Genomic DNA, 42,639 nt, shown 5'->3' with positions numbered 1-42,639 from the left:
ACGTCGCCGCCCTCTTCGTCGATCGCCACGAGCACGTCGTCGCGTTCGGCGCGCAACTGGGCCGTCAGCGCGGTGACTTGCTCGGGGGTGGCGATGTTGCGGCCGAACAGGCCGACGGAGGCGAGGCCTTCACCGAGCCTGCGCAGCACCCAGTCGGGCGCGGTGGTGCCCGTGAAGCCGGGCTGCAGGACGGTCAGGGCATCGCGCGTCAGGGTGTCCGCGCCGTGGGCGAGAGTCGTCATCGGGGGGCGTTATCCCTTCACGGCGCCAGCGGTGAGACCCGCGGCCATCTTGCGCTGGACGAGGAGGAAGAGGACCACGATCGGCACGGCCATCATGGTGGCGCCGGCCATCATCGGCGCGTATTCGGTGCCGTGCTTCGTGGTGAAGTTGCCGAGCCAGACGGTCGCCGTCTGCTTCTCCTGGCTGAGCAGCATCAGGGCGTAGAGGTACTCGTTCCAGGCCTGGATGAAGCCGTAGACCGAGGTGGCGACCAGGCCGGGGGCCAGGAGAGGGAAGACGACCCTGACGAAGGCGCCGGTGCGGGAGCAGCCGTCGACCATCGCGGCCTCCTCCAGCTCCTTGGGGATGTTGACGATGAAGCCGCGCAGCGTCCACACCGTGAAGGGCAGGATGAAGGTCAGGTAGGTGAGGATCAGGCCGGAGAGCTTGTCGTACTGACCCAGGTCGTTCAGCAGCAGGAAGACCGGGATGATCATGGCGACCAGCGGGACCATCTGCACCGCGAGGATGCCGACGATCACGATCTTGCGGCCACGGAAGGCGAACCGGGAGATGGCGAGCGCGGCCAGCAGGCCGACGACGATGCCGATCGCGACGACCGTCAGGGAGACGATGAGGCTGCGGCCGACCGGGCCCCAGAAGTCGGCGATGTCCAGCGCGCGGTCGAAGTTGGACAGGGTGAAGCCGGTGGGCAGCAGGCTCGGGTCCGGGTCGATGGCGTCCTTGGCCGGCTTGATCGCCGTGTTGATCATCCAGTAGACGGGGAAGCCCGCGACGAGGAAGACCAGGAGGCCGAGAATGTTCCAGCCGGCCTTCGACCGGCCCTGCCGGTTGCGGCGGCGGCCCGCGGAAGCGATGGCGCTCATTCGACCTCTCCGATCTTGAGCATCTGGCGCATGTACACGGCGACCACACCCAGCAGCAGTACGACGGTGATCAGGGCGATCGCCGAGCCCTGCCCGTAGTCGTTGACGACGAAGGCACGGTCGTAGGAGTAGGTGGTCAGGATCTGGAACTCCTGCTCGGGGTGGCCGTTGCGCATCACGAAGACCTGCGGGAAGACGCCCATGTCCCAGATGACCGACAGGGTCGTGAGCATCACGATGATCGGCTTGAGGATCGGCAGGGTGACGTAGCGGAAGACGCTGAACGCGCCCGAGCCGTCGAGGCGGGCGGCCTCCTCCAGCTCCTTGGGGACCTGAGTCAGACCCGCGCTCAGCGTGATGACCACGAACGGGACGGCTCCCCAGACCACCAGGAGCATGATCACGGCGAGGCCCTGCGGTCCGCTGGCGAACCAGTTGTGGCCGATCAGCTCGACGCCGGGCAGCTTGCTGAGCATCGCGTTCAGGACGCCGTAGTCGGCGTCGAAGAGCCACTTGAAGACGGTGGTGGCGACGATGATCGGCATGCCCCAGCTTGCCACCAGGGCGATGTTGACCAGGGTCTTCACCCAGCCGGAGACCTTCTGCAACAGCAGCGCGATCAGCATGCCGGCGACCATCGTGAAGATGACGCAGCCGGCCGCGAAGATCACGGTACGGAGGACGACCTGCCAGAACTCGCCGTCGCTCAGCACGTTGGTGAAGTTGTCGAACCCGACCGACTCGGCCGGCTGGAAGCCCCACAGCTGGGACTGCCCGAACTTCTGGAACGACAGGGTGACCAGGCGGACCAGCGGATACCCCATGACCAGGATGAGGATCAGCAGGCAGGGCGCGAGCAGCAGCCACGGCGTCCCGGCTCCGCCGTTCGTCCGCTTTCTCCTCGGCCGGTCCGGTACGTCCGGTGGTGGTGCCTGGCGCGGGGTCGGCACCTTGGCAGGGGTGGTCGTGTCTGCGGCACTCATCGCGCGCTCCTCAGCGGTCCCTCAGGTCGTACGAGGAGCAGGGCCCCGTCCCCCGGACGAGGCCCTGCTCTCAGGTCACTTGGTGTTGATGACCTTGTCGATCGCGGCGTCCGCTTCCTTAGCGGCGTCCTCGACCGACTTCTTGCCGGTGCCGATGCTCTGCAGCATGGTCTGCAGGACCTGGGCCTTCTCGACCTGACCCCAGCCGGGTGCCATGGGCACGAACCAGCTGGACTCGGCCGCGGTGGCCGGGACCTCGGTGGCGGGGTCGGACTTCAGGGGGGCGAGGTCGGTCTTGTTGTTGGGCAGGTTGCCCTTGGCGATCAGGCCCTTCTGGCCGGTGGTGCCGGTGAAGGCGTTGATCCACTCGGCGGCGACGCCCTGGGCCTTCGACTTCACCGGGATAGCGAGGTCGGAGCCGCCCAGGAAGACCGGCATGTTCTTGCCGGACGGACCGGGCATCACGAAGTTCTCGAGGTTGTCCTTGAGCTTGCCGGTCTTGTCGTTCTTCGGGTCGGCCGCGGTCGCGCCTTCCCAGGCCGCGCCGAAGATCATGCCGGACTTGCCCTGGCCGTAGACGATGTAACGGTCGGACTCGTCCTTGGTCTTGTCACCGTGCATGTACTTGTCGATGACGTTCTTGAACTCGGTGAGGCCCTTGATGGACTCCGGCGAGGAGAGGTTGGCCTTCCACTGGCCGCCGTCCTCCTTGGCGATGGAGCCGCCGGCGTCGTAGACGTAGGACATGGCCGCGTACCAGTCACGGGTGGGCTGGTACCAGGCGGAGAACTTGTCGCCCTCCTTCTTCTGCACCTTGTCCAGCGCGGAGGTGAGCTCCGCGTACGTCTTCGGCGCGGCCTTGACGCCCACCGAGGCGAACAGGTCCTTGCGCCAGTTGCCGACGCGTCCACCCGCGTAGTACGGCACGCCGTAGGTCTTGCCCTGGTACTCCACCGAGGCCTTGAGGCCGTCCAGCCACGCGGAGGAGTTGTCGAACTTCGCCGCGTCCACCGGGGCGAAGGCGCCCTTGACCATGTAGGACAGCATCTCGGTGTTGCCCATCTCGACCACGTCCGGCACCTTGTCGGTGGCCAGGACCGCGTCGAGCTTGGTGTTCTTGTCCGGCCAGCCGTAGTACTCGTGCTTGATCTTGATGCCGGGGTGCTTCTTCACGATCGCCGCGTCGGCGGCCTTCACCAGCTCGGGCCAGTTGTTCTGCGCGTCGACGGTGAGCCAGACGGTCAGCGACTTGACGTCCGCGCTGTCCGACCCCTTGTCCTTGCTGTCACTGTCCCCGCATGCCGCGATGGAGACCATCATTCCCGCGATACCGATCGCGGCTATCAGCTTGCGCTTCACGCCACCCTCCTCAGGGATGCCACAAACCCCCCTGGCCTCCCCGCATCGCGTTAGGCCGGGACCTGGACCAGTGGTGTAGACCAGTACCGGGAGCTTGGACCAGACCAGATGCCCTGTCAAGGGTGCTCGAAACCGCCCTGACCAGCCGTTATGGGACCTACATATGCAGGAACCTTTAAGTAAGAAGGCAGCGAAAACCCTGGCCCCGGAGTACGCTCCTCCGCTAGACCACTTGGCTCTGTGGACTAGACCAAAACAGGTGGCGACGGTATACAGAGGGGATCACGAAACGAGCCGCATCCGGAGCCGGGAAGGCAGAGCATGAGCACCGACGTCAGCAGTGCGGAGAACGAGGGTGGGGCGACCGTCCGTACCGCGCGCGTGCCCAAGTACTACCGCCTGAAGAAACACCTGCTCGACATGACGGAGACGCAGACGCCCGGTACGCCGGTGCCGCCCGAGCGGACCCTCGCGGCCGAGTTCGACACCTCGCGCACCACCGTCCGCCAGGCCCTTCAGGAACTGGTCGTCGAGGGACGCCTTGAGCGGATCCAGGGCAAGGGCACCTTCGTCGCCAAGCCCAAGGTCTCGCAGGCGCTCCAACTCACCTCGTACACCGAGGACATGCGCGCCCAGGGCCTCGAACCCACCTCGCAGCTCCTGGACATCGGCTACATCACCGCCGACGACCGGCTCGCCGACCTGCTGGACATCACCACCGGCGGCCGGGTGCTGCGCATCGAGCGGCTGCGCATGGCCAACGGCGAGCCGATGGCCATAGAGACCACCCACCTCAGCGCCAAGCGCTTCCCCGCCCTGCGCAGGTCGCTGGTCAAGTACACGTCCCTGTACACGGCGTTGGCCGAGGTCTACGACGTCCACCTGGCCGAGGCCGAGGAGACCATCGAGACCTCGCTGGCCACCCCGCGCGAGGCCGGCCTGCTCGGCACCGACGTCGGCCTGCCGATGCTGATGCTCTCCCGCCACTCGCTGGACCGGGACGAGCAGCCGGTGGAGTGGGTGCGGTCGGTGTACCGCGGCGACCGCTACAAGTTCGTGGCCCGCCTCAAGCGCCCGCAGGACTGAACCGGTAACTCGACAGACCGAACGGGTAACTCGCCAACTCGCGCCACTGAGCCGGTCGCGACTTGCGACAGCGCACACCGCGTGGTGCACGCGGTGTAGCGCAACTCCCTTTCCTGCTCTACGTTCCTCCCGTCGCCGCATGGACGGGAGGACATCCCAGTGCGTACCGCGAACGTCCGCTCCATCGCCATCTGGACCCTTGTCGCGCTGATCGGTGCCACCGGCTGGTCCGTGCTGGCGCTCTCCCGGGGCGAGGACGTCTCGGCCGCCTGGATGGTCGCCGCCGCCCTCGGCACGTATGCCATCGCCTACCGCTTCTACGCGAAGTTCATCGTGCAGAAGGTGCTCAAGGTCGACGGCACGAGGGCCACCCCGGCCGAACGCCTCGACAACGGCATCGACTTCCACCCCACCGACCGGCGCGTCCTGCTCGGCCACCACTTCGCCGCGATCGCCGGCGCGGGCCCGCTGGTCGGTCCTGTGCTCGCCGCGCAGATGGGCTATCTGCCCGGCACGATCTGGATCATCGCCGGGGTGGTCTTCGCCGGCGCCGTCCAGGACATGGTGGTGCTGTTCTTCTCCACCCGCCGCGACGGCAGGTCGCTGGGGCAGATGGCCCGCGAGGAGATCGGCCCCTTCGGCGGCGCGGCGGCCCTGATCGCCGCCTTCGCCATCATGATCATCCTGCTCGGCGTGCTGGCCCTGGTCATCGTCAACGCCCTCGCCGCCTCCCCGTGGGGCACCTTCTCCATCGGCATGACCATCCCCATCGCCCTGCTCATGGGCTTCTACTTGCGGGTCCTGCGCCCCGGCCGGATCGCCGAGGTCTCCCTGATCGGCGTGGGCCTGCTGCTGCTCGCCCTGGTCGCGGGGCGCTGGGTCGCCGAGTCCTCGTGGGCCGACACCTTCACCCTCGCGCCCTCGACCCTGGTGGTCTGGCTGGTCGCGTACGGCTTCATCGCCTCGATCCTGCCGGTCTGGATGCTGCTCGCGCCCCGCGACTACCTCTCCACCTTCATGAAGATCGGCACCATCGCGCTGCTCGCCCTCGGCGTGGTCATCGCCCTGCCGACGCTGAAGATGGACGCCGTCACCGACTTCGCCAAGCACGGCAACGGCCCGGTCTTCGCCGGCTCGCTCTTCCCCTTCGTCTTCATCACCATCGCCTGCGGGGCGCTGTCAGGCTTCCACGCGCTGATCTCCAGCGGTACGACGCCGAAGATGATCCAGAAGGAGACGCAGGTCCGGATGATCGGCTACGGCTCCATGCTGATGGAGTCCTCGGTCGCGATCATGGCGCTGCTCGCGGCGAGCATCATCGACCCCGGTCTGTACTTCGCGATGAACGCGCCGGCCGGGGTCATCGGCACCACCGTGCAGAACGCCTCGCAGGTGGTGGGGAGTTGGGGCTACCAGATCTCGCCGGACGCGCTCGCCCGGGCGGCGCAGCGGGTCGAGGAGTCGAGCCTGCTCTCCCGCACCGGCGGCGCGCCCACGCTGGCCGTCGGTGTCTCGGAGATCTTCTCCAAGGTCACCGGCGGGAGCCTGCGGGCCTTCTGGTACCACTTCGCGATCATGTTCGAGGCGCTGTTCATCCTGACCGCGCTCGACGCCGGCACCCGGGTCGGCCGGTTCATGCTCCAGGACATGCTGGGGAACCTGTATCGGCCGTTCAGGAACGTGAGTTGGAAGCCCGGCCTGGCGCTGACGAGCGCGATCGTGTGCGCGCTCTGGGGGTACTTCCTCTGGGTCGGCGTCCACGAACCCCTCGGCGGGATCAACCAGCTCTTCCCGATCTTCGGCATCTCCAACCAGCTCCTGGCCGCGGTCGCCCTCGCCGTCTGCACCACCCTGCTGGTCAAGTCCGGCCGCCTCAAGTGGGCCTGGATCACCGGGATTCCGCTCGCGTGGGACGCCACGGTCACGCTGACGGCGAGCTGGCAGAAGGTCTTCTCCAGCGACCCGCGGGTCGGCTTCTTCAAGCAGCGCCAGGTCTTCCAGGACGCGATCGACTCCGGCAAGGTGCTGCCGCCCGCCAAGACCATGGACGACATGCACACCGTGGTCACCAACTCCACGGTGGACGGCGTCCTCACGGCAGTCCTGGCGGTCCTGATCATCGTCGTGATCGCGGACGCGGCCCGCGTCTGCGTCCGCCATGTCCGCCGCCCGGCCCTGTCCACGCTGAGCGAGTCGCCGTACGTCGAGTCGAAGCTCACCGCCCCGGCCGGCCTGTTCCCGACCCGGACCGAGAAGGAGGAGGAACGCCGTGCGGCCGTCGGTACCGCTGCGCCGGGCGATTAGAGGAGTGCGCTGGTACGTGCGTGAGCTGACCGACGAGTCGGCCTACGACCGGTACGTCACGCACGTACGGAAAGACCATCCGGACGCGGCATTGCCGTCCCGGCGGGAGTTCGAGCGGATGCGCACGGACCGTCAGGAGGCGGACCCCAGGCAGGGCTTCCGCTGCTGCTGAGGAGCGTGCGGGGGCCTCGTACGGGCCCCTGTTGGGCCATCTGTCGGGCTTTCACAGAATCGACATACCGATATGCGGACGAGGTCTTCCGCATCCGTGACACCGTGACCTACATTGCCTGCGCGTTACCCAGGTGATCACAGGCGATCCCTGGTGGCCAGTGAGGGGACGGAGCCGCGGAATGTCAGATGTACCCGAAGTGAAACCGCCGGTGGTGACACCGGTCCGCGTGGTGATCGCCCTCTGTCTGATCGCCCCGTTCGTGGCGATGCTCTGGGTCGGCTCGTACGCCAAGATCGACCCGACGTTCATCGGCATCCCCTTCTTCTACTGGTACCAGATGCTGTGGGTGCTCATCTCCACCGCGCTGACCATGACCGCGTACCAGCTGTGGCAGCGTGACCAGCGCGCCCGCACGAAGGGTGCCGCCAAGTGAACGACGGCGTGAACGGCGTAGCGCTCGCCGTCTTCATCTTCTTCTTCGTGGCCGTCACGGTCGTCGGCTTCCTGGCGGCCCGCTGGCGCCGGGCCGAGAACGAGGCCAGCCTCGACGAATGGGGCCTGGGCGGACGGTCGTTCGGCACCTGGATCACCTGGTTCCTGCTCGGCGGCGACCTCTACACGGCGTATACGTTCGTGGCGGTCCCGGCGGCGATCTACGCGGCCGGCGCGGCCGGCTTCTTCGCGGTGCCGTACACGATCCTCGTCTATCCGCTGATCTTCACCTTCCTGCCCCGCCTCTGGTCGGTCTCGCACAAGCACGGCTATGTGACGACGTCCGACTTCGTGCGCGGCCGGTTCGGCTCGAAGGGCCTCTCGCTCGCGGTGGCCGTCACCGGCATCCTGGCGACGATGCCGTACATCGCGCTCCAACTCGTCGGTATCCAGGCGGTCCTGGACGTGATGGGCGTCGGCGGCGGCGAGGACACCAACTGGTTCGTGAAGGACCTCCCGCTGCTGATCGCCTTCGGCGTGCTGGCGGCGTACACCTACTCCTCGGGGCTGCGCGCGCCCGCGCTGATCGCGTTCGTGAAGGACACGCTGATCTACATCGTCATCGCGGTCGCGATCATCTACATCCCGATCAAGCTGGGCGGCTTCGACGACATCTTCGCCAAGGCCGGCGAGGCGTTCGCGCAGACCAACCCGGCGACCGGCGCACCGCGCGGCGCCCTCGCGCCGGCCGAGGCGGGTCAATGGACGTACGCCACCCTGGCGTTGGGCTCCGCGCTGGCGCTCTTCATGTACCCGCACTCGATCACCGCGACGCTCTCCTCCAAGAGCCGTGAGGTGATCCGGCGCAACACCACGATCCTGCCGCTGTATTCGCTGATGCTCGGCCTGCTGGCGCTGCTCGGGTTCATGGCCATCGCGGCCGGAGTCAAGGTCAGCAACGGGCAGTTGGCGATCCCGCAGCTGTTCGAGGACATGTTCCCGGACTGGTTCGCGGGCGTGGCCTTCGCGGCGATCGGCATCGGCGCGCTCGTGCCCGCGGCCATCATGTCCATCGCGGCCGCCAACCTCTTCACCCGCAACATCTACAAGGACTTCATCAACCCGGAGGCGACCCCGGCCCAGGAGACCAAGGTCTCCAAGCTGGTGTCCCTCCTGGTGAAGGTGGGCGCCCTGGTCTTCGTCCTCACCATGGACAAGACGGTAGCCATCAACTTCCAGCTGCTGGGCGGCATCTGGATCCTGCAGACCTTCCCGGCCCTGGTCGGCGGCCTGTTCACCCGCTGGTTCCACCGCTGGGCGCTGCTCGCCGGCTGGGCGGTCGGCATGATCTACGGCACGGCCGCCGCGTACGGCGTCGCCTCCCCGACCCAGAAGCACTTCGGCGGCTCCTCCAAGGAGATCCCGGGCATCGGCGAGATCGGCTACATCGGCCTCACGGCGTTCGTCCTGAACGTGGTGGTGACGGTGGTCCTGACCTTCGCCCTGAAGGCACTGAAGGCCCCGGAGGGCGTGGACGAGACGCAGCCGGGCGACTATACGGCGGATGCGGGTGACCCGGGCGTGGAGGTGGAACTGCCGCCGGCTACGGCGGGGACCTCGCACTAGCTGGTGGGCTTACCTGTGCAACGGGCCGTCGGAGAAGATCCGGCGGCCCGTTCGCGTCACCGGCTGTCCCGGTTTCCGCTCCGCACCAACTGCCAGAGCGCGCAGAGCGAGCTGACCGCCGCGGCCAGAGCCTGCACCGACACGGGAGACACCGTGGCCGCGACCACCGTGCCGACCGTGATCAGCAGAAGGAACAGCGGGAAGGCCTTGCGTCGGCGGAACGGCCTGGCGCGGGACGAACTCGGGGGCGGGACATCCGAGATCCCGGGGTCCGGGTCGGGGGCATGGGACATCGCAGGGCTCATTTCAGCCGGTCGTCACAGGGTGAGGCGCTCTCCGGGAGTCCGGGGCGGCGCACTCAACGTAGCCGCGGGACCGAGCCGTTCGGGGCAAAGGGCGAGGTTGCCGCGTTGCCATCACAGGCGACACACAGGCAACCTGTCCGCCCCCGCTCACCGACAGGGGCGGGTGTCGGCGCCCGAGCCGTCGAACGCCCGCCACCCGTCCAGGCTTCCCGGCCCCAGGAGCCTGCAGATCCCGGTCAGGGCCCGGGCCGGATCCAGGTCCCACCGGCGCAGAGTGCCGTCCTCGTTGGCGCTGAGCACGGCCCGGCCGTCCGGCGTGAACACGGCACCGCGCACCTCACCGACGGGACCGCGCAGGGCGGCGTACGGCTGCCAGGCACCATCGGCGGCGCGCTCCCAGACCCGTACCGAACCGTCCCGCGAGGCGCTGACCAGCCGCCTGCCGTCCGGCGAGAAGGCGACCCGCAGGACCGGGGCGGTGTGTCCGTACAGTCGGGCGACGGTCTTGCGGGTGTGCGTGTCCCAGATCTCGACGACGTGGTCCCGGCCCGCCGAGGCGAGCAGCCGGCCGCTGGGATCGAAGGCGACGTCGAAGACGGAGTCGGGACTGATGCGGGGGTAGGGGCTGACCACCTTCAAGCCGGGCCAAGTGCGCAGGGTGAGGGTTCGGTCCTGTCCGCTGGAGGCGAGAAGACCGCCACGCGCGGAGGTGAGGGCGATGCCCCATACGTTCTCCGCCTTGCGGGAGGCCAGCAGGCGCCGGGTCTTCAGGTTCCAGACCCGCAAGTAGTCGTCCCAACCCCCGGTCACCAAACGGGTGCCGGTGCCGTCGAAGGCGACGGCCAGGACCTCACGCCCGGACCTGGGCAGCTCGGTCAGCCGTTCGCCGGTGTCCGTGCGCCAGACGGTGGTCGTGTGGTCCATGCTCGTCACGGCGAGGAGGCTGCCGGACGGGTTGTAGGCGAGGTCCGTGATCTCGCCCTCGGCCGCCCGCCAGGTGAGCCGTGGCTTTCGGGCCCGGCCGTCCCAGAGACTGACGGTGCCCGCGCTGTCGCCGGTCGCGTAGCCGTCGCGGAAGCCGCCAAGTGCGGTGAAGGCCTTGGCGCCGGTACGCACCGGGCTGTCGGCCAGCCGCCACAGCCGGAGCGTCCCGTCTTCTCCCCCGGTGACCAGGGTCGCCCCGTCCGGAGACAGGGCGACGGCGTTGACCGGACCCGCGTTGCCCATCAGGGTGATCGGCAGGTCGGCGGGCCGACCGAGATCGCGGACCTGAGCCGTGTTGTCCTGCGAACCGCTGACCAGGGTGCCGTCGCGGCCGACCGCCACGTCCATGACGGAATCGGTGTGCGTCTCGTACGTACGGATCCGCCGCTCGGCGCGGACGTCCCAGACGCGTACGGTGCCGTCGAAGCCGCCGCCGACCAGTTCGCGGCCGTCTGCGGTGAAGGCCAGGGCGCGCACCGAGCGCGTCGGATGGTCGTGCAGCCGTGCGACGGTCCGACCTCTGCGGGTGTCGAAGAGCAGGACGCTGCGGAACGACTGGTCCGTGCCCGACTTGTCGCTGCCGCCGCCCGTCGCGAGAGTGCGGCCGTCGTCGGTGAACGCGACGGCTCGGATCGGGCCCGGCGCGTCCTCGCCCCCGGGTTCGGCGGTCCAGTCGAGGCGGGCCTGGGGCATCCGCCACATCCGGATCCGCCCGTCGCCGCCCGCGGTGACCAGACGGCTTCCGTCGGGCGAGAACGCGACGCGCATGTCGGCGTCCTCGTCGGCGGGATCGCCACCTCCCCGGAGCAGGGGCCGGGCCGGTCCCTTGCCGCCGAACAGCCACACCGATCCGTCGTCGTAACCCGCGGCCAACTGCCTCCCGTCCGCGCTGAAGGAGAGCGAGTCGACCTGGCCCGCCGTGATTGAGGGGCGTTTACGGGATCGCACGTGTGCGGCCGTCGGGTCCTGGGACCGCCGCCACTCTCGGATGTCCCCGTCGTCACCACCCCACGCGATGGTGCCGTCCTTCGCCCAGGTGAGTGCGGATACCGGAGTGTCCGCGTCGATGATCCGGCTGTTCCAGATCATCGACGCACTGCTCAGGAGGGCACCTCGGCTGTCCGCCGATCGGTCCTCCTCGTACGCGGCCGCGGCCAGTCGCATGGATGCCTCGGGATTGCTCTCCCCCAGGGCGGACGCCTGGTTGGCCAGCGCCTTGGCATGGGAGGTCCGCTCCTCCGTCTCCGTCGCCCGCTGCTTCGCGCTCATGACGACGACCACAGCAGCCAGCACCACCAGGGCGATCCCCAGAGCCAGCAGTTGAAGCACCCACCGCCGCCGCCGCACCCGCCGCCGCTCCCGCTCCCGGCTCGCCGCCAGGAACTCCCTCGGCAGCGGGCCGAGTTCGTCCTCGTGCTCGTCCGCCCAACGGACGGAGTCAGCCAGTTGAGCGCCGGCCAGCAGCAGGGCATGGTCGCGTCGGGCGTCCTGCCACTGCACGGCCGCTTCGGACAGCCCCCGGCCGACCCTGCCCATCAACTGGTCGTGCGTGATCCACTGTCGTACGAGGGGCCAGGACGCGAGCAACGCCTCGTGGGCGACCTGGACGGTGACCTCGCCGCCGGGTTCGGCGTGGACGGTCAGCAGCCTCTCCCTTACGAACGCCTCCAGGACGGCGGCGACTTCGGCCTCGTCGCCCGGCAGCAGGTCGAGCAGCCGGGCACGGCTGATGCGCCGACGGGTGGTGTCGTGCAGGTCGTCACGGCGGCCGAGGCGCACGAAGGCATGCTCGGCGATGCGCTGCCCACGGGCGTCGAGTTGCCCGTAGACCTGGTCGGCGGAGAGGGAGAGGGCCCGTCGGATACCACCGGACTTGCGGTAGGCGGCGGCGGTGAGGCGGTTGCCCTCGCGGTGCATCCAGGTGACCCGGAGCGCGTGGGAGAGCAGGGGCAGCGCACCCGGCGCGCAGCCCTCGTCGTCGGCGAACGGATCGGACAACGCGCCCAGTTCGTGCAGCAGGACCTCGACCAGCGCGTCGTCGACGACCAGGCCGGCCTCCTCGCCGGGCTCGGTGATCACTTCCCGCAGTTCCACCTCCGTCATAGGTTCGAGGAGGAAGGGAGCCGCGCGCAGGGCAGCGGTGAGCCCGGGGTGGGTCAGGCAACGGCCGTAGAAATCGGCGCGCATGCCGAGCACCACGAGGACGACGGGTTCGCCCGCGCCGTCACGGAGCGCGGTCAGCTCACACAGCAGGTCGAAGAAGGCCCGCCGCTGCCCAGGGTCCTGGCACTGCGCGAACGCCTCCTCGAACTGGTCGACGAGGACCAGGGTCCGGTAGGGCCGTTCGGCCGGCCGCTCCCCCGGTCGCGGGTCCGCCGCACGCAGCAGGTCGGCGAAGTCCCCGGCGGATGAGCGTACAGCGGCGAGCGTGCGGTCGGGGTCGGTGCGCAGGCGGGCGGTGACAGCCTGCGCGAGCCGGTCCAACGGCTGCTCGCCCGGGGTGAGTTCGATGACCGGCCAGTCCTGTGAGCCCGGCAGCCGGCCGGCCGCGAGGGCGCCCATGAGTCCCGCCTTGAGGAGCGAGGTCTTGCCCGCGCCGGACGGCGCCACCACGACATAGGGGCCCTGGTCGGGAGCCCGCCGGTCGAGACCCTCGATCAGGGCGCCGACGGCAGCGCCTCGACCGCGGTAGAGATGAGCCCAGGCGGCCGTGTAGGCGGCGAGGCCGCGGAACGGACAATCGCCTTCCGGGCTGCGGGGGGTGGGGAGCTTACGGCCGCTGCGTACGACTTCCCGCTCGTGGAGGGCGATGAGCCGGCCGTCGGTGCCGAAGTACGTGTCCAGGGCCTGGGCGAGAGTGGCACTGCCCGGTGCCCGGCCGTTCTCGACGCGACTGATGTGGGCCTTGTCGTACTTGACCTTCGTACTCAGCGCGTCCTGGGTCAGACCGGCCGCCATCCGGCGCCGCCGCACCTCGGCGCCATAGCCGGCTGCCTTGCCGTTTCCTGATCCGTCCGGCCGGTCGGCGTCACCGTCCCCGCCTGTTGCCGGTTGCCCCTCGCTTCGGCAACCGGCAACCCCCTCATCGGCCTCGTCGAACTCTGATCGCACCTGCTACACCTGTCGTCACATCGTCGCATTCCGGAGTCGGCAACCTACCCGGAGTGACGGCGCGTTCAGCGGGCGCGGCATCACATGCGAGAACGCGAGTTGTGCGCCGCGCCCCTTATCCCTTCACCCACCACCCCGGAGGAATCCGTGCGCCACCATGCCCTGCACAGCCTGATCGCGGCCGCCCTGCTCGCCGTCCCCGCCCTCGTCTGCGCTCCCGCGACCGCGTCCACCGCCCCGGCCACATCGGCCGCCCGCCCGAACTCGGCGCCGAGTCCCCTCCGTCAGGCCATCGTGGACCGCGCCAACACCGCTCTCACCACCGCGCACCGCTACAAAGCGACCCCCAACGGCCCGGTCAGGCTGAGCACGCCCGGCGACTCCGGACACGACAACTACCTGGGCGGCAAGAACCTCAACGAGTACAACGGCTTCAACGGAGACGCGTGGTGCGGCTACTTCGCCCGCGCGATGTGGGCCAACTCGGCCGCGACGCCCACCGACTACAAGTCCTCCCGGGCCTGGGAGACCGGCGTGGGCGACCGGTTCCACCCCTACCGACCCGGACAGCCGCCGCAGCGCGGGGACGTGATCGTGTGGCACAACCACAACAGCCGTGCGCCCAGGGGGCATGTCGCGGTCGTGGTGGCAGTGGGCGGCAGCGACGGCCGCACGGTGACCACCGTCGAGGGCAACGCGGGCCGCGGCTCCGACAGCATCACCATGAAGCAGTACCGCTGGGTAGGCGCCGAGGGACCGAAGCTGCCCGGCCGCAACAACGCCACGCTGAAGGTACGGGGTTACGCCGCCCGCAGCTGAGCCGCACCGGACGAGCGGGCCGTCGGAGAAAAACCGGCGGCCCGTTGTCGTACCCGTCGGGCACACTCGCCCCCATGGACATCGTGATCCGGGCAGCGCACCCCAGCGAATACGAGACCCTCGGCGAGATCACCGCCCAGGCCTATCTCCAGGACGACCTGCTGACCTTCGGGGAGAGCGACTGGTACCTCGGCGAGCTCAGAGACGTGGCCAAGCGGGCGACCGTCGCCGACGTATTGGTCGCCGCGGACGGGGACCGGATCCTCGGCGGGGTCACCTTCGTCACGGCCGGCACGCACATGGCCGAGCGGGCCGGCCCCACCGAGGCCGAGATCCGGATGCTCGCCGTCGACCGGGCCGCCCGCGGCCGGGGCGCCGGCGAGGCACTCGTCCGCGCCTGCGTCGACCGCGCGCGAGCCGCCGAGGACTGCACCGGCATCGTCCTGTCCACCCAGCCGACCATGCGCGCCGCCCACCGCATCTACGAACGCCTCGGCTTCGTCCGCGTCCCGGAGCGCGACTGGAACCCCATTCCGGAGGCCGGCGACTTCGTGCTGCTCACCTATCAGTTGACGTTCTGACACGCTCCGAAGTCGGCGCGCGACACAACATCTAGGGGTGCTACTACAACCCAGCACAAGATGTATGCTCATGCTCGCTGTCGTCGCAGGGGAATCCGGTGCGAATCCGGAACTGTCCCGCAACGGTGTACTCATGCGTGTTCGCACACGTATGGGCGTCAGTCCGAGGACCTGCCGACAGTGCGCCCGACCAAGCCGGTCGGGTGCCATGACGTCCGGGCCTCGTGGAATGGGCCGGGGACGCGACGCCGTCGTGCGTTCGTGGCTGCCCCCTGCCCTCCGCCAGGCCCCCGTGCCCAGCGAGGGAGAGCCCCACGTGACCATCGCGCCAGCCGACCCGGCTTCAGTCACCGCGCCGGAGACCGACGGCCCCGGTACCGCGTTGCTGCGGATCCTGACCGAGCTGACCGCCGACCTCCCCGACGCAGACCCCGGCCGCGTCGCCGCCGCCGCGCTGCGCGGCCGCTCCGCGCAGGCCGACGAGGCCGAACTGCGCGAGCTGGCCACGGAGGCCGCCGCCGGTCTCATCTCGGAGGACCCCGCCTACTCGCAGGTCGCCGCCCGGCTGCTGACCATCTCGATCCGCGCCGAGGCCGCCTCGCAGGGCGTGACGTCCTTCACCGAGTCCGTCGCCGTCGGCCACCGCGAGGGCCTCATCGCCGACCGCACCGCCGAGTTCGTCCGCGTCCACGCGGCCCGCCTCGACGAACTGATCGACCGGCAGGCCGACGACCGCTTCGGCTACTTCGGCCTGCGCACCCTGCACAGCCGCTACCTGCTGCGCCACCCCATCACCCGCAAGGTCGTCGAGACCCCGCAGCACTTCATGCTGCGCGTGGCAGCCGGTCTGGCGGAGGACGACAGCAGGCGTGCGCTCGACGAAGTCGCCTCGCTCTACCGCCTGATGAGCCGGCTCGACTACCTCCCCTCCTCCCCCACGCTCTTCAACTCCGGCACCCGGCACCCCCAGATGTCGTCCTGCTACCTCCTCGACTCCCCGCTGGACGAGCTGGACTCCATCTACGACCGCTACCACCAGGTCGCCCGCCTCTCCAAGCACGCCGGCGGCATCGGCATCGCCTACTCCCGCATCCGCTCCCGGGGTTCACTGATCCGCGGCACGAACGGGCACTCCAACGGCATCGTCCCGTTCCTCAAGACGCTCGACGCCTCCGTCGCCGCCGTGAACCAGGGCGGCCGGCGCAAGGGCGCGGCCGCGGTCTACCTGGAGACCTGGCACTCCGACATCGAGGAGTTCCTGGAGCTGCGGGACAACACCGGTGAGGACGCCCGGCGTACGCACAACCTGAACCTCGCGCACTGGATCCCGGACGAGTTCATGCGGCGGGTCAACGAGGACGGCGTCTGGTCCCTGTTCTCCCCCGCCGATGTGCCCGAACTGGTCGACCTGTGGGGCGCGGAGTTCGACGCCGCGTACCGCAAGGCGGAGGCCGCCGGGCTCGCCCGCAAGACCATCCCGGCCCGCGACCTCTACGGCCGCATGATGCGCACCCTCGCGCAGACCGGCAACGGCTGGCTGACCTTCAAGGACGCGGCCAACCGCACCGCCAACCAGACCGCCGAGCCAGGCCACACGGTCCACTCCTCCAACCTCTGCACGGAGATCCTGGAGGTCACGGACGACGGCGAGACCGCGGTCTGCAACCTGGGCTCGGTCAATCTCGGCGCCTTCGTGGTCGGCCGGGACATCGACTGGGACCGGCTGGACGAGACCGTCCGCACGGCCGTCACCTTCCTCGACCGGGTCGTCGACATCAACTTCTACCCGACCGAGCAGGCGGGCCGCTCCAACGCGAAATGGCGTCCGGTCGGCCTCGGTGCCATGGGCCTCCAGGACGTCTTCTTCAAACTCCGCCTCCCCTTCGACTCCCCCGAGGCCAAGGCCCTCTCCACCCGCATCGCCGAGCGCATCATGCTCGCCGCGTACGAGGCGTCGACGGACCTGGCCGAGCGCAACGGCCCGTTGCCGGCCTGGGAGAAGACCCGCACGGCCCGGGGCGTCCTGCACCCCGACCACTACGACGTCGAACTGACCTGGCCGGAGCGCTGGTCGGCACTGCGGGAACGTATCGCCAGGGTAGGCATGCGCAACAGCCTCCTGCTCGCGATCGCCCCCACCGCCACCATCGCCTCGATCGCGGGCGTCTACGAGTGCATCGAGCCGCAGGTCTCCAACCTGTTCAAGCGCGAGACGCTGTCCGGTGAGTTCCTCCAGGTCAACTCGTACCTGGTCGACGAGTTGAAGAAACTCGGCGTCTGGGACGCCCGCACCCGCGAGGCCCTGCGCGAGGCCAACGGCTCGGTGCAGGCCTTCGCCTGGATCCCGGCGGACGTCCGCGCGCTGTACCGCACGGCGTGGGAGATCCCGCAGCGCGGCCTGATCGACATGGCCGCGGCCCGCACCCCGTACCTGGACCAGTCCCAGTCCCTCAACCTCTTCCTGGAGACCCCGACCATCGGCAAGCTCTCGTCGATGTACGCGTACGCCTGGAAGCAGGGCCTGAAGACGACGTACTACCTGCGGTCGAGGCCGGCGACGAGGATCGCCCGCGCGGCCCAGGCCCAGACCCAAACCCCCATCCCCGTCCAGCAGATCGCCGACCCCGACGCGGTCGCCTGCTCCCTGGAAAACCCCGAGTCCTGCGAGGCATGCCAGTAATGACCACCGAAGCCAAGAACCTTCTCGACCCGGGCTTCGAGCTGACCCTCCGCCCCATGCGCTACCCCGACTTCTACGAGCGCTACCGGGACGCCATCAAGAACACCTGGACCGTCGAGGAGGTCGACCTCCACTCGGACGTCACCGATCTCGCGAAGCTGACGCCGGGTGAGCAGCACATGATCGGCCGGCTGGTCGCGTTCTTCGCGACGGGCGACTCGATCGTGGCGAACAACCTCGTGCTGACGCTGTACAAGCACATCAACTCCCCCGAGGCGCGGCTCTACTTGAGCCGTCAGCTCTTCGAGGAGGCCGTGCACGTCCAGTTCTACTTGACGCTCCTCGACACCTACCTTCCCGACCCGGAGGACAGGGCGGCCGCCTTCGACGCGGTGGAGAACATCCCCTCCATCCGCGAGAAGGCCGAGTTCTGCTTCAAGTGGATCAACGAGGTCGAGAAGCTGGACAGCCTCCAGACCCAGGCCGACCGCCGCCGCTTCCTCCTCAACCTCATCTGCTTCGCCGCTTGCATCGAAGGGCTGTTCTTCTACGGGGCCTTCGCTTACGTGTACTGGTTCCGGAGCCGGGGGCTGCTTCACGGTCTGGCGACCGGCACGAACTGGGTGTTCCGCGACGAGACCATGCACATGTCCTTCGCGTTCGACGTCGTCGACACCGTCCGCAAGGAGGAGCCGGAGCTCTTCGACGACCAGCTCCAGCAGCAGGTGACCGACATGCTGAAGGAGGCCGTCGAGGCGGAGTTGCAGTTCGGGCGTGATCTGTGCGGTGAGGGTCTGCCGGGCATGAACACCGAGTCGATGCGTCAGTACCTGGAGTGTGTCGCCGACCAGCGGCTCCAGCGGCTGGGCTTCGCGCCGGTGTACGGCTCCGAGAACCCCTTCTCCTTCATGGAGTTGCAGGGTGTGCAGGAGCTGACCAACTTCTTCGAGCGCCGCCCGTCGGCGTACCAGGTGGCCGTGGAGGGGTCGGTCGACCTCGACGAGGACTTCTGACGTCAAGTCCTGGGACGGCCCATGGAGCTTCCATGGGCCGTCCATGGACCTGCTATGCGGCGGCAAAGTTCTTCCGGCGCATCTGGTTCCGCCTCCATGGCCCCGGTTACGTTCTGGCCGTCCTGTTCATGCCATGCATAGCGGCAGCACAGGGTGTTCAAGATGTCATGCTCATGACTGCGCACTCTGCCGCCGCTACGCGCGTCACGGGCCTGCCGAAACCCCACCGTTGGAGGCAGTACCCCATGCGTGAGTCACGCCCGAGCAAGCGCCGCCGGAGTCTGCGAAGACTTCTGGCCCTGTCCGTTCCCGCCTTCGCCCTCACCGTCGCGGGCCTGATGGCGGCACCGGCCGCCGGGGCCCAGACCGCCCCGGCCACCTCCTCCGCCACTCCCCACACCACCCGCGTCACCCAGAACTCGACCGCCCTCACCTCCCCCTCCCGCCAGACCTTCCACTCCACCGGCAAGGCCGGGCAGAAGGTGCCGACCACGCACCTGTGCGCCACCGCGGCCCCGGGTCAGGCGTCCTGCTTCGCGCAGCGGCGTACCGACATCAAGCAGAGCCTGGCCGCCGCGCTCGCCGCCGCGCCCTCGGGGCTCAGCCCGGCCAATCTGCACAGTGCGTACAACCTGCCCTCGACCGGCGGTTCCGGTCTGACCGTCGCGGTCGTGGACGCGTACAACGACCCCAACGCCGAGTCGGACCTGGCCACTTACCGCTCGCAGTACGGCCTGTCGGCGTGCACGAAAGCCAACGGCTGCTTCAAGCAGGTCAGTCAGACCGGTTCCACCACCTCGCTGCCCTCGAACGACACCGGCTGGGCGGGTGAGGAGGCGCTGGACATCGACATGGTCAGCGCGGTCTGCCCCAACTGCAACATCACGCTCGTAGAAGCGAATTCGGCGAACGACTCCGACCTCGGCACCGCCGAGAACGAGGCCGTCGCGCTCGGCGCGAAGTTCGTCTCCAACAGCTGGGGCGGCAGTGAGGCCTCCTCCCAGACCAGCGAGGACACCGCGTACTTCAAGCACCCGGGCGTCGCCATCACGGTGAGTTCGGGCGACGAGGCGTACGGCGCCGAGTACCCGGCAACGTCCCAGTACGTCACGGCAGTCGGCGGTACCGCGCTGTCCACGTCCTCCAACTCCCGCGGCTGGACCGAGTCCGTGTGGAAGACCAGCAGCAGTGAGGGGACGGGGTCCGGCTGCTCCGCCTATGACGCCAAGCCGAGCTGGCAGACCGACACCGGGTGCAGCAAGCGCATGGAGGCGGACGTCTCCGCGGTCGCCGACCCGGCCACCGGCGTTGCCGTGTACGACACTTACGGCGGCTCCGGGTGGGCTGTCTACGGCGGTACGAGTGCCTCGGCGCCGATCATCGCGGGTGTGTACGCGCTCGCCGGTACCCCTGGGTCGAGCGACTACCCGGCGAAGTACCCGTACAGCCACACCAGCAACCTCTACGACGTGACCAGCGGCAACAACGGCTCCTGCTCGACGAGTTACTTCTGCACCGCGACCACCGGCTACGACGGTCCGACCGGCTGGGGCACCCCGAACGGCACGACCGCCTTCACCTCGGGCACCAGCACCGGCAACACGGTGACCGTCACCAACCCGGGCAGCCAGTCGACGACGACCGGCGGCTCGGTCAGCCTGCAGATCAGCGCGAGCGACAGCGCCGGCGCGACGCTCACCTACAGCGCCTCGGGGCTGCCGACCGGGCTGTCCATCGGCAGCTCGTCCGGCCTGATCTCGGGTACGGCGTCCACCGCGGGCACGTACCAGGTCACCGTGACCGCGAAGGACTCCACCGGCGCGACCGGCTCGACGTCCTTCACCTGGACCGTCGGCTCCAGCGGCGGGACCTGCACCTCGTCCCAGCTGCTCGGCAACGCCGGCTTCGAGTCGGGTGCCACCACCTGGACCTCGTCCAGCGGGGTCATCACCAACGACAGCGGTGAGGCCGCGCACGGCGGTTCGTACTTCGCGTGGCTCGACGGGTACGGCTCCACGCACACCGACACGCTGTCCCAGTCGGTGACCGTGCCGACCGGCTGCAAGGCCACCTTCACCTTCTACCTGCACGTCGACACCGCGGAGACCTCCACCAGCAGCGCGTACGACAAGCTGACGGTCACCGCCGGGTCGACGACCCTGGCCACCTACTCCAACCTCAACAAGGCGACCGGCTACGCCCAGAAGTCCTTCGACCTGTCCTCGTACGCCGGCTCCACCGTCACCCTGAAGTTCAGCGGGGTCGAGGACTCCTCGCTCCAGACCAGCTTCGTCGTCGACGACACCGCCGTCACAACCAGCTGACCTCCACCACCTCCACGAGACCCCGGGCCCCGGTCGCCGCCTTCGCGGCCGGGGCTCCGGCATGAACACGGAACAGCGCTCGCGTGGATCCAGGCGTACGGGTCATACGTCCAATGGCAGAGGAGGCCCCATGCGTATTCACCGCACGACCCCCGCTCTCGCCCTGACGGCCCTGACTGCCCTGACGTTCGTGATCGCCGGCTGCGGCACCGATTCCGGCGGCGACGAAGGTTCCGCGGGCAGTGTGTCGCCGTCCACGGCAGCCACTTCCCCGACTCCCGAGTCTCCGACGCCCGATCCCTCGCAGTGCGCGGCCGTCTCCGGTTCGCTCGGCGCCGACGACAGCGGCCGTACCGTATGCCTCTCGACCGGGCAGGTGGTCCGGGTCGAACTGGACGGCACCGCCGACCGGCCGTGGAAGGCGCTGACCGCCGACGGTTCCGGTCTGGAGGCCACCAACAGCGGCTTCGTGATGCAGCCCGGTGACGCGAACGCCGCCTACAAGGCCGTATCGACAGGAAAGATCCGGCTGAGCTCGACGCGTCCGCTGTGCGGCGCCGAGTCCGGCCGGATCTCCTGCAAGGGCATTCAGGAGTGGTGGGTCACGGTGGTGGTGAGGTAGCCGTGCCGCCGTGCGGGGCGGGCCAGCTCCGGGTGCTCCCGGCGGGCCTCTTCGGCTTCGCGGATCTGCCGGTCGATCCGGCGGTCGTGCGCGATGCCGATGACGGACGGGAGCACCAGCAGGACGAGGAGGGCGAGAACAGCGAGCATTCCGATCAGTCCTTCGATCTGTGCGGTATCCATGGACACCACTGTCGCGCGTTTGACTCCTTACCGTCAGTGGCAGGACTGCCGTAGACCCTCGACTTCCTGCCAATGTCGAGGCACAGTGGAGACATGCTGAAAAACGTGGCCGCCATCGTGCTGGACGGGGTGAACCCCTTCGAACTGGGCGTCGTCTGCGAGGTGTTCGGCACCGACCGCAGTGACGACGGACTGCCGGTGTACGACTTCGCGGTGGCCTCGGCCGAGGGCCCGCGGCTGAGCTCCCACGCGGGCTTCACCATGAACGTCGAGCACGGCCTGGAGCGCCTGGAGTCGGCGGACCTGATCGCCGTACCGGCCGGGTCCTGCTACGAGAGCCGGGAGTTCCCGCCCGAGCTGCTGGCGGCGCTGTGCCGCGCGGTGGACCGCGGGGCGCGGGTGCTCAGCGTCTGCTCCGGCGTCTTCGTGCTGGCCGCGGCCGGGCTGCTGGACGGCCGGCGCTGCACGGTGCACTGGCGGCACGCGGACGAGCTGGCGCTGGCGTACCCGGGGCTGACCGTCGAGCCCGACGTGCTGTACGTCGACGAGGGCTCGGTGATCACCTCCGCGGGGACCGCCGCCGGCATCGACGCCTGTCTGCACATCGTGCGCAAGGAGCAGGGCCCCGAGGTCGCCAACAAGATCGCCCGGCGGATGGTGGTCCCACCGCACCGGGACGGCGGTCAGGCGCAGTACATCGAGCGGCCGCTGCCCCGCTCCCAGGTCGACACGGTCGCCGAGGTGCTGGTGTGGATGGAGCGGCACCTCGACGAGGAGGTCACCGTGGAGCAGCTCGCCGAGCGCGCCCACATGTCGCCGCGCACCTTCGCCCGCCGCTTCCAGCAGGAGACCGGGACGACTCCCTACCGCTGGATCCTGCGTCAACGGGTGCTGCTGGCACAGCGGTTGCTGGAGGGGACGGACGAGACGATGGACGCGATCGCGGGCCGAACGGGGTTCGGCACCGCGGCCGCGCTGCGCCATCACTTCGTCCGGGCGCTGGGGACCACCCCCAACGCCTACCGACGCACCTTCCGGGGTTCGGGCTCCGAGGAGGCCGCCTGACCCCCACCCCTCACCTCGGTACGGGTTTCAGCAGCAGGCTGTGCGGGCGCAGGGTGATGCCCACCCGGGTGGTGTCGTCGGACCCCGGCACCTGCTCCAAGCGGAACGCGGTCGCCACCGCTGCCGTGATCAGGCTGAGCTGGGCCATCGAGAAGTGGTCGCTGGGGCACTTGCGGTTGCCGACGCTGAACGGGCTCATGGCGTATTTGGGTACGTCCTTGGCGCGCTCGGGCAGCCAGCGGTCGGGGTCGAACTCCAGGTTGTCGGCGTACGACTTCGCGTCGCGTTGGATCGCGTACGGGCTGTACACGATGTCGGCCCCGGCCGGAATGCGATAGCCACCGAGCTCGGTGTCGGTGACCGCCCGCCGCGTCAATATCCATACGGCGGGGCGCAAACGCATGGCCTCGACGACGACATTGTTGGTGTGCGTGAGCTTGCGGACGTCGTCGAATGCGACCGGCCGGCCGCCGGTGACGGATTCGACTTCGTCGCGCACTCGGTCCGCGTGTTCCGGGTGTTCCGCGAGGACCTGGAGCAGCCACATGATCGTGGAGGCGACGGTTTCGCTGCCGGGGGTGAGTATCGCGACGACCTGGTCGTGGATCTCCTGTTCCCCGATGGGGTCGCCATTGTCGTCCTTCGCCGCCAGCAATGCCGTCAGCAAATCGTCCGGCTTTTGACCAGATGCCCGGCGTTCGGCGACGATCTCGTCGACGAGGAGGTGCAAATCGGCCAGCGCCCGGTTGAATTCCCGGTTGGCCGGCAGGGGCAGCCGGTACAGCGGTCCGAGCGGGACGACCATCCGGCGGTACATGCCGCGGAAGACGGTGGCCAGCGCGACGCACAGCCGCTCCGCCCGCTCGTCCATGAAGTCGCCGCGCAGCAGACAGCGGGCCGCGATGCGCACGGCGACCCGGAAGGACTCCGAGGTGCAGTCGACGGTCTCGCCGGCCCGCCAGCGCTCGGTGAGCGCGTGCGCCTCCTCCTCCATGATCGGCCCGTAGGCGGGGATGGCGTCCAGCCGGAAGGCGGGCTGGATGGTGCGGCGCTGGCGGCGGTGGCGCGGGCCGTTGGCGGTCGCGACGCCCTCCTTGCCGAGCAGGCCCTCCAGGGACTCCCAGAGCGGGCCGTCGATCTTGTAGTCGGTGCTGAGCGCCATGGCTCCGGTGAGGGCCGGGGTGGTGACCGCGTACACCGTCTTGGGGCCGAGCTTCAGCCGGACGACGTCGCCGTGCTCGCGCAGCCGGGACATGAAGGCCAGCGGGTCGCGGACCAGTTTCAGGCCGTGGCCGAGGACCGGGACACCGCCGCCCGCGAGGGGCGGTTCGCGCAGCTCCGGGGCCTGGACGGCCGCGGGCTTCACAGACTCGACGGTCATTTCTCACCTGCCGCTTCGTTGGTGACGTACGGGGGTGTGGACCGGTCGTCCCAGCTGTCGACCATGTAACGGCCGGACTCGTGGTGGAACCAGTAGACGGAACTGAACCAGTTCCGCATATTGGCGACGCAGGCCCTGACGGCGGTGCCGAGTTCTTTTCCGCGCACCGTGCCGTCGTCGAGCTCGTCGGCGAACCGTAATGCTTCGCGTTCCGCGACGACGAATTCGGATATGCATTCCTCGACGCGCCGCCTGACTTCGGCGACCGCCTCTTCGAGTGTCAGTCCCTCGTGGGTGACGAGACTGATTCCGAGATTGTGGACCTCGGCGCCCGCGATTTCCTTGGGGAGCGAGCAGAGGTCGTTGTACCACGCGGCGAATTCCTGACTGAGCAGCGCGGGGCGCCGGAATGCCGGGTGTTTCCTTACCGAGTCCGGGAGTTCCACGCCCGCGCTCGGCTCCAGGAGGTCGGTCCAGATCCAGTGTGCGAAGGTGAGCCGGCGCAGTGCGAGGTATTCCTCGACCGTCGGGATGATCCCTTCGATACGGTTCTGGAACTCCCGGTCGTACGCCTCGATCACTTCGTGGAAGTGGCGCGCGAAACGGGCGTTCCACGTTCCGGGAAGGAACGAGTAGAGCCGCGCCACGCTGTCCGCGAGCCCCGCGACCAGGGAGTCCCTGTGGTGCAGATGCTTCTCCGGAGCATCCAGCGCCGCATGCAAACGGAACCTCAACCGCCGCCACTCGACGGGTCGCCGGTGGACGATGTCGCGGTCATGTCGGTCGTCCCAGACGAAGAACCACGCGCTGTAGTCCGCTATCGCCTGGAGTACCTCGTCGGGGGCGCCCAGGTAGTACCCCGCCATCAAGTCCGTATAGCACAGACCGTCGGCATATTCCTCGACCTTGTCCGCCGGCATCAGGCGCTTTTCCAGCAGCCAGGTCCTGGTCTTCTCCTGGAGTCGAGGCCAATACGGATGCAGTTCCCGGGGAAACGCCGCCTCGATCACCGGAAGAGCAAGTGACGGTGGAACCGCGATCGTTGTCGATGTGGTGCTGTGTGGGAAAGCAGGCACGAACAAACCCCTCTCAGCCGCCAAGTCGGCGTACGCCCTCCCGCTGTGCCGGGCGCACGCCGTTGCGCATCCCCGCACTTACTATTCAGCACCACAACTGACCGTTCTGGGAACGGATTTGCTCCCTTCACTACCCCACGATGCCTAGAACACCCCCTTGCGTGACCGAATCTGGATCACTAGTTGCGCATACGCGATCGAACGTGCGACGCACATACGAACGGCGCCTGTTCCGGCAGGGAAGCCTGAACAGACGCCGTACGGACGGGTCCGGTGGGACGCGGGGTGTCAGTCGTTCGCGACGACCGGGTAGCGCGGCTCGTTCTCGGCCATCTGCCGCAGCGCGTCCTTGCGTTCACGCTTGGAGAGCCGGTCGATGTAGAGGTAGCCGTACAGGTGATCGGTCTCGTGCTGCAAACACCGCGCGAAGTAGCCGGTGCCGCGGACCTTGATCGGGTTGCCCTGCTCGTCCTGCCCGGTCACCTCGGCGTAGTCGGGCCGGGCCAGCGGCGCGTACGCGGTCGGCACCGACAGACAGCCCTCGTTGCTCTCGTCCAGGTGCCGCTTCTCCGCGGGCAGATCGACCACCTTGGGGTTGCAGACCACGCCCACGTGCCGCTTGCCCTCGTCGTCCTGGCAGTCGTAGACGAAGACCTTGAGGTCGACGCCGATCTGGTTGGCGGCCAGGCCCACGCCCTCGGCGGTGCGCTGCGAGGCGAACATGTCCGCGACCAGCTGCGCGAGCTCGTCACCGAACTCGGTGACGTCCCTGCACTCCTTGTGCAGCACCGGATTCCCGACGACGGTGATCGGCCGCGAGACACCCCGCTCCCGCCAGGCGTTCTCCCGCTCCTCCGCGTCCTCGACGTCGATGACGAAGCCCTCGTCGTCCACGGGAAGCACGCCCACGTGCTGCTGATCGGTGTCCTGCTGCGCCATGCCGACGTATGCCTTCCTGCAACCTGAGAAATTCCGCGGGGTACAGCCTAAACGGGGTTGTCGTTCGAAAGCCGTTCAGCAGACCTCTTCGAGATCCCGCCAGTCCCGAGAGTCAGGGCTGTCCGCAACCCACCCGTCCAACAACCCCCGTACCAGCGAGGCCGGCGCCGCAACGCCACACTCCCGCTCCGGCACCCACATCTGCCCGTCCGTCCGATGCCCCAGCGGCCCAGGATGACCGGGCTCACTGTGATCGTGCGGATCGAGATGCTCCCCGTCACCCTCATCGGACGGCATCCGCGACTCGGAACACGTCCGACAGAGCAACCGCACCGACGACGACCAGTCCTCGGCGGCAAATCCCGCGTCCGCGGCCAACTGCTCCAGCGCGTCCCGGTCCGCCTCGCTCGCGGCCTCAAGGAGCACCACCCACGTCGGCACGGGCGACGGCGCCCACAGCTCGATCTCGTCGAACACCGGGTAGGCGTGCCCGGCGGTCGTCGTCCGCTCACCGTGCGGCACCCCGTCGTGCAGGACGACCTCGCCCCAGCGCCGCCCGGAGGACGGCAGCGGAATCGACAGCACCTCGATACGGGCGGGGTCGAGCCGCCGCCCCCAGACGACCTCGGCCTCCCCTTCGGGAGACAGTCGTACGGCCGCGCTGCCGAGGTCCATCCCGACCGGCTCGCCGGAGTTCGTCGCACCGCCCGGCACCCGCAGCCCGTACGCCTGCCAGGCCCGCCGGGCCAGCGGCCAGTCCTGGAGGGCGGTGGCCGCGATGCCGACGTTCCACCAGTCAGGTGCACCCGTCTCGCGGTCGAGGAGCGCGACGGCCCGCAGGCCCGCGGCCCGGGCCTGCTCCCAGTCGTGCCGGAACTTGTGCAGCAGGGCGAGGTTGAACCAGGACTCGGACAGCCAGGGTTCCAGGTCGGCGGCACGTGTCAGCAGCGCGCCCGCGTCCTCGTAGCGGCCGTCGCCGATCAGCGTGAAGGCGCGATCGGTGGCCTGCCGCCAGGAGGCGGAGGGCCGGTGCCGTCCCTTGCCGAAGATCCTCACGATTCCCGCCTGCCAGTTCCGTTCTGTGGGCTGGCCAGTGCTGCCCCCGGACACCTTCTCATTCTCTTTCGCATCCAACCACGTAGGTCTGGGAGGCCGCTCATTACCCATGGGTTACCCCGCCATGGGCAGGGTCAGACAGTCCCGTGCCAGGACGCGGGCCAGCGACTCCACGACCTCGGGCGCGTAGTCCCCGGCGGTCGCCAGGCGCAGCTCCTCCAGTGCGGTGAGGGGCCCGCCGGGCCCGGCGCCCTGCACCTTCTCCTCGTACGCGTTCACGGCCCGCACGATCCGGGCGGCGACCGGTTGCTCCCGATACGGGTCGGCCTGCCGCTCCACGACCACGGCGACCGCCGCGTCCACCCCGGTCTGGCGGACGACGGCCCCGCCGAGGAGCGCGATCCTGAGCTGTTCGGCGGCGGGCAGGACGGCGGTGGCGCCGGCCGGCACCGGGTCGACCAGGCTGAGCTGGCCGATGTCGTGCATGAGGGCCGCGTACTCCAGGACGGTGAGCTCGGGCCGGGTCAGCCCCAGGTCGCGACCGACGGCCCGGCTCAGCTCGGCCACCCGGCGGGCGTGGCCCGCGGGGGTGTATCCGGCTATCTCGGTGGCTCGGGCCAGGGAGGCGATGGTCTGCCGGTAGGTGGTGCGCACGGCCGCGTACCGCTTGAAGGAGAGCTGAGTGAGCAGCAGGGGCAGCGAGAACACCGGGAGCGCCCACAGTCCTACGACGGCCACCGCGAGGGCCATCACCGCGCCCGTCGCGCACACGGCGGAGCCGATGCCGAGCAGGGCCCGCAGTTCGTCGCGGAGCAGCGGGCCGAAGGGCCAGCCGGTGCGGGAGTGGGCGAGCGCGGCGGCGAGCACGCAGTCGCACAGGGCGGTGAGGGAGAGCAGGGCGAGCAGGAGGAGGGCGTAGGCGGGGCCGACCCACTCGCCGAACACGCCCCGGTTGTACAGGGGTTGGAAGCAGACGGCGGCGAACGCGACGGTCAGCACCCGGCGCGCCAGATGGTCGAGGACCGGTCCCTGTCCGCGGGCGATGTGCGGCACGCTGCCCAGCAGCGAGGCGGCGAACACGACGGTGACGATCTGCGCGACCCCGTGCTCGGTGGGCCGTCCGGCGTCCGCGCCGAGCAGCGCGTACGACAGCGCCCCGGCGGCCCCGAGCGGCGCGGCCTCCCGCACCCGGGCGCCGGTCCACCGGGTCAGCTCGCCGACGGTGATGAGCACCCCGAAGGCGAGCGCGGCCGGCCGCTCGTCGAGGCCGCTCCAGAGGGTGACGGCGAGGGAACCGGCGGCCAGGAGGGCGGCGGCCGTGTGGATGAGGAGCTTCAGCGAGGGCCGCAGGGTCATCACCCCACCCCCGACCGACCGGAGACCGGCGAGCCCGGGACGACGTACGCGTCCCGCTCCTCATCGGCCGTCACCGCCGGATGCCAGCCGTCCCTGGCCAGCGCGCGCGTCAGCGCGGTGACCATCCGGGGGTCGAACTGGGCGCCCGCGCACCGCTGGAGCTCCTCCAGCGCGGCGGCGACCGGGCGGGCCCTGCGGTAGGAGCGGGTGGACGTCATCGCGTCGAAGGCGTCGGCGACGGCCACCACCCTTGCGGGTTCCGGGATTTGACCACCCATCAGCCCGTACGGGTAGCCGCTGCCGTCGAGCCGTTCGTGATGGTGGAGCACCGCGGCCCGGGCCTCGCCGAGGAAGCCGATGCCGCGCACCATCTCGTGTCCGTACTCGGGATGCAGCTCGATCACCCGCCGTTCCTCGGGGGTGAGCGGGCCGTCCTTGCGCAACAGCCGTGTGGGGACGCCGAGTTTGCCGACGTCGTGCAGGATGCCGGCGAAGCGCAGTACCTCAACTCGGGCGTCGTCCATGCCCAGTTCGCGCGCGATCATCATCGAGGCCTGGCCGACCCGTTCGCTGTGTCCGCGGGTGTACCCGTCCTTGATGTCGACGGCCTGCACCAGCGCCCGGATGGTCGCCTGGTGGGCGGCGCGCTCGCGGTGGTACTGCGCGAAGACCCACCAGGACACGCACATCGGCAGCAGCACGAGCAGCGCGGCGACGGGCCCGTACCGGCTGCGCCACAGCACGGCCATCATGAGCCCGGCCAGCCCGTGCACGGCGATCGGCGCGAGGGAACGCAGGAACAGCCCCCGCCAGGCCCGCCGTACGGGCACCCGCTCGGCGAACGCGCGGATCCCGCCGTCGAGCACGGTCAGCGCCAGACAGAAGGCGAGCACCGCGGCCCCGGCGGGGACCAGCGCGTACGGGAAGTCGGAGCCGACGACCGCGTCCCGGCCGCCCAGCGCCCAGTGCACCCGGGCCGCCGCCCATACGGCGAGGGCCAGTTGGGCGGCGCGCCACAGACGGCGCAGCCAGGGCTGGCGCCGGTCGACGCGGGAGAGCAGCGCCCCGGGCAGCGGGACCAGGACCGCGGCGGGCGGCGGCAGCAGGAACGCACCGGCGAGCAGGACGGGGTAGAAGGTGCCGGCGAACCGCCACCGTGCGGCGGCCTGCTCGCAGCCGGCGTACACCAGGGCGAGCAACCCGACGGCCCACCACGGCGTCTCCACCGTGGGGAGCGGCAGCAGACAGGCCAGCGCACCGAGGACCGCACAGGCGACGTACGCGCGAGCCCGTGCCGGAACCGCCTCCATCACGCCCCTCCCCGGCCGAGCCTGCCCAGACTTCAGGAGCCTAGGGCGGCACAGGGGGAGTCCGCGGGCCGATGACCCGCCGATTAGCACGTTCGAGTGACGACAGCCCGTTCAACCCGGGGTCCGGGGAGGCTGCAACTCCTGCGGGAGGCTACGACTCCTGCGGGGCCGCGGCGACGTCGTGGTCCGGCACCGCCTGCCCGGAGCGGATCAGATCGAGCCGCCCCAGGACCTTGGCGCGCAGGTCGGTGGGCACGTCGTCGTGACCGCAGCACCGCTTGACCAGCTTCTTCACGGCCTCTTCGAGGCCGTACTTCTCCAGACACGGCGAGCACTCGGTGAAGTGCTGCTTGAACTTGGCGCGGTCGACGTCCGGCATCTCGCTGTCGAGGAACTCGTAGAGATGGTCGAGGACCTCACTGCAGTCCGTTTCGTGCGGCTCTCCGCAGCTCATGAGCCCGAGCCTTTCGCTTCGTTCGACTCTCCGGCACCGGCCGGGACGAGCCCGCGCTCACGGGCGTAGTCCTCCAGCATGCCGCGCAGTTGACGGCGGCCCCGGTGCAGCCGGGACATCACCGTTCCGATGGGTGTCCCCATGATGTCCGCGATCTCCTTGTACGCAAAGCCCTCTACATCGGCGAGATAGACGGCGATGCGGAACTCCTCGGGGATCGCCTGGAGCGCTTCCTTCACGTCCGAGTCCGGCAGATGGTCGAGCGCCTGCGACTCCGCGGAGCGCAGACCTGTCGACATGTGCGACTCGGCCCGGGCGAGCTGCCAGTCCTCGATCTCCTCGGCCGCGGAGCGCTGGGGTTCGCGCTGCTTCTTGCGGTACGAGTTGATGAACGTGTTCGTGAGGATCCGGTACAGCCACGCCTTGAGGTTGGTGCCTTCGCGGAACTGGTGGAAGGACGCGTACGCCTTCGCGTACGTCTCCTGCACCAGGTCCTCCGCATCGGCCGGGTTGCGCGTCATGCGCAGCGCGGCCGAGTACATCTGGTCGAGGAATTCGAGCGCGTCCCGCTCGAAGCGCGCACGGCGCTCCGTCGTCGACTCCGCGCTGACGCCCTGGCCCTCGGGCAGCTCCGCCTGGCCGTTGTCGGTCCCTGCGTCGATCCCAGTGACCGGACCCACCTCCTCATGATTGCGGGTGGCACCGAGACCGGCCCCACCAGCTTCGGAGGATAGACGACGACCCGTCCCCGCCGCCCCTCGAATCGGGGTGGTCTTGGCCGCAGTCAGCACCGTCCAGTCCAGGTCAGTGCGGCTGTCGCGGCTCGGGCAGATGGTCGAACCCATACGGCGGACTTCCTCTCCCACGGCTACAAGTGCTGCTTGTTCAGCACTTCTGTCCCGCTCAACAGTGGGCCGCCGCCGCACATTCCCGTTCTTTACCCGAGTGACGCGATCCACCGGACGACACCGTCCGTGATGATCGCGAGCGCCTCGTCCTGGCCGATGTCCGCCCGTTTGGGCACCGCGAACCCGTGATCCCCGAAGGGCACCTCGACCAGCTCGTACGTTCCGTCGGGAAATTCGTCGGGCCGGCCGAAGGGATCGTTCCCGCCCTGTACGACGAGGGTGGGCACCCCGGATCCGAGCAGTTCCCCGGCGCGGGACTTCTCCGGCCGGCCCGGTGGATGCAGCGGGAAGGAGAGAGCGAGGACGGCATGGGCACCGAGCTCGGTCGCCGTACGGCAGGCGACCCGGGCGCCGGCACTGCGTCCGCCGGAGACCACCGGGAGCCCGGGCGCGCTCAGCGCGGGCCACAGGCCCCGCCAGCCGACGTCGAGGGTCTTGGGGGCGGGCGCCACCTTCTTCCCGGCCACCCGCCAGGGCTGCTCGACGAGCGCGACGCTCACTCCGTGCCCGGGCAGGACGGCGGCCAGGGCCTGGAGGTCCCGCGCCTCGATGCCGCCGCCCGCGCCGTGGCTGACCGCGAGCACGAGCCGGGGCTTCTTCGCCGGGTGCCAGGTGACGCGGGCGTCCCCCGCGTCCGTACCCACGATCTCGGTCACGGTCTCAGGCACGGTCACGGTCACGGTCTCGGGGTTGCTGATCTTCGTCTTGGTGATCTTCGTCGTCACATCAGAAGAGTGTGCCCTCTTCGGGCCCCTCCAGCTCCTTCAGCAGCTCCGGGCCGTTGTTGCGGACGTTGCTGACCGCCGTGGAGACCGGGTAGGCGCGCATCAGGCCGGTGGGCGGGGGCGCGAGCAGGGTGCGGAGGTCCTCGACGTCCGTGCGGGACGGGTCGAGCCAGGTGTCCCAGCGGTCGGGGGTGAGCATGAGCGGCATCCGGGGGTGGATGTCGGCGAGGGCGCGGGGGCCCTCCTCGGGGGCGACGGCGAGCGGGGTGGTCTCCGCCTCGGTGGTGATCACCGAGCAGGTCGCCCACCAGGCCAGCGGGTGGTCGTCGGGGAGGGTCCGGTCCCGCCAGAACTCGTAGAGCCCGGCCATCGCGAAGACCGTGCCGTCGGCGGGCAGCACGAAGTACGGCTGCTTGCGCGGCCGCTTCTTCTTGCCCTCGACCTCCAGGTCCCGCTCCTGCGTGCCGGTGACCCACTCGAAGTAGCCGTCGGCCGGGATGATGCACCGGCGGGTGGCGAAGGCCCGCTTGTACGACGGTTTCTCGTGGACCGTCTCGGCGCGGGCATTGATCATCCGGGCGGCGCCCTCGGGCGTCTTCGACCAGGACGGGACCAGGCCCCACTTCAGCTTGCGCAGCTGGCGAACCGGGCGCGGATCGGGCTCGTCCTTAAGAGGACGGTCCAGGACGGCGTAGACCTCCTTGGTCGGGGCCACGTTGTAGTCGGGAGGCAGCGTCTCCTCGGGCTCCCACTTCTCGATCTCAAAGATTCCTGCGAGATCCTCGGGTCCACGACTCGCTGCATACCGTCCGCACATACGTGCAACACTGCCAGATTCCGCGTCACCAGAGGGAGCCACCGCCGAACATGGACAGCTTCGCCGCCACCTCGCTGCCCGATCTCTGGGACCGGGTCTTCGGCACCCAGCCCGACCCGGATCTGTGGGTGGTGATCGCGACCCTGGTCGCCGCGCTCGCGGTGATCGTCCCGCACGGCCTGTGGCGTCTGTCGCGCAACGCCATCACGATCGCCCACGAGGGCGGTCACGGACTGGTCGCGCTGCTGACCGGCCGGCAGCTCAACGGCATACGACTGCACTCGGACACCAGCGGCCTGACCGTCAGCCGGGGCAAGCCGCACGGCCTCGGCATGATCCTCACCGCGGCGGCCGGCTACACCGCTCCCCCGCTGCTGGGCCTCGGCGGCGCCGCGCTGCTGGCCGCCGGGCACATCACGCTGCTGCTGTGGCTGGCGACGGCGCTGCTGGTGGCGATGCTGGTGATGATCCGCAACGCGTACGGCGCCCTGACGGTCGTCCTCGCGGGCGGCACGTTCCTGCTGGTGTCGTGGCTGGCGGGGCCGCAGGTGCAGGCGGCGTTCGCGTACGCGGTGGTGTGGTTCCTGCTGGTGGGCGGGGTGCGTCCGGCGTTCGAGCTGCAGGCCAAGCGGAGCCGGGGTGGCGCGGGCGACTCGGACGCGGACCAGCTGTCGCGGCTGACGCACGTACCGGCGGGGCTGTGGTTCTTCCTGTTCCACGCGGTGTCACTGTGCGCGCTCATCGGCGGCGGGCGCTGGCTGCTGGACGTCTGAGCGGCGGCGGCCCCGGACGGCCGGACGGGGCCGCGTGAGCGCATATATGCACGGCACTTCCCATGCCGTTGTTTCGCCGTGGTTTCGCCGCATTTGATCAAGATCTCCGGTCACCGACAGCCACTAAGGTGGAGCGCATGACCGTGAACCCCGCACACACCTCACTCTGGCCCGCCCCGCACGCGAGCGGAGCCGTCCGCGCGACGGTCCACGTGCCCGGGTCCAAGTCGGTCACCAACCGGGCCCTGGTGCTCGCCGCGCTGGCCTCGGAGCCCGGCTGGCTGCGCCGCCCGCTGCGCTCACGGGACACGCTGCTGATGGCGGCGGCTCTGCGCGAGATGGGTGTGGACATCGAGGAGGGCGTCGGCCCGGACGGCACCGGCGAGACCTGGCGGGTGCTGCCGACCGGCCTGCACGGCCCGGCCACGGTGGATGTCGGGAACGCGGGCACGGTCATGCGCTTCCTGCCCCCGGTCGCCGCGCTCGCCGACGGTCCGGTCCGCTTCGACGGCGACCCGAGGTCGTACGAGCGTCCGCTGCACGGGGTGATCGACGCGCTGCGCGTGCTCGGGGCGCGGATCGACGACGACGGGCGCGGCACGCTGCCGCTGACGGTGCACGGGGGCGGGGCGCTGGACGGCGGTCCGGTCGAGATCGACGCCTCCTCTTCCTCGCAGTTCGTGTCGGCGCTGCTGCTGTCGGGGCCGCGGTTCAACCAGGGCGTCGAGGTGCGGCACATCGGTTCGTCGCTGCCCTCGCTGCCGCACATCCGGATGACGGTCGACATGCTGCGCGCGGTCGGCGCCCAGGTGGACACCCCGGAGTCGGGCGGCGAGCCGAACGTGTGGCGGGTGACGCCGGGCGCACTCCTCGGCCGCGACCTGACGGTGGAGCCGGACCTGTCGAACGCGCAGCCGTTCCTGGCGGCGGCCCTGGTGACCGGCGGCAAGGTCGTGATCCCGGACTGGCCGGCCCGCACCACCCAGCCCGGCGACAAGCTGCGCGAGATCTTCACCGAGATGGGTGGTTCCTGCGAACTCACCGAGTACGGCCTTGAGTTCACCGGATCCGGCGCGGTCCACGGCATCGACGTGGACCTGGGCGAGGTCGGCGAGCTGACCCCGGGCATCGCGGCGGTCGCCGCCCTCGCGGACTCCCCCTCGACCCTGCGCGGTGTCTCCCATCTGCGCCTGCACGAGACGGACCGCCTCGCCGCGCTCACCAAGGAGATCAACGAGCTGGGCGGTGACGTCACCGAGACCGCCGACGGCCTGCACATCCGCCCGCGCCGACTGCACGGCGGGATCTTCCACACCTACGAGGACCACCGCATGGCGACGGCCGGCGCGATCATCGGCCTCGCGGTCGAGGGCGTCCAGATCGAGAACGTGGCGACGACGGCGAAGACCCTGCCGGACTTCCCCGACCTGTGGACCGGGATGCTCGGGGCGTAGGGGCACGGGAACCAGTCATGCGCCGCTACGGCAAGAACACCGACGAGGACGACATCCGCCAGCGCCCCAACCGCAAGGGCAACCGGCCGCGTACGAACATCCGCCCCAAGCACGAGGAAGCGGTCGAGGGCATGGTCCTCACCGTCGACCGGGGCCGGCTGACCTGCCTGGTCGAGGACCGGGTCGTGATGGCGATCAAGGCCCGCGAACTGGGCCGGAAGGCCGCGGTGGTCGGCGACCGGGTCGCGATCATCGGTGATCTGTCCGGCGACAAGGACACCCTCGCCCGGATCGTCCGCATCGAGCCGCGCACCTCGGTGCTGCGCCGCACGGCCGACGACGACGATCCCTACGAGCGCGTGGTCGTCGCCAACGCCGACCAGCTGGCCATCGTCACCGCCCTGGCGGACCCCGAACCCCGGCCGCGCCTGATCGACCGCTGCCTGGTGGCGGCCTACGACGGCGGCCTCGACCCGCTGCTCGTCCTGACCAAGTCGGACCTGGCCTCCCCCGACGAACTCCTGGAGATGTACGGCGCGTTGGGCGTCCCCTACGTCGTCACGAGCCGCGAGGAGCTGGAGAACGGCACCGCGGTGGAGCGGGTGCGCAAGCAGCTGGACGGCAAGATCACGGCGTTCGTCGGCCACTCCGGTGTCGGCAAGACGACCCTCGTCAACGCGCTGGTCTCGCTGGAGCGGCGGCGCAGCACCGGAATCGTCAACGCCGTCACCGGACGCGGCCGGCACACCACGACCTCGGCGCGCGCGATCCCGCTGCCGGACGACTCGGGCTGGGTCGTCGACACACCGGGCGTCCGCTCCTTCGGCCTGCACCATGTGGACCCGTCCCGGGTCATCAAGGCGTTCCCCGACCTGGAGCCCGGCACCGTGAACTGCCCGCGCGCCTGCAGTCACGACGAGCCGGACTGCGCGCTGGACGCGTGGGTGGCCGAGGGGCACGCGGACCCGGCCCGGCTGTACTCGCTGCGCCGACTGCTCTCCACCCGGGAGCGGAAGGAAGGCGACTGACCTCCGCGTTGTTTGGCGCTACCTGTGTGCGGCAAGTGCATAATCGCACCGAGCCGCATACGGGAGGACAAGCACATGGCGTGGCTGCTGGTGGTGGTGGCCGGGTTGCTGGAGACAGGATTCGCCGTGTGCCTCAAGCTCTCGCACGGTTTCACGCGACTGTGGCCCACGATCGCGTTCTGTGCCTTCGCACTCGGCAGTTTCGGTCTGCTCACCCTGTCCCTGAAGAAACTCGACGTCGGCCCCGCGTACGCCGTCTGGACCGGCATCGGCGCGGCCGGCACCGCGATCTACGGAATGATCTTCCTGGGCGACCTGGTCTCCACCCTGAAACTCATCTCGATCAGCTTCGTCATCGTGGGCGTGATCGGGCTCCAGTTGTCGGGGTCGGCGCACTAGGGCCGTCCGGCGGATCAGGTCGGCTGTGGGTGCGGGGTGTCCTGGCCGGATCGAGCGGGATCCGGCGGGCGCGGTCGCGCGGCGCAGAGGCGTTGCCGTGAGCCTTCGCCGCGGCGGGCGACGCGGCGAAGTCCTCCGCTTCCTCCGCGCACGAGCGCGGCCGGGGAAGGCCGAGCCGGCGGCCGGCGAGACGACGGCACGGCCGGGGTTCTCACGCCGTCGAGGCGGTGGGTGAGCGCGTCCGGCCGCTCGCGAGGCCGGCAACTCTCCGCGGCACGGCCCCCTAGACCCGTCAGGCCGGCTGGCGGGACAGGGCCGTGCGGATCAGGTCGGCCACTCCGCCCTCTCCCGGCGGCGCCGAGACGCAGGACAGGGCGAGGCGGGTGACCAGTTCGCAGGACCGGGTCAGGTCGGCGGTCTCCGACTTGGGGGTGCCGGGGGCGGACAGCTGGACCACGGCCCGGTCGCGGACGATCGCCACGAAGTCGCCGGGGGACGGCAGGGGGCCGTCGGCCCGCCGCTGTGCCGGTACCGCCGAGGAGGACGGCACCGCGGACAGCGTCGGCGAGGGCAGCCGCTCGCTCCAGCAGCCGGTCAGCATGGCCCGTACGAGCGCGTTCTCGCGGGCCGAGGACACCGTCCACTCGGCGGTCGCAGTGAGCCGGTCGCGGGGGTCGGCGTGGGTGGCCAGGGCCCGCTCGACGCCGGCGAGATAGCCGTCGGCCTCTCGTCTGACCAGCGCCCGGGCGAGCCCCTCCTTGCTGCCGAACTCGTTGTAGAGCGTCTGCCGGGACACACCGGCCGCGGCGGCGACGTCCACCATCCGCACCGTGGACCACGGCCGACGGGCCAACGCCGTGTAGGCGGCGTCCAGTAGGGATTCCCGCGCTGCAGGCATCATCGCCTCCCTCGGGCGGAGCACTCTGCGCCCAGATTTGACGCGCGAGGGAGCACTGTCAAGGGTTCGCGAGCGCACTGGGGGGCGCCCGTCGGACACTACGTGCCGTCACGCCCCGTGGACCGCTCGGCCGCGGCCCGTCAATGTGCCGCCAAACCGTGAGGTGGGGACGCTGGCACCGGCGCGATGCCGACGGATAGCGTGCGTTCCATGCCGGACTACCAGGATGACCTCCGTTTCGCCCACGTCCTCGCGGACGCCGCCGACTCGGCCACCATGGGCCGTTTCAAGGCGCTCGACCTGAAGGTCGAGACGAAACCGGACATGACTCCGGTGACCGAGGCGGACAAGGCGGCCGAGGAGATCATCCGCGGTCAGCTCCAGCGCGGCCGCCCGCGGGACGCGTTCCTCGGCGAGGAGTTCGGCGTCCAGGGCACGGGCCCCCGGCGCTGGGTGGTCGACCCGATCGACGGCACCAAGAACTACGTCCGCGGGGTCCCCGTGTGGGCCACGCTGATCGCCCTCATGGAGGCGGCCGAGGGCGGCTACCGGCCCGTCGTCGGCGTCGTCTCCGCCCCCGCGCTGGGCCGCCGCTGGTGGGCCGCCAAGGGCCACGGCGCCTTCACAGGCCGCAGCCTCTCCTCGGCCTCCCGGCTGCGCGTCTCCCGCGTCTCCAAGCTCACGGACGCCTCCTTCGCGTACTCCTCGCTCTCCGGCTGGGAGGAGCAGGGCCGCCTCAACGGCTTCCTCGACCTGACCCGCGAGGTGTGGCGCACGCGCGCGTACGGCGACTTCTGGCCGTACATGCTGGTCGCCGAGGGCGCGGTGGACATCTGCGCCGAACCCGAGCTGTCCATGTGGGACATGGCCGCCAACGCGATCATCGTGACGGAGGCCGGCGGCGAGTTCACCGGCCTCGACGGCCGCCCCGGCCCGCACAGCGGCAACGCGGCGGCGTCGAACGGCCTGCTGCACGACGAGTTGCTGGGGTACCTGAACCAGCGGTACTGAAGGGCCTGACCGCGAGGGCGGCTGAAGGCTTGACCGCGGGGGCGCGGCCGCGAGGCGCGTCGGCACCAGCCGTGAGCACACATGAGCGCGCACGCCCTCAATTGGCCGTGCGCGCCCCCTTGTTGACCGTTGCTTTACCTGGGACTCTGATGGCACCCTCAATTTGTGAACTTGTGAATCCCTGAACTATCAGGGGTTCCCGGGAGGTGACTCGCAGCCCATGCTCGTCCGCGAAGCCATGAGCACCGTGGTGCTCACGATCGGTCCCGCCCACACCCTCCGCCAGGCAGCCGCCCTGATGTCCGCCCGCCGAGTCGGCGCCGCCGTGGTCCTCGACCCCGACGCCGGCGGCATCGGCATCCTCACCGAACGCGACATCCTCAACTCCGTCGGCCTCGGCCAGGACCCCGACTCCGAACGCGCCCACGCCCACACCACCACCGACGTCGTCTTCGCCGCCCCGTCCTGGACACTCGAAGAGGCAGCCGGCGCGATGACCCACGGCGGCTTCCGCCACCTCGTCGTCCTCGACCGCGGCGACGCCGTCGGCATCGTCTCGGTCCGCGACATCATCCGCTGCTGGGCCCCGGCCCGGCTGCACGTACCGGCTTGATCGAACCGCTTCGGTGACACGGTGGCGCTCGCACGGGCGCCACCGTGAACAAAGCCACCGTGAACAAAGCCATCGCGGACACAGCCACTGTGGACAAAGTCCAAAACCGGTCAGGCTCCAAAGTCACACCTGTTCGGCTTCTGGGCCTGTCACTGTTAAACTGACCTGCATGAGTGACCTTCTGGAGCGGCTGCGCGGACGCGGATGGCGGATGACCGCACAGCGGCGTGTCGTGGCCGAGGTTCTGGACGGCCAGCACGTCCACCTGACCGCCGACGAGGTGCACGCGCGCGCTGTCGCGAAGCTCCCCGAGATCTCCCGGGCGACGGTGTACAACACGCTGGGCGAACTGGTCTCCCTCGGCGAGGTCCTAGAGGTCTCCACCGACAAGCGCGCCAAGCGGTACGACCCGAACGCGCACCAGCCGCACCACCACCTGGTCTGCGCCCAGTGCGGCACGATCAAGGACGTCCACCCGAGCGGCAACCCGCTGGCCGACCTCCCCGACTCGGAGCGCTTCGGCTTCAAGGTCTCGGACGTCGAGGTGACGTACCGCGGCGTCTGCCCCAACTGCTCGGCGGCGTAACCACACCCAAGCCTCCTCGAAGCCCCGGCACCCTCCATGGATGCCGGGGCTTCGCACTGCGTGCGGGCAACCTTCCGCCGTGCGCGGGCCTTCAGTTGCCGCCTACAGGCTTCCTCAATCTGACGGTCCGTCATATCGTCTTGCGGCACCCTCCACTCCGTCACCCTCCACTCCGCAACGAACTCCGCAAGGAGCAACCGTGGGAGACCCGCACCCCAAACTCCACGCCACCGAACTGACCCGCGTCTTCGGCCGCGCCCCGCACACCGTCGACGCCCTCGGCCCGCTCGAACTCACCGTCGCCCTGGGCGAGTTCGTCTGTGTCGTGGGCCCCTCCGGCTGCGGCAAGTCCACGCTGCTGCGGATCGCTGCGGGCCTGCTGCGCCCGAGCACCGGCACGCTGTCGATCCGCGCCTCCTCCGCCCGCCCGGCGGCGATGATCTTCCAGGACTACGGCATCTACGACTGGAAGACGGTCCAGGCCAACGTCCGCTTCGGCCTCGACGTCCAGCGCGTCCCGCGCCGGGAGGCGAACGCCCGCGCGGCCGACTGGCTGGCCCGCATGGGCCTCGCGGAGTTCGCCGACGCCTACCCGGCGACGCTCTCCGGCGGTATGCGCCAGCGCGTGGCGATCGCCCGGGCCCTCGCCGTCGAGCCCGAACTCCTGCTGATGGACGAGCCGTTCGCCGCCCTGGACGCCCAACTCCGCATGATCCTCCAGGACGAGCTGCTGGAGATCACCCAAGCGCTGCGCACCACCACGCTGTTCATCACCCACAGCCTGGAGGAGGCGATCGTCCTCGGCGACCGCGTCCTGGTGATGTCGGCCCGCCCGGGCCGGATCATCGCCGAACACCGCCCGCCCTTCCCCCGCCCACGCACCGGCGACATCCGCTCGGCCCCCGAGTTCACGGCGCTGAAGAGCCAACTGTGGGAGCTGCTGCGGAAGGAGGCGGTGCCGGCATGACGACGATCGCCCCCGGCAGGCAGCCGGAATCGGTCCTGGTCCGCCGCCCGGGCCCCGAGGAACTCCACCCCGTACGAACCCACCGCCGCAGGCGGGCACTTGAGCTGTCGCTGGCGGTGGCCGTACCCCTCGTCCTGATCCTGTGGTGGCAACTGGCCGCGGATCAGCGGTGGATCGACGCCCGCGTCTACCCCGCGCCCTCCACGATCCTGGCCGACGGCTGGGACCGGGCCGCCGCCGGCGACCTGTGGCCGGACGTGTGGGCGACCCTGAAGCGCGTGCTGGGCGGCTACGCGATCGGCACCGCGGCGGGCTACGCCCTGGGCCTCCTGATGGGCTCACTGCCCCTGATCAGAGCGGCACTTGAGCCCCTTCTGGACGCCCTGTACGTCGTCCCGAAACTGGCGCTGCTGCCGGTCTTCCTGAACATGTTCGGCCTCGGCGAGGGCCCGCAGGTGGCGCTGGTCGCGGCGACGGTGTTCTTCTTCGTCTGGATCTCCACGATGTCCGCGGTGATCGCGATCCCGTCCGGCCACCTCGACGCGGGCCGGGTCTTCGGCGCCTCGCCCTGGCAGATGTTCCGGCACGTCCTGCTGCCGGCCTCGCTGCCGTCGGTCCTGGTCGGCGCGCGGATCGCGGCGGGCGTGGCGGTCCTGGTCATCGTCGCCTCGGAGCAGATCGCGGCGAACGACGGCCTGGGCCACCTGATCTTCGACTCGCGCGCGCTGTTCCAGAACGACGTGATGTTCGTCGGCATCGTCTGCGTGGCCGTCCTCGGGGTGCTCTTCTCCGAACTGGTGCGGATCGCGGGCCGGTTGCTGACGCCATGGGCACCTCGGGACCGGGGAAGGGGACAGTCATGAGAAGGCATGAGTACGGCTGGCACGGTCGCGGGCGTGCCTACGGTGTGACGGCGGCCGTGGCCGCGCTGCTCGCGTCGGCGGCCTGCTCGTCGACGCCGTACTCGGACGACGCCGGGGCGACGGCGGGCCGGGGCGGGCGCACCATCCAGCCCGTCGACGGGTGCGGCAAGACGTCCTGGACGGACCCGGCGAACCTCGCGGCCGACCGGCTGCCGGCCCGCTGCATGCCGCTGGCACCCGGTCCCCAACCCCTCGCCAAGACGCGGAAGCTGACGATCGCGACGGGCACGCTGAGCGCCGAGTACGTGGCGCCCCTGGAAGTCGCCCTGGACAAGGGCGAGTTCAAGAAGGAGGGCCTGGACGTCACGCTGAAGGTCCTGCCGACGCCGGACGCGCTGCCGCTGCTGGCCAAGGGGGACATCGACGCGATGTGGGCCGCGCCGGAGGCGGCCGTCATGAACGGCGTCAAGGGCGGCTTCGACATCAAGTGGGTCGCGGGGAACTTCTCGCCCGCCGCGAAGTCGAGGAGCGGGCTGTGGGCGCGGCTGAAGGGCGGCGAGACGGCGGCCCAGGTCCGGCTCGCGGGCCGCAGCCTCGGCACGATGATCGGCAAGGGCTCCGTGATCGCGTACCCCATGGAGAAGACCCTGGAGCGGCACGGCGGCGGCCTCGACAAGATCCAGTACCGCCAACTCGGCTCCGCCGACGTCCTCACCGCACTGCAGAACGGCGGTGTCGACTCGGCCTGGCTGCTCGACCCGATCTGGCGCAAGGTCGACGGAAAGCCCGGATACGCCTTCCTGGGCGGCCAGCCGCTCGGCGAGCCCCTCGGGGGCATGCTGTACGGCCGCAGCCTGCTGAACGACGACGTGGACGCCGGGGTGGCCCTGCTGCGGGCGTACATCCGCACGGTGAACACGTACTTCGCGAGCGACTACAAGCAGGACGCGAGTTTCGTCGCGTATCTCGCGAAGCTCCTGAAGACCGACGAGGCGGTCCTGAAGTCCACCCCGTCGCTCCGCATGGACTGGGAGATCCGCGAGGGCACCACGACCCGCCTCCAGTCCGCCTACCGGGCACAGGGCGTCGAGACGGGGGATCCACTGCCCGAGTCGAGGACGGTGGACCGGTCGCTGTACGAGGAGGCGGTGGGCCACCTGCCGTGAACACACCGAAGGCCCGGATCCTAAGGGATCCGGGCCTTCGGCCTTCAGTAGCGGGGACAGGATTTGAACCTGCGACCTCTGGGTTATGAGCCCAGCGAG

At 69.9% G+C, this 42,639-nt stretch carries 39 protein-coding genes, 1 pseudogene and 1 riboswitch; of the genes and pseudogenes, 22 read left to right on the top strand and 18 right to left on the bottom strand.

Annotated elements, in window-relative coordinates; translation table 11 throughout:
- The 4 genes and pseudogenes from ACWDR3_RS31280 to ACWDR3_RS31265 form a co-directional block, all read right to left on the bottom strand.
- A pseudogene (locus tag ACWDR3_RS31280) lies at positions 1–242 on the bottom strand (glycoside hydrolase family 3 protein); the annotation flags it as partial.
- Positions 243–251: 9 nt separating this feature from the next.
- Complete coding sequence (locus tag ACWDR3_RS31275) at positions 252–1,109, bottom strand: carbohydrate ABC transporter permease (RefSeq protein WP_450355927.1); 858 nt, start codon at positions 1,107–1,109, stop codon at positions 252–254.
- Positions 1,106–2,092 (bottom strand): carbohydrate ABC transporter permease, encoded by a 987-nt coding sequence (locus ACWDR3_RS31270; protein WP_450355926.1) that lies wholly within the window; start codon positions 2,090–2,092, stop codon positions 1,106–1,108. Before ACWDR3_RS31270 ends, ACWDR3_RS31275 begins: the two co-directional genes overlap by 4 nt.
- A 75-nt stretch (positions 2,093–2,167) precedes the next feature.
- A complete protein-coding gene (locus tag ACWDR3_RS31265) occupies positions 2,168–3,451 on the bottom strand; it encodes an extracellular solute-binding protein (protein WP_450355925.1) in 1,284 nt (427 codons plus the stop codon).
- Between the two features lie 321 nt (positions 3,452–3,772).
- Between ACWDR3_RS31265 and ACWDR3_RS31260 the strand changes: the two genes are divergently transcribed.
- The 5 genes from ACWDR3_RS31260 to mctP all read left to right on the top strand — a co-directional run bounded on the left by ACWDR3_RS31260 (position 3,773) and on the right by mctP (position 9,074).
- Complete coding sequence (locus ACWDR3_RS31260) at positions 3,773–4,537, top strand: GntR family transcriptional regulator (RefSeq protein ID WP_123997833.1); 765 nt, start codon at positions 3,773–3,775, stop codon at positions 4,535–4,537.
- A 159-nt stretch (positions 4,538–4,696) separates the two neighbouring features.
- Positions 4,697–6,841 carry a carbon starvation CstA family protein gene (locus ACWDR3_RS31255; protein WP_450355924.1) on the top strand — a complete coding sequence of 715 codons (2,145 nt, stop codon included), beginning with the start codon at positions 4,697–4,699 and terminating at the stop codon, positions 6,839–6,841.
- Positions 6,825–7,013, top strand: a complete 189-nt coding sequence (locus tag ACWDR3_RS31250) for a YbdD/YjiX family protein (RefSeq protein ID WP_450355930.1) — start codon at positions 6,825–6,827, stop codon at positions 7,011–7,013. Before ACWDR3_RS31255 ends, ACWDR3_RS31250 begins: the two co-directional genes overlap by 17 nt.
- Positions 7,014–7,194: 181 nt before the next feature.
- Entirely contained in the window at positions 7,195–7,449 is a 255-nt protein-coding gene (locus ACWDR3_RS31245; RefSeq protein ID WP_450355923.1) for a DUF3311 domain-containing protein, read from the top strand.
- Positions 7,446–9,074, top strand: a complete 1,629-nt coding sequence (mctP, locus tag ACWDR3_RS31240; RefSeq protein ID WP_450355922.1) for a monocarboxylate uptake permease MctP — start codon at positions 7,446–7,448, stop codon at positions 9,072–9,074. The genes ACWDR3_RS31245 and mctP overlap by 4 nt, the downstream gene beginning before the upstream one ends.
- 56 nt (positions 9,075–9,130) lie before the next feature.
- On the opposite strand, the gene ACWDR3_RS31235 is transcribed toward mctP, so the two are convergent.
- Together ACWDR3_RS31235 and ACWDR3_RS31230 are read right to left on the bottom strand one after the other, a co-directional pair.
- Positions 9,131–9,367 carry a hypothetical protein gene (locus ACWDR3_RS31235; protein WP_450355921.1) on the bottom strand — a complete coding sequence of 79 codons (237 nt, stop codon included), beginning with the start codon at positions 9,365–9,367 and terminating at the stop codon, positions 9,131–9,133.
- A gap of 159 nt (positions 9,368–9,526) precedes the next feature.
- A complete protein-coding gene (locus ACWDR3_RS31230; protein WP_450355929.1) occupies positions 9,527–13,336 on the bottom strand; it encodes an nSTAND1 domain-containing NTPase in 3,810 nt (1,269 codons plus the stop codon).
- A gap of 285 nt (positions 13,337–13,621) precedes the next feature.
- Here ACWDR3_RS31230 and ACWDR3_RS31225 point away from each other — a divergent pair, with 285 nt between their 5' ends.
- The 6 genes from ACWDR3_RS31225 (at position 13,622) to ACWDR3_RS31200 (ending at position 21,513) form a co-directional block, all read left to right on the top strand.
- The gene (locus tag ACWDR3_RS31225) at positions 13,622–14,293 is read left to right on the top strand and encodes a CHAP domain-containing protein (RefSeq protein ID WP_450355920.1); all 672 of its coding nucleotides are present in this window, start codon (positions 13,622–13,624) and stop codon (positions 14,291–14,293) included.
- A 74-nt stretch (positions 14,294–14,367) separates the two neighbouring features.
- Entirely contained in the window at positions 14,368–14,874 is a 507-nt protein-coding gene (locus ACWDR3_RS31220) for a GNAT family N-acetyltransferase (protein ID WP_450355919.1), read from the top strand.
- 64 nt (positions 14,875–14,938) lie between these two features.
- Positions 14,939–15,067, top strand: a riboswitch (cobalamin riboswitch).
- Between the two features lie 123 nt (positions 15,068–15,190).
- Positions 15,191–17,554, top strand: a complete 2,364-nt coding sequence (locus tag ACWDR3_RS31215; protein ID WP_450355918.1) for a ribonucleoside-diphosphate reductase subunit alpha — start codon at positions 15,191–15,193, stop codon at positions 17,552–17,554.
- The gene (locus ACWDR3_RS31210; RefSeq protein ID WP_450355917.1) at positions 17,554–18,567 is read left to right on the top strand and encodes a ribonucleotide-diphosphate reductase subunit beta; all 1,014 of its coding nucleotides are present in this window, start codon (positions 17,554–17,556) and stop codon (positions 18,565–18,567) included. Before ACWDR3_RS31215 ends, ACWDR3_RS31210 begins: the two co-directional genes overlap by 1 nt.
- A gap of 245 nt (positions 18,568–18,812) precedes the next feature.
- Positions 18,813–20,891: a putative Ig domain-containing protein gene (locus tag ACWDR3_RS31205; RefSeq protein WP_450355916.1), complete on the top strand. Its 2,079-nt coding sequence runs from the start codon at positions 18,813–18,815 to the stop codon at positions 20,889–20,891.
- A gap of 130 nt (positions 20,892–21,021) precedes the next feature.
- Positions 21,022–21,513: a hypothetical protein gene (locus ACWDR3_RS31200; RefSeq protein ID WP_450355915.1), complete on the top strand. Its 492-nt coding sequence runs from the start codon at positions 21,022–21,024 to the stop codon at positions 21,511–21,513.
- Here ACWDR3_RS31200 and ACWDR3_RS31195 read toward each other — a convergent pair.
- Positions 21,480–21,695, bottom strand: a complete 216-nt coding sequence (locus ACWDR3_RS31195) for a hypothetical protein (protein WP_450355914.1) — start codon at positions 21,693–21,695, stop codon at positions 21,480–21,482. The two genes, ACWDR3_RS31200 and ACWDR3_RS31195, sit on opposite strands and share 34 nt — an antisense overlap.
- A gap of 93 nt (positions 21,696–21,788) precedes the next feature.
- Here ACWDR3_RS31195 and ACWDR3_RS31190 point away from each other — a divergent pair, with 93 nt between their 5' ends.
- The gene (locus tag ACWDR3_RS31190; protein WP_450355913.1) at positions 21,789–22,760 is read left to right on the top strand and encodes a GlxA family transcriptional regulator; all 972 of its coding nucleotides are present in this window, start codon (positions 21,789–21,791) and stop codon (positions 22,758–22,760) included.
- A 10-nt stretch (positions 22,761–22,770) separates the two neighbouring features.
- On the opposite strand, the gene ACWDR3_RS31185 is transcribed toward ACWDR3_RS31190, so the two are convergent.
- From ACWDR3_RS31185 to ACWDR3_RS31140, 10 genes are all read right to left on the bottom strand, one after another.
- Positions 22,771–24,141 (bottom strand): bifunctional albaflavenone monooxygenase/terpene synthase, encoded by a 1,371-nt coding sequence (locus ACWDR3_RS31185; RefSeq protein ID WP_450355912.1) that lies wholly within the window; start codon positions 24,139–24,141, stop codon positions 22,771–22,773.
- The gene (gene cyc1 / locus ACWDR3_RS31180) at positions 24,138–25,217 is read right to left on the bottom strand and encodes an epi-isozizaene synthase (protein WP_450355911.1); all 1,080 of its coding nucleotides are present in this window, start codon (positions 25,215–25,217) and stop codon (positions 24,138–24,140) included. The genes ACWDR3_RS31185 and cyc1 overlap by 4 nt, the downstream gene beginning before the upstream one ends.
- A gap of 288 nt (positions 25,218–25,505) precedes the next feature.
- Positions 25,506–26,156 carry a peptide deformylase gene (gene def / locus ACWDR3_RS31175; RefSeq protein WP_450355910.1) on the bottom strand — a complete coding sequence of 217 codons (651 nt, stop codon included), beginning with the start codon at positions 26,154–26,156 and terminating at the stop codon, positions 25,506–25,508.
- Positions 26,157–26,231: 75 nt separating this feature from the next.
- Positions 26,232–27,212, bottom strand: a complete 981-nt coding sequence (locus ACWDR3_RS31170; RefSeq protein WP_123997846.1) for a tetratricopeptide repeat protein — start codon at positions 27,210–27,212, stop codon at positions 26,232–26,234.
- Between the two features lie 114 nt (positions 27,213–27,326).
- Complete coding sequence (locus tag ACWDR3_RS31165) at positions 27,327–28,568, bottom strand: HD-GYP domain-containing protein (RefSeq protein WP_450355909.1); 1,242 nt, start codon at positions 28,566–28,568, stop codon at positions 27,327–27,329.
- On the bottom strand, positions 28,568–29,878 hold the full coding sequence (locus tag ACWDR3_RS31160; RefSeq protein ID WP_450355908.1) for an HD-GYP domain-containing protein: 1,311 nt from the start codon (positions 29,876–29,878) through the stop codon (positions 28,568–28,570). Before ACWDR3_RS31160 ends, ACWDR3_RS31165 begins: the two co-directional genes overlap by 1 nt.
- Positions 29,879–30,029: 151 nt before the next feature.
- A complete protein-coding gene (rsrA, locus tag ACWDR3_RS31155) occupies positions 30,030–30,332 on the bottom strand; it encodes a mycothiol system anti-sigma-R factor (RefSeq protein WP_123997849.1) in 303 nt (100 codons plus the stop codon).
- Positions 30,329–31,012, bottom strand: coding sequence for an RNA polymerase sigma factor SigR (gene sigR / locus ACWDR3_RS31150; protein ID WP_221297653.1), 684 nt, complete (start codon positions 31,010–31,012; stop codon positions 30,329–30,331). The genes rsrA and sigR overlap by 4 nt, the downstream gene beginning before the upstream one ends.
- 257 nt (positions 31,013–31,269) lie before the next feature.
- Positions 31,270–31,908 (bottom strand): alpha/beta hydrolase family protein, encoded by a 639-nt coding sequence (locus ACWDR3_RS31145; protein ID WP_450355928.1) that lies wholly within the window; start codon positions 31,906–31,908, stop codon positions 31,270–31,272.
- Between the two features lie 58 nt (positions 31,909–31,966).
- Positions 31,967–32,782 (bottom strand): SOS response-associated peptidase, encoded by an 816-nt coding sequence (locus tag ACWDR3_RS31140; protein WP_450355907.1) that lies wholly within the window; start codon positions 32,780–32,782, stop codon positions 31,967–31,969.
- 50 nt (positions 32,783–32,832) lie between these two features.
- On the opposite strand from ACWDR3_RS31140, the gene ACWDR3_RS31135 reads away from it, so the two are divergent.
- From ACWDR3_RS31135 to ACWDR3_RS31120, 4 genes are all read left to right on the top strand, one after another.
- Positions 32,833–33,555 carry a M50 family metallopeptidase gene (locus ACWDR3_RS31135; protein ID WP_450355906.1) on the top strand — a complete coding sequence of 241 codons (723 nt, stop codon included), beginning with the start codon at positions 32,833–32,835 and terminating at the stop codon, positions 33,553–33,555.
- A gap of 137 nt (positions 33,556–33,692) precedes the next feature.
- A complete protein-coding gene (gene aroA, locus ACWDR3_RS31130) occupies positions 33,693–35,009 on the top strand; it encodes a 3-phosphoshikimate 1-carboxyvinyltransferase (RefSeq protein WP_450355905.1) in 1,317 nt (438 codons plus the stop codon).
- A gap of 17 nt (positions 35,010–35,026) precedes the next feature.
- Positions 35,027–36,037 carry a ribosome small subunit-dependent GTPase A gene (rsgA, locus tag ACWDR3_RS31125; RefSeq protein ID WP_402351969.1) on the top strand — a complete coding sequence of 337 codons (1,011 nt, stop codon included), beginning with the start codon at positions 35,027–35,029 and terminating at the stop codon, positions 36,035–36,037.
- A gap of 75 nt (positions 36,038–36,112) precedes the next feature.
- Complete coding sequence (locus tag ACWDR3_RS31120; RefSeq protein ID WP_123997856.1) at positions 36,113–36,436, top strand: DMT family transporter; 324 nt, start codon at positions 36,113–36,115, stop codon at positions 36,434–36,436.
- 292 nt (positions 36,437–36,728) lie between these two features.
- On the opposite strand, the gene ACWDR3_RS31115 is transcribed toward ACWDR3_RS31120, so the two are convergent.
- Complete coding sequence (locus tag ACWDR3_RS31115) at positions 36,729–37,337, bottom strand: TetR/AcrR family transcriptional regulator (RefSeq protein WP_450355904.1); 609 nt, start codon at positions 37,335–37,337, stop codon at positions 36,729–36,731.
- Between the two features lie 207 nt (positions 37,338–37,544).
- Here ACWDR3_RS31115 and hisN point away from each other — a divergent pair, with 207 nt between their 5' ends.
- The 6 genes from hisN (at position 37,545) to ACWDR3_RS31085 (ending at position 42,540) form a co-directional block, all read left to right on the top strand.
- Positions 37,545–38,345, top strand: coding sequence for a histidinol-phosphatase (gene hisN / locus ACWDR3_RS31110; protein WP_450355903.1), 801 nt, complete (start codon positions 37,545–37,547; stop codon positions 38,343–38,345).
- Between the two features lie 220 nt (positions 38,346–38,565).
- Positions 38,566–38,958: a CBS domain-containing protein gene (locus ACWDR3_RS31105; protein WP_450355902.1), complete on the top strand. Its 393-nt coding sequence runs from the start codon at positions 38,566–38,568 to the stop codon at positions 38,956–38,958.
- 169 nt (positions 38,959–39,127) lie between these two features.
- Positions 39,128–39,544, top strand: a complete 417-nt coding sequence (locus ACWDR3_RS31100) for a Fur family transcriptional regulator (protein ID WP_123997860.1) — start codon at positions 39,128–39,130, stop codon at positions 39,542–39,544.
- Between the two features lie 199 nt (positions 39,545–39,743).
- Positions 39,744–40,511: an ABC transporter ATP-binding protein gene (locus tag ACWDR3_RS31095; RefSeq protein WP_450355901.1), complete on the top strand. Its 768-nt coding sequence runs from the start codon at positions 39,744–39,746 to the stop codon at positions 40,509–40,511.
- Positions 40,508–41,374 (top strand): ABC transporter permease, encoded by an 867-nt coding sequence (locus ACWDR3_RS31090; RefSeq protein WP_450355900.1) that lies wholly within the window; start codon positions 40,508–40,510, stop codon positions 41,372–41,374. Before ACWDR3_RS31095 ends, ACWDR3_RS31090 begins: the two co-directional genes overlap by 4 nt.
- A complete protein-coding gene (locus ACWDR3_RS31085) occupies positions 41,371–42,540 on the top strand; it encodes an ABC transporter substrate-binding protein (RefSeq protein WP_450355899.1) in 1,170 nt (389 codons plus the stop codon). Before ACWDR3_RS31090 ends, ACWDR3_RS31085 begins: the two co-directional genes overlap by 4 nt.
- Positions 42,541–42,639 lie beyond the last annotated feature (99 nt).

The sequence above is a fragment of the Streptomyces sp. NPDC001002 genome (genome assembly GCF_053599215.1).
Note: the sequence above shows the minus strand (reverse complement) of the source record. Positions and strands in the feature narration are given on the sequence as shown.

Excerpts from the sequence above, each read along its gene's own strand:
- ACWDR3_RS31135 (WP_450355906.1), top strand. The coding sequence starts at position 32,833 with ATGGACAGCTTCGCCGCCACCTCGCTGCCCGATCTCTGGGACCGGGTC.
- hisN (WP_450355903.1), top strand. The coding sequence starts at position 37,545 with ATGCCGGACTACCAGGATGACCTCCGTTTCGCCCACGTCCTCGCGGAC.
- ACWDR3_RS31090 (WP_450355900.1), top strand. The coding sequence starts at position 40,508 with ATGACGACGATCGCCCCCGGCAGGCAGCCGGAATCGGTCCTGGTCCGC.
- ACWDR3_RS31235 (WP_450355921.1), bottom strand. The coding sequence starts at position 9,367 with ATGTCCCATGCCCCCGACCCGGACCCCGGGATCTCGGATGTCCCGCCC.
- ACWDR3_RS31160 (WP_450355908.1), bottom strand. The coding sequence starts at position 29,878 with ATGGAGGCGGTTCCGGCACGGGCTCGCGCGTACGTCGCCTGTGCGGTC.
- ACWDR3_RS31205 (WP_450355916.1), top strand. The coding sequence starts at position 18,813 with ATGCGTGAGTCACGCCCGAGCAAGCGCCGCCGGAGTCTGCGAAGACTT.
- aroA (WP_450355905.1), top strand. The coding sequence starts at position 33,693 with ATGACCGTGAACCCCGCACACACCTCACTCTGGCCCGCCCCGCACGCG.
- def (WP_450355910.1), bottom strand. The coding sequence starts at position 26,156 with ATGGCGCAGCAGGACACCGATCAGCAGCACGTGGGCGTGCTTCCCGTG.
- ACWDR3_RS31140 (WP_450355907.1), bottom strand. The coding sequence starts at position 32,782 with ATGTGCGGACGGTATGCAGCGAGTCGTGGACCCGAGGATCTCGCAGGA.
- ACWDR3_RS31085 (WP_450355899.1), top strand. The coding sequence starts at position 41,371 with ATGAGAAGGCATGAGTACGGCTGGCACGGTCGCGGGCGTGCCTACGGT.
- ACWDR3_RS31190 (WP_450355913.1), top strand. The coding sequence starts at position 21,789 with ATGCTGAAAAACGTGGCCGCCATCGTGCTGGACGGGGTGAACCCCTTC.
- ACWDR3_RS31245 (WP_450355923.1), top strand. The coding sequence starts at position 7,195 with ATGTCAGATGTACCCGAAGTGAAACCGCCGGTGGTGACACCGGTCCGC.
- ACWDR3_RS31165 (WP_450355909.1), bottom strand. The coding sequence starts at position 28,568 with ATGACCCTGCGGCCCTCGCTGAAGCTCCTCATCCACACGGCCGCCGCC.
- ACWDR3_RS31105 (WP_450355902.1), top strand. The coding sequence starts at position 38,566 with ATGCTCGTCCGCGAAGCCATGAGCACCGTGGTGCTCACGATCGGTCCC.
- ACWDR3_RS31210 (WP_450355917.1), top strand. The coding sequence starts at position 17,554 with ATGACCACCGAAGCCAAGAACCTTCTCGACCCGGGCTTCGAGCTGACC.
- ACWDR3_RS31100 (WP_123997860.1), top strand. The coding sequence starts at position 39,128 with ATGAGTGACCTTCTGGAGCGGCTGCGCGGACGCGGATGGCGGATGACC.
- ACWDR3_RS31195 (WP_450355914.1), bottom strand. The coding sequence starts at position 21,695 with ATGGATACCGCACAGATCGAAGGACTGATCGGAATGCTCGCTGTTCTC.
- ACWDR3_RS31220 (WP_450355919.1), top strand. The coding sequence starts at position 14,368 with ATGGACATCGTGATCCGGGCAGCGCACCCCAGCGAATACGAGACCCTC.
- ACWDR3_RS31115 (WP_450355904.1), bottom strand. The coding sequence starts at position 37,337 with ATGATGCCTGCAGCGCGGGAATCCCTACTGGACGCCGCCTACACGGCG.
- ACWDR3_RS31270 (WP_450355926.1), bottom strand. The coding sequence starts at position 2,092 with ATGAGTGCCGCAGACACGACCACCCCTGCCAAGGTGCCGACCCCGCGC.
- ACWDR3_RS31185 (WP_450355912.1), bottom strand. The coding sequence starts at position 24,141 with ATGACCGTCGAGTCTGTGAAGCCCGCGGCCGTCCAGGCCCCGGAGCTG.
- ACWDR3_RS31260 (WP_123997833.1), top strand. The coding sequence starts at position 3,773 with ATGAGCACCGACGTCAGCAGTGCGGAGAACGAGGGTGGGGCGACCGTC.
- ACWDR3_RS31275 (WP_450355927.1), bottom strand. The coding sequence starts at position 1,109 with ATGAGCGCCATCGCTTCCGCGGGCCGCCGCCGCAACCGGCAGGGCCGG.
- rsgA (WP_402351969.1), top strand. The coding sequence starts at position 35,027 with ATGCGCCGCTACGGCAAGAACACCGACGAGGACGACATCCGCCAGCGC.
- ACWDR3_RS31120 (WP_123997856.1), top strand. The coding sequence starts at position 36,113 with ATGGCGTGGCTGCTGGTGGTGGTGGCCGGGTTGCTGGAGACAGGATTC.
- ACWDR3_RS31200 (WP_450355915.1), top strand. The coding sequence starts at position 21,022 with ATGCGTATTCACCGCACGACCCCCGCTCTCGCCCTGACGGCCCTGACT.
- rsrA (WP_123997849.1), bottom strand. The coding sequence starts at position 30,332 with ATGAGCTGCGGAGAGCCGCACGAAACGGACTGCAGTGAGGTCCTCGAC.